At 66.0% G+C, this 54,811-nt stretch carries 56 protein-coding genes, 1 other RNA gene and 1 pseudogene (1 of these 58 cut by a window edge); 35 read left to right on the top strand and 23 right to left on the bottom strand.

Translation table 11 applies throughout. The features are described 5' to 3' along the window. The 6 genes from rsmD to V3B64_RS17385 form a co-directional block, all read left to right on the top strand. A protein-coding gene (rsmD, locus tag V3B64_RS17410; protein ID WP_014036813.1) for a 16S rRNA (guanine(966)-N(2))-methyltransferase RsmD crosses the window boundary here: on the top strand, window positions 1-163 show its final stretch. 416 nt of this gene lie to the left of the window's left edge; 163 of the gene's 579 nt are visible here — the last part of the coding sequence; its start codon lies beyond the left edge, outside the window; it ends in the stop codon at window positions 161-163. A gap of 26 nt (window positions 164-189) precedes the next feature. Then, window positions 190-699 carry a pantetheine-phosphate adenylyltransferase gene (gene coaD / locus V3B64_RS17405; RefSeq protein WP_032130277.1) on the top strand — a complete coding sequence of 170 codons (510 nt, stop codon included), beginning with the start codon at window positions 190-192 and terminating at the stop codon, window positions 697-699. 60 nt (window positions 700-759) lie between these two features. Further along, window positions 760-1,251 (top strand): hypothetical protein, encoded by a 492-nt coding sequence (locus tag V3B64_RS17400; protein WP_004153167.1) that lies wholly within the window; start codon window positions 760-762, stop codon window positions 1,249-1,251. 132 nt (window positions 1,252-1,383) lie between these two features. After that, entirely contained in the window at window positions 1,384-1,665 is a 282-nt protein-coding gene (locus V3B64_RS17395; protein ID WP_004153175.1) for a YfhL family 4Fe-4S dicluster ferredoxin, read from the top strand. Beyond that, window positions 1,662-3,392, top strand: a complete 1,731-nt coding sequence (gene ggt, locus V3B64_RS17390; RefSeq protein WP_329914588.1) for a gamma-glutamyltransferase — start codon at window positions 1,662-1,664, stop codon at window positions 3,390-3,392. The genes V3B64_RS17395 and ggt overlap by 4 nt, the downstream gene beginning before the upstream one ends. Before the next feature lie 120 nt (window positions 3,393-3,512). After that, a complete protein-coding gene (locus V3B64_RS17385; protein WP_121503714.1) occupies window positions 3,513-4,400 on the top strand; it encodes an MBL fold metallo-hydrolase in 888 nt (295 codons plus the stop codon). A gap of 85 nt (window positions 4,401-4,485) precedes the next feature. Here V3B64_RS17385 and V3B64_RS17380 read toward each other — a convergent pair whose 3' ends face one another. After that, window positions 4,486-4,779, bottom strand: a complete 294-nt coding sequence (locus V3B64_RS17380) for a PsiF family protein (RefSeq protein ID WP_032130275.1) — start codon at window positions 4,777-4,779, stop codon at window positions 4,486-4,488. 146 nt (window positions 4,780-4,925) lie between these two features. Continuing rightward, window positions 4,926-5,558, bottom strand: a complete 633-nt coding sequence (gene upp, locus V3B64_RS17375; protein ID WP_005409099.1) for a uracil phosphoribosyltransferase — start codon at window positions 5,556-5,558, stop codon at window positions 4,926-4,928. 167 nt (window positions 5,559-5,725) lie between these two features. On the opposite strand from upp, the gene V3B64_RS17370 reads away from it, so the two are divergent. Genes V3B64_RS17370 through V3B64_RS17355 form a run of 4 tightly spaced genes read left to right on the top strand, consistent with a single transcriptional unit; the run spans window position 5,726 to window position 11,391 of the window. Then, window positions 5,726-8,287, top strand: coding sequence for a TonB-dependent receptor (locus V3B64_RS17370; RefSeq protein ID WP_329914587.1), 2,562 nt, complete (start codon window positions 5,726-5,728; stop codon window positions 8,285-8,287). Next, complete coding sequence (locus V3B64_RS17365; protein ID WP_329914586.1) at window positions 8,287-9,402, top strand: phytase; 1,116 nt, start codon at window positions 8,287-8,289, stop codon at window positions 9,400-9,402. Before V3B64_RS17370 ends, V3B64_RS17365 begins: the two co-directional genes overlap by 1 nt. Before the next feature lie 14 nt (window positions 9,403-9,416). Further along, window positions 9,417-10,766 carry a metallophosphoesterase family protein gene (locus V3B64_RS17360; RefSeq protein WP_329914606.1) on the top strand — a complete coding sequence of 450 codons (1,350 nt, stop codon included), beginning with the start codon at window positions 9,417-9,419 and terminating at the stop codon, window positions 10,764-10,766. Window positions 10,767-10,776: 10 nt separating this feature from the next. Then, complete coding sequence (locus V3B64_RS17355; RefSeq protein ID WP_329914585.1) at window positions 10,777-11,391, top strand: inorganic diphosphatase; 615 nt, start codon at window positions 10,777-10,779, stop codon at window positions 11,389-11,391. 19 nt (window positions 11,392-11,410) lie between these two features. Here the strand turns inward: V3B64_RS17355 and V3B64_RS17350 are convergent, their stop codons facing one another. After that, the gene (locus V3B64_RS17350) at window positions 11,411-11,995 is read right to left on the bottom strand and encodes a hypothetical protein (RefSeq protein WP_329914584.1); all 585 of its coding nucleotides are present in this window, start codon (window positions 11,993-11,995) and stop codon (window positions 11,411-11,413) included. A 109-nt stretch (window positions 11,996-12,104) separates the two neighbouring features. Between V3B64_RS17350 and V3B64_RS17345 the strand changes: the two genes are divergently transcribed. Next, window positions 12,105-13,520 (top strand): deoxyribodipyrimidine photo-lyase, encoded by a 1,416-nt coding sequence (locus V3B64_RS17345; protein ID WP_121503708.1) that lies wholly within the window; start codon window positions 12,105-12,107, stop codon window positions 13,518-13,520. 139 nt (window positions 13,521-13,659) lie between these two features. After that, a complete protein-coding gene (locus V3B64_RS17340) occupies window positions 13,660-14,355 on the top strand; it encodes an OmpA family lipoprotein (protein ID WP_008267948.1) in 696 nt (231 codons plus the stop codon). 561 nt (window positions 14,356-14,916) lie between these two features. Here V3B64_RS17340 and V3B64_RS17335 read toward each other — a convergent pair. Next, window positions 14,917-15,948 (bottom strand): LysR family transcriptional regulator, encoded by a 1,032-nt coding sequence (locus V3B64_RS17335; protein WP_121503707.1) that lies wholly within the window; start codon window positions 15,946-15,948, stop codon window positions 14,917-14,919. A gap of 147 nt (window positions 15,949-16,095) precedes the next feature. Here V3B64_RS17335 and V3B64_RS17330 point away from each other — a divergent pair, with 147 nt between their 5' ends. The 6 genes from V3B64_RS17330 (at window position 16,096) to V3B64_RS17305 (ending at window position 23,923) form a co-directional block, all read left to right on the top strand. Beyond that, window positions 16,096-16,323: a hypothetical protein gene (locus V3B64_RS17330; protein WP_032128321.1), complete on the top strand. Its 228-nt coding sequence runs from the start codon at window positions 16,096-16,098 to the stop codon at window positions 16,321-16,323. Beyond that, window positions 16,320-17,090: an SDR family NAD(P)-dependent oxidoreductase gene (locus V3B64_RS17325; protein ID WP_049400332.1), complete on the top strand. Its 771-nt coding sequence runs from the start codon at window positions 16,320-16,322 to the stop codon at window positions 17,088-17,090. Before V3B64_RS17330 ends, V3B64_RS17325 begins: the two co-directional genes overlap by 4 nt. Before the next feature lie 91 nt (window positions 17,091-17,181). Continuing rightward, window positions 17,182-18,408 carry an efflux RND transporter periplasmic adaptor subunit gene (locus tag V3B64_RS17320; protein WP_032128263.1) on the top strand — a complete coding sequence of 409 codons (1,227 nt, stop codon included), beginning with the start codon at window positions 17,182-17,184 and terminating at the stop codon, window positions 18,406-18,408. 127 nt (window positions 18,409-18,535) lie between these two features. After that, window positions 18,536-21,706 carry a multidrug efflux RND transporter permease subunit gene (locus tag V3B64_RS17315; protein WP_032128264.1) on the top strand — a complete coding sequence of 1,057 codons (3,171 nt, stop codon included), beginning with the start codon at window positions 18,536-18,538 and terminating at the stop codon, window positions 21,704-21,706. Between the two features lie 64 nt (window positions 21,707-21,770). Next, the gene (locus V3B64_RS17310; RefSeq protein WP_012510730.1) at window positions 21,771-22,508 is read left to right on the top strand and encodes an SDR family oxidoreductase; all 738 of its coding nucleotides are present in this window, start codon (window positions 21,771-21,773) and stop codon (window positions 22,506-22,508) included. After that, window positions 22,502-23,923 carry an efflux transporter outer membrane subunit gene (locus tag V3B64_RS17305; protein ID WP_121503706.1) on the top strand — a complete coding sequence of 474 codons (1,422 nt, stop codon included), beginning with the start codon at window positions 22,502-22,504 and terminating at the stop codon, window positions 23,921-23,923. The genes V3B64_RS17310 and V3B64_RS17305 overlap by 7 nt, the downstream gene beginning before the upstream one ends. A gap of 41 nt (window positions 23,924-23,964) precedes the next feature. Here the strand turns inward: V3B64_RS17305 and V3B64_RS17300 are convergent, their stop codons facing one another. Then, entirely contained in the window at window positions 23,965-24,342 is a 378-nt protein-coding gene (locus V3B64_RS17300) for a VOC family protein (protein ID WP_154263208.1), read from the bottom strand. A gap of 140 nt (window positions 24,343-24,482) precedes the next feature. Here V3B64_RS17300 and V3B64_RS17295 point away from each other — a divergent pair, with 140 nt between their 5' ends. Further along, window positions 24,483-24,746, top strand: a complete 264-nt coding sequence (locus V3B64_RS17295; RefSeq protein ID WP_032128268.1) for a hypothetical protein — start codon at window positions 24,483-24,485, stop codon at window positions 24,744-24,746. A gap of 19 nt (window positions 24,747-24,765) precedes the next feature. On the opposite strand, the gene V3B64_RS17290 is transcribed toward V3B64_RS17295, so the two are convergent. From V3B64_RS17290 to V3B64_RS17260, 7 genes are all read right to left on the bottom strand, one after another. Then, window positions 24,766-25,620 carry an endonuclease/exonuclease/phosphatase family protein gene (locus V3B64_RS17290; protein WP_285301900.1) on the bottom strand — a complete coding sequence of 285 codons (855 nt, stop codon included), beginning with the start codon at window positions 25,618-25,620 and terminating at the stop codon, window positions 24,766-24,768. 138 nt (window positions 25,621-25,758) lie between these two features. Further along, a complete protein-coding gene (locus V3B64_RS17285) occupies window positions 25,759-26,004 on the bottom strand; it encodes a hypothetical protein (protein WP_121503703.1) in 246 nt (81 codons plus the stop codon). Window positions 26,005-26,028: 24 nt separating this feature from the next. Beyond that, window positions 26,029-26,268 (bottom strand): hypothetical protein, encoded by a 240-nt coding sequence (locus tag V3B64_RS17280; RefSeq protein ID WP_317217777.1) that lies wholly within the window; start codon window positions 26,266-26,268, stop codon window positions 26,029-26,031. A gap of 135 nt (window positions 26,269-26,403) precedes the next feature. Further along, a complete protein-coding gene (locus V3B64_RS17275) occupies window positions 26,404-26,637 on the bottom strand; it encodes a hypothetical protein (protein WP_032128272.1) in 234 nt (77 codons plus the stop codon). Window positions 26,638-26,724: 87 nt separating this feature from the next. After that, window positions 26,725-27,429: a PA1136 family autoinducer-binding transcriptional regulator gene (locus V3B64_RS17270; RefSeq protein WP_049423583.1), complete on the bottom strand. Its 705-nt coding sequence runs from the start codon at window positions 27,427-27,429 to the stop codon at window positions 26,725-26,727. A gap of 5 nt (window positions 27,430-27,434) precedes the next feature. Further along, window positions 27,435-28,307: a glyoxalase III HchA gene (hchA, locus tag V3B64_RS17265; RefSeq protein WP_329914583.1), complete on the bottom strand. Its 873-nt coding sequence runs from the start codon at window positions 28,305-28,307 to the stop codon at window positions 27,435-27,437. 70 nt (window positions 28,308-28,377) lie between these two features. After that, a complete protein-coding gene (locus V3B64_RS17260; RefSeq protein WP_329914582.1) occupies window positions 28,378-29,310 on the bottom strand; it encodes an AraC family transcriptional regulator in 933 nt (310 codons plus the stop codon). 98 nt (window positions 29,311-29,408) lie between these two features. Between V3B64_RS17260 and V3B64_RS17255 the strand changes: the two genes are divergently transcribed. Next, window positions 29,409-30,101, top strand: a complete 693-nt coding sequence (locus V3B64_RS17255) for an alpha/beta hydrolase (protein WP_125895148.1) — start codon at window positions 29,409-29,411, stop codon at window positions 30,099-30,101. A 74-nt stretch (window positions 30,102-30,175) separates the two neighbouring features. On the opposite strand, the gene V3B64_RS17250 is transcribed toward V3B64_RS17255, so the two are convergent. Next, window positions 30,176-32,197 carry an alpha/beta fold hydrolase gene (locus tag V3B64_RS17250; RefSeq protein WP_032128277.1) on the bottom strand — a complete coding sequence of 674 codons (2,022 nt, stop codon included), beginning with the start codon at window positions 32,195-32,197 and terminating at the stop codon, window positions 30,176-30,178. A 153-nt stretch (window positions 32,198-32,350) separates the two neighbouring features. Here V3B64_RS17250 and V3B64_RS17245 point away from each other — a divergent pair, with 153 nt between their 5' ends. Next, window positions 32,351-32,812: an isoprenylcysteine carboxylmethyltransferase family protein gene (locus V3B64_RS17245; RefSeq protein ID WP_329914581.1), complete on the top strand. Its 462-nt coding sequence runs from the start codon at window positions 32,351-32,353 to the stop codon at window positions 32,810-32,812. A 14-nt stretch (window positions 32,813-32,826) separates the two neighbouring features. Here V3B64_RS17245 and V3B64_RS17240 read toward each other — a convergent pair whose 3' ends face one another. Both V3B64_RS17240 and soxR read right to left on the bottom strand, forming a co-directional pair. Next, a complete protein-coding gene (locus V3B64_RS17240) occupies window positions 32,827-33,312 on the bottom strand; it encodes a hypothetical protein (RefSeq protein WP_329914580.1) in 486 nt (161 codons plus the stop codon). A 93-nt stretch (window positions 33,313-33,405) separates the two neighbouring features. Continuing rightward, window positions 33,406-33,876, bottom strand: coding sequence for a redox-sensitive transcriptional activator SoxR (soxR, locus tag V3B64_RS17235; protein ID WP_032128280.1), 471 nt, complete (start codon window positions 33,874-33,876; stop codon window positions 33,406-33,408). A 108-nt stretch (window positions 33,877-33,984) separates the two neighbouring features. Between soxR and V3B64_RS17230 the strand changes: the two genes are divergently transcribed. Beyond that, window positions 33,985-35,418, top strand: a complete 1,434-nt coding sequence (locus V3B64_RS17230; RefSeq protein WP_329914579.1) for an MFS transporter — start codon at window positions 33,985-33,987, stop codon at window positions 35,416-35,418. Window positions 35,419-35,466: 48 nt separating this feature from the next. On the opposite strand, the gene V3B64_RS17225 is transcribed toward V3B64_RS17230, so the two are convergent. Together V3B64_RS17225 and ssrA are read right to left on the bottom strand one after the other, a co-directional pair. Further along, window positions 35,467-36,972: a S8 family serine peptidase gene (locus V3B64_RS17225; protein ID WP_329914578.1), complete on the bottom strand. Its 1,506-nt coding sequence runs from the start codon at window positions 36,970-36,972 to the stop codon at window positions 35,467-35,469. 343 nt (window positions 36,973-37,315) lie between these two features. Beyond that, window positions 37,316-37,708, bottom strand: a transfer-messenger RNA (tmRNA) gene (gene ssrA, locus V3B64_RS17220). Window positions 37,709-37,905: 197 nt separating this feature from the next. Between ssrA and V3B64_RS17215 the strand changes: the two genes are divergently transcribed. The 3 genes from V3B64_RS17215 (at window position 37,906) to V3B64_RS17205 (ending at window position 39,364) form a co-directional block, all read left to right on the top strand. Beyond that, window positions 37,906-38,133 (top strand): hypothetical protein, encoded by a 228-nt coding sequence (locus V3B64_RS17215; protein ID WP_329914577.1) that lies wholly within the window; start codon window positions 37,906-37,908, stop codon window positions 38,131-38,133. 85 nt (window positions 38,134-38,218) lie between these two features. Beyond that, a complete protein-coding gene (locus tag V3B64_RS17210; RefSeq protein WP_049400306.1) occupies window positions 38,219-38,650 on the top strand; it encodes a GNAT family N-acetyltransferase in 432 nt (143 codons plus the stop codon). Window positions 38,651-38,791: 141 nt separating this feature from the next. Continuing rightward, window positions 38,792-39,364, top strand: a complete 573-nt coding sequence (locus V3B64_RS17205; RefSeq protein WP_032128284.1) for a hypothetical protein — start codon at window positions 38,792-38,794, stop codon at window positions 39,362-39,364. A 101-nt stretch (window positions 39,365-39,465) separates the two neighbouring features. Here V3B64_RS17205 and smpB read toward each other — a convergent pair whose 3' ends face one another. Beyond that, window positions 39,466-39,969, bottom strand: a complete 504-nt coding sequence (gene smpB / locus V3B64_RS17200) for an SsrA-binding protein SmpB (protein ID WP_010484447.1) — start codon at window positions 39,967-39,969, stop codon at window positions 39,466-39,468. Between the two features lie 57 nt (window positions 39,970-40,026). On the opposite strand from smpB, the gene V3B64_RS17195 reads away from it, so the two are divergent. Together V3B64_RS17195 and V3B64_RS17190 are read left to right on the top strand one after the other, a co-directional pair. Continuing rightward, window positions 40,027-40,452: a type II toxin-antitoxin system RatA family toxin gene (locus V3B64_RS17195; protein WP_010484449.1), complete on the top strand. Its 426-nt coding sequence runs from the start codon at window positions 40,027-40,029 to the stop codon at window positions 40,450-40,452. A gap of 3 nt (window positions 40,453-40,455) precedes the next feature. Continuing rightward, window positions 40,456-40,713 carry an RnfH family protein gene (locus V3B64_RS17190; RefSeq protein WP_032128285.1) on the top strand — a complete coding sequence of 86 codons (258 nt, stop codon included), beginning with the start codon at window positions 40,456-40,458 and terminating at the stop codon, window positions 40,711-40,713. A gap of 36 nt (window positions 40,714-40,749) precedes the next feature. Here the strand turns inward: V3B64_RS17190 and bamE are convergent, their stop codons facing one another. After that, complete coding sequence (gene bamE, locus V3B64_RS17185; RefSeq protein ID WP_010484453.1) at window positions 40,750-41,142, bottom strand: outer membrane protein assembly factor BamE; 393 nt, start codon at window positions 41,140-41,142, stop codon at window positions 40,750-40,752. 103 nt (window positions 41,143-41,245) lie between these two features. On the opposite strand from bamE, the gene fur reads away from it, so the two are divergent. After that, window positions 41,246-41,653, top strand: a complete 408-nt coding sequence (gene fur / locus V3B64_RS17180; protein WP_005409235.1) for a ferric iron uptake transcriptional regulator — start codon at window positions 41,246-41,248, stop codon at window positions 41,651-41,653. 58 nt (window positions 41,654-41,711) lie between these two features. Here fur and V3B64_RS17175 read toward each other — a convergent pair whose 3' ends face one another. Then, window positions 41,712-42,956 carry an SGNH/GDSL hydrolase family protein gene (locus V3B64_RS17175; RefSeq protein ID WP_329914576.1) on the bottom strand — a complete coding sequence of 415 codons (1,245 nt, stop codon included), beginning with the start codon at window positions 42,954-42,956 and terminating at the stop codon, window positions 41,712-41,714. Between the two features lie 97 nt (window positions 42,957-43,053). Between V3B64_RS17175 and V3B64_RS17170 the strand changes: the two genes are divergently transcribed. Beyond that, window positions 43,054-43,971, top strand: a complete 918-nt coding sequence (locus V3B64_RS17170; protein ID WP_071229472.1) for a LysR family transcriptional regulator — start codon at window positions 43,054-43,056, stop codon at window positions 43,969-43,971. Between the two features lie 188 nt (window positions 43,972-44,159). Here V3B64_RS17170 and recN read toward each other — a convergent pair whose 3' ends face one another. After that, window positions 44,160-45,821: a DNA repair protein RecN gene (recN, locus tag V3B64_RS17165; protein WP_032128288.1), complete on the bottom strand. Its 1,662-nt coding sequence runs from the start codon at window positions 45,819-45,821 to the stop codon at window positions 44,160-44,162. A 115-nt stretch (window positions 45,822-45,936) separates the two neighbouring features. Between recN and hrcA the strand changes: the two genes are divergently transcribed. From hrcA to dnaJ, 4 genes are all read left to right on the top strand, one after another. Then, the gene (gene hrcA, locus V3B64_RS17160) at window positions 45,937-47,001 is read left to right on the top strand and encodes a heat-inducible transcriptional repressor HrcA (protein WP_107432375.1); all 1,065 of its coding nucleotides are present in this window, start codon (window positions 45,937-45,939) and stop codon (window positions 46,999-47,001) included. A gap of 63 nt (window positions 47,002-47,064) precedes the next feature. After that, window positions 47,065-47,580, top strand: coding sequence for a nucleotide exchange factor GrpE (grpE, locus tag V3B64_RS17155; protein WP_032128290.1), 516 nt, complete (start codon window positions 47,065-47,067; stop codon window positions 47,578-47,580). Between the two features lie 181 nt (window positions 47,581-47,761). Beyond that, complete coding sequence (gene dnaK / locus V3B64_RS17150) at window positions 47,762-49,684, top strand: molecular chaperone DnaK (RefSeq protein ID WP_057500812.1); 1,923 nt, start codon at window positions 47,762-47,764, stop codon at window positions 49,682-49,684. A gap of 154 nt (window positions 49,685-49,838) precedes the next feature. Next, complete coding sequence (gene dnaJ, locus V3B64_RS17145; protein ID WP_329914575.1) at window positions 49,839-50,963, top strand: molecular chaperone DnaJ; 1,125 nt, start codon at window positions 49,839-49,841, stop codon at window positions 50,961-50,963. A gap of 100 nt (window positions 50,964-51,063) precedes the next feature. On the opposite strand, the pseudogene V3B64_RS17140 reads toward dnaJ, so the two are convergent. Continuing rightward, window positions 51,064-51,324, bottom strand: a pseudogene (locus tag V3B64_RS17140) (helix-turn-helix domain-containing protein); the annotation flags it as partial. A 279-nt stretch (window positions 51,325-51,603) separates the two neighbouring features. Here V3B64_RS17140 and V3B64_RS17135 point away from each other — a divergent pair. Continuing rightward, window positions 51,604-52,491, top strand: coding sequence for a hypothetical protein (locus V3B64_RS17135; RefSeq protein ID WP_329914574.1), 888 nt, complete (start codon window positions 51,604-51,606; stop codon window positions 52,489-52,491). On the opposite strand, the gene V3B64_RS17130 is transcribed toward V3B64_RS17135, so the two are convergent. Next, entirely contained in the window at window positions 52,488-53,321 is an 834-nt protein-coding gene (locus tag V3B64_RS17130) for a helix-turn-helix transcriptional regulator (RefSeq protein WP_329914573.1), read from the bottom strand. The genes V3B64_RS17135 and V3B64_RS17130 overlap by 4 nt on opposite strands. 72 nt (window positions 53,322-53,393) lie before the next feature. Between V3B64_RS17130 and V3B64_RS17125 the strand changes: the two genes are divergently transcribed. Beyond that, window positions 53,394-54,593 (top strand): MFS transporter, encoded by a 1,200-nt coding sequence (locus V3B64_RS17125; RefSeq protein WP_164162773.1) that lies wholly within the window; start codon window positions 53,394-53,396, stop codon window positions 54,591-54,593. Window positions 54,594-54,811: the final 218 nt, after the last annotated feature.

Raw genomic sequence — 54,811 nt, 5'->3', positions numbered from 1 at the left:
GCTGGCCCAGCTGCCGCGGCACCTGGCCGCCGATGCCTGGCTGTACCTGGAATCGCCGGCCGGCCACGTGCCGGTGCTGCCGCCGGACTGGCTGCTGCACCGCGAGGGTGGCACCCGCGAGGTGCGCTTTGCCCTGTACCGCCGCGCCACTGCTACACTTTGATCTCATCTGAACATCTGCAACCGCCCATGACCGTGGCCAACCGCCGCATCGCCGTTTACCCCGGCACGTTCGACCCCATCACCAACGGCCATATCGACCTGGTGAGCCGGGCCGCGCCGCTGTTCGAAAAGGTCGTGGTCGGCGTGGCGCAGAGCCCGTCCAAGGGCCCGGCGCTGCCGCTGGAGCAGCGCGTGCAGCTGGCGCGTGGCGCGCTGGCCCACCACAGCAACGTCGAGGTCATCGGCTTCGATACCCTGCTGGCGCATTTCGTACGTTCGGTCCAGGGCGGGGTGCTGCTGCGCGGCCTGCGCGCGGTGTCCGACTTCGAGTACGAGTTCCAGATGGCCAGCATGAACCGGCACCTGATCCCCGAGGTCGAGACCCTGTTCCTGACCCCGGCCGAGCAGCACAGCTTCATTTCGTCCTCGCTGGTCCGCGAGATCGCGCGCCTGGGCGGCGACGTGTCCGGCTTCGTGCCGGCCGCGGTGCTCGAAGCCCTGCGCAAGGTCCGCGAAGCGAAGTCGGCACAGTCGTAAGCCCCGCTGTACCCGCACCCCATTACGTACAACACCACGCACCATTCCGGGAGGAAACCGATGAACACCACCATGCGCGCGATGCTGATCGCTTCGTTGGCCCTGGCCTTCACCGCCTGCAAGAAGGAAGAGGCCGCTCCGGTCGACGAGGCCAAGCAGGCCCTGGTCGCTCCGTCCAAGGACGACGATGCAGGCTGGAAGAAGTACCTGCAGGAAGTGGCGATCCAGAACATGGGCAACATCACCAACAGCCCGTTCCTGTACTACCTCTCGCCGGAATCGGACCCGGACTTCCAGGCCAAGTACGAGCGCCAGACCGAGAGCGCGACCCAGGCCGTGGCCCGTGGCGTGCAGCCGGGCAACATGCTGGCCTTCGGTTCGTCGGCCTCGGGCAAGATGGCTGACATGATCCAGGCCGTGTTCAAGGACGTGTCGCCGGATTCGATGAAGGGCGTGCGCGTCGTCTTCATCGGCCAGTCGGCCGACAACGCCCGCGTACAGGCTGCGATCCAGCCGACCGGTGCCGAATACATTTTCGTCGAAGCCAAGTAATACCGAGCCATGGCGGCCATGCTCCGGCATGGCCCGGGCGGCGTCCTGCAAGGGCGCCGCTGATGACCTGACCGGCCCGCGCGCCCGCGCTGGCCGGTCCTTTGTCCCAGGGCGCGGGCGAGGAGTATCGCCGTGTCGCTGAAAATCAACGAGCTCTGCGTCAACTGCGACGTATGCGAGCCGGCCTGCCCGAACCAGGCCATTGCGATGGGTGAAACCATCTACGTGATCGACCCTGCGCGCTGCACCGAATGCGTGGGTCATTTCGACGAGCCACAGTGCGTGGTCGTCTGCCCGGTCGAGTGCATCGACCCGGACCCGGAGATCGTGGAAACGGAAGACCAGCTGCTGGCCAAGCTGCGCCAGCTGCAGCACGATCACCCCGAACTCTACGCGGAGCCCCCATCCGAATGAAGACGCTGATCGTCCGCCCCCTGTTGCTGCTCGGCCTGCTGCTGAGCCCGATTGCCTGGGCCGACAGCCCGGCCCGTGCCGAGCGCCCCGATGGCGCGGCCATTGCCAGCGGCCATGCGCTGGCCACCCAGGCGGGCATCGACATCCTGGCGCAGGGCGGCAACGCCTTCGATGCCGCGGTGGCGGTATCGTCCACGCTGGCGGTGGTCGAGCCGATCAGTTCCGGCCTGGGCGGTGGTGGCTTCTTCCTGCTGCACGATGCGGCCACCGGCAAGGATGTGATGCTGGATGCGCGCGAGACCGCGCCGGCTGCAGCAACCCCGCAGGCGTTCCTCGACAAGCAGGGCAACCTCGACCGTGATCGTTCGGTCAACGGTGCCTGGTCGGCCGGTATTCCTGGTCTGCCCGCAGCGCTGGTCGAGCTGTCGGCCAAGCACGGCAAGCTGCCATTGGCGGCCTCGCTGCAGCCGGCCATCCGCATCGCGCGCGAAGGCTTCCCGGTGTATGACCGCATGGCCAAGGGCTATGCCTCGCGCCGTGAAGTGATGGAGCGCTATCCCGGCACGCGCGAGGTCTACCTGCGCAACGGCAAGCCGATCGCCAGCGGTGACCTGTTCAAGCAGCCGGAGCTGGCACAGACGCTGGAGCGCCTGGCCGCAGGTGGCTTCGATGGCTTCTACAAGGGCCAGACCGGAACGCTGTTGCTGGCCGGCGTGAAGCAGGCCGGCGGCAAGTGGACCGCTGAAGAGCTGGCTGGTTACCGCGTGAAGCAGCGCGAGCCGATCGTGTTCAACTACAACGGCTGGAAGATCACCACCGCGCCGCCGCCGTCGTCCGGTGGCATCGCGCTGGCCAGCATGCTGCAGATCCTGGAAGGCTGGGATATCAAGAAGATGGACCCGGCGCACCGCACCCACCTGGTGGTGGAGTCGATGCGTCGCGCCTACCGCGACCGCACCTTCTTCCTCGGCGATCCGGACTTCGTGCAGATCCCGCAGAAGGTGCTGACCAGCAAGGACTATGCACAGGGCCTGCGGGCGACCATCCATCCGGAGAAGGCCACGCCCAGCGACCTGCTGTCAGGCAACCCGACGCCGCTGGAAGACGACGAGACCACGCACTTCTCGATCATCGACCGCGACGGCAACCGCGTCGGCGCCACCCAGACCGTCAACCTGCTGTACGGCTCGGGGCTGATTCCCAAGGGCACCGGCGTGCTGCTGAACAACGAGATGGACGACTTCGCGCTGAAGCCGGGCACACCCAATGCGTTCGGCGTGATGGGTTATGAAGCCAATGCGCCGAAGCCGGGCAAGCGCATGCTCAGCTCGATGACGCCGACCTTCATGGAGAACGCCGACAAGGTGGTGGTGCTGGGCACCCCGGGTGGCAGCCGCATCATCACCATGGTGCTGCTGGGCATCCTCGGCTACGACGACGGCCTGGATGCGCAGCAGGTTGCCGCACTGCCGCGCTACCACCACCAGTGGCTGCCGGACCTGATCGAAGCCGAGGACGATGCGTTCGACGCGGCGACGGTGAAGCAGCTGCAGGCGATGGGCCACAAGATCGACCTGCCGGGCAATGTCGCCGCGGGTGGCCGCGGTTCCAGCCACGTGTGGGGCAACCTGCAGACCGTGGAATGGGACCGCAGGGCCAACAAGCTGTTCGGCGGCAGCGACCCGCGCAATCCGGTCGGCAGTGCCCAGGTGGTGCCGGCACACTGATCCGGTGGTGCCGGCTGCGGGCCGGCAATCCGGCTGATTATCGAAACCCCGCCTTTGCCGGCGGGGTTTTCTGTTTCCCTTCTAGCGATTATTTAACGAGCCGGCGCCGATAATCGACACATGAAACTCTGGTCTATTCGTGGAAACTCGCAGCGCCTTGATGGCGGCGCGATGTTCGGCAACGCGCCGCGCGCGTTGTGGGAAAAATGGGCGGCACCGGACGAGCTCAATCGCATCGAGCTGGCCTGCCGTGCGCTGCTTGCCAGCCCGCTGGAAGGCAAGACGGTGCTGTTTGAAACCGGTATCGGCGCGTTCTTCGATCCGCGCATGCGCGAGCGCTACGGCGTGCAGGAAAGCCAGCACGTGCTGATCGATTCGCTGCGCGAAGCCGGCTTCGAACACGAGGATATCGACGTGGTGGTGCTCAGCCACCTGCATTTCGATCATGCCGGTGGCCTGCTGGCGGCATGGAGCGAAGGACGTGAGCCCGAGCTGCTGTTCCCCAACGCAACCTATGTGGTCGGCGCGCAGCATTGGCAGCGCGCCGTACAGCCACACCCGCGCGATCGCGCCAGCTTCATTCCGGAACTGCCGGGCCTGCTGCAGGCCAGTGGCCGGCTGGAAGTGGTGGACGGGGAGTACTCGAAGGCGCTCGGCCGCAGCGTGCGCTTCAGTTACAGCGACGGGCATACACCGGGGCTGATGCTGGCCGAGATCGTCGGTCACGCGCATACAGGCGAAAGTGCGCATGGTGGCGTGGTGTTCTGTGCCGACCTGATCCCCGGCCGCTCATGGGTACACGTGCCGATCACCATGGGCTATGACCGCAATGCCGAGCTGCTGATCGACGAGAAGCGGCAGTTCCTGGAAGACAAGCTGGCGCGCAACGTGCGGCTGTTCTTCACCCACGACCCGCAGGTGGCATTGGCGCAGCTTGGCAGGGATGACAAGGGGCGTTTCGTGACCCTGCACGAGCAGGGTGAGCTGAAGGCACGCGCCCTGGGCTAATGGCATGGCCGGGCAATGCCCGGCCTTTCACTGATGTCCGTGGATCCACGCCATGCGTGGATGGCGTTTTATCCGGACACGACCATTACGACGCCTTCAGGCAGCTGCTCATGAAGGTCTTGCGCGCATCACCGGCCAGCTTTTTGGCGCCCGCGTCAGCGTTGCACTTGCGCATGCGTTCCTGCTGCGTATTGACCGGCTTGGCGTCGGCGGCGTGGCCGCTGAGGCAGGAGCTCTGTGCAGTCTTGTAGGCATCGCCCTTCAGCCCCTTGTTCTTGGCCGAACATTCGGCCATGCGCTGCTGCTGCGGAGTGGTGGCATTGGCAGCCAGGGGCAGGCCGACCAGCAGGACGGCGGCCAGCAGGAAAGAGGCTTTCATCGGGAGCTCCAAGGGTGGCGGGTGCGCGGAGCATTCGCTTCCCGGCGCCAAGAGCACGTGAAGAATCGCAACGCGGCCGCGATGGCCTGCGCTGTTGGGGTCAGACCCCTTTCGCGGCGAAAGGGCTCTGACCCCGGTTCTTCGGATCAGCCGACGCGGGTACCGAAGATGCGGTCACCGGCATCGCCCAGGCCCGGCAGGATGTAGCCCTTGTCGTTGAGCTGGGCATCGATGGCCGCGGTGTAGATCTCCACGTCCGGGTGCACGGCCTTGACCGCCTCGATGCCTTCCGGCGCGGCCACCAGGAAGATGCCCTTGATGCGGCGGGCGCCGGCACGCTTGAGCATGTCGATGGTGGCGATCAGGGTACCGCCGGTGGCCAGCATAGGGTCCAGGATCAGCGCGTCGCGCTCTTCCAGGCGCCCGGTCAGGCGCTCGAAGTAGGGCACCGGCTGCAGGGTTTCCTCATCGCGCTGCAGGCCGACCACGCTGACACGGGCCGCCGGGATCAGCGACAGCACGCCGCTGAGCATGCCCAGGCCGGCGCGCAGGATCGGCACCACGGTGATCTTGGCGCCCGCAATGCGCTGCACGGTGACCGGGCCGGCCCAGCCGGGCAGGGTGTGCGGCTCGGTGTCCAGGTCGGCGGTGGCCTCGTAGGCCAGCAGCGTACCCAGCTCGTTGGCCAGTTCGCGGAAATCCTTGGTGCTGAGCGCAGCGTTGCGCATCAGGCCGATCTTGTGCTGCACCAGCGGGTGGCGCACTTCGACGATCTTCATGGTCGGGAAGGGGAAAAGGAGAGAGGGCGCCATTTTGCCGGATCGGCGGGCCGAACCCAAACCTGGCCCGGAGCGGCGTTACTCGAAATGTGCAGGCGCATGTCACGGCCATGCAACCTTGCGGACATACCGTGCAGACCCATTCTTAACAGGAATGGGGATTCCCAGTGCATATCAAGACTCCGTTGGCCGTTGCCATCACGCTGACCCTGGCGATGGGGGCCGCAGCCCCGCTGCAGGCGGCCGGGCAGCAGGCGGTAGCCGCCACCGGCGCCGTGGCCGCTGATGCGGTCGACCTGGACCGCATCGAAGTGCGCGCCCAGCTCGAATCGCAGATCCGCGCGGTCGACCTCAAGCGCAGCAGCGACGCCATCGAGGATGCGGTGTCCTCCGATGCCCTGGGTCAGTACCCGGACAAGAACGTGGCCGAGTCGCTGCAGCGCCTGCCGGGCATCAGCGTGACCCGCGACCAGGGCGAGGGGCGCTTCGTGGTCATCCGTGGTCTGGACGCCAACCTCAACAGCGTCAGCGTGGATGGCATCGCCATCGGTACGCCGGAGGATTCCAGCCGCGCCGCACCGCTGGACGTGATCCCGTCCGACTCCACCGAGCGCCTGCGCGTGGTCAAGTCGCCGACCCCGGACATGCCGGGTGATGCCATCGGTGGCGCCGTGCTCGTGGAGTCGGCCTCGGCCTTCGACCGCAACGGTCGCAGCCTGCGTGGCAAGATCGAAGGCAGCCACCAGCAGTTGTCCGGCGAGACCAGCCCCAAGGCCGCCTTCAACTACAGCGAAGTGTTCAACGACACCTTCGGCGTGGCGCTGGGCGTGAACTACCAGAAGCGCAGGTTCGAGTCGGACAACACCGAAGTGGAGTATGACGGCGAGGACGATGCCGTCCCCGGCGATGTCACCGCGATCAACCTGCAGCACCGCAAGTACGAGATCGAGCGCAAGCGCATCGGTGCCAACCTCAACCTCGACTGGCGCCCGAATGAAGACAGCAAGTACTTCCTGCGCACGCTGTACAGCCAGTTCGACGATGCGGAGACCCGCCAGCGCGTGATCTTCAACTTCGACGACGCGAAGATGGTCAAGACCGGCACCGACCAGTACCGCCTGGATGGAATGCCGAAAGATTCCATCGACAAGCGCATGCGCTACCGCACCAAGAAGGAGAACACCTTCGCGGCCAGTCTCGGTGGCGAGAACAAGCTGACCAACGCCGTGGTCGATTACCGGATCGGCTACACCCGTACCGAAGAGCGCGTGAACGACGAGATGGAGGCGCGCTTCAAGCTCAACGGCAAGGCCTTCAACGGCACCCTGGACCAAAGCAGCCGCCTGCCCAGCTACAGTTTCGACAACCCGCAGTGGCTGGACAACAGCAACTACGCGTTCGACCGCTTCGTGCTCTCACCCAAGCAGGTCAACGACAAGGAGCACAGCGCGCAGGTCAACGTGCGCTTCGACGGCGACAGCAGCAGCATCAAGTTCGGCCTGCTGGGCCGCTGGCGCGACCGCGACGTGAATGTGGACGAGCGCGAACTGCGTGTCGGCCCGAAGGTGGCGCTGTCGAGCTGGAGCACCTCCTCGCCGGAGCACCGCCACGGCAACCTCGGTGACGGCATGGATTCGGCCGCGATGCGTGCCTTCTGGGCGGCCAATGGCGGCCAGTACAGCGCCCGTCCCCAGGATGCCGGTGGCAACGCGATGACATCGCTGGAAGAGGACTACGTGGCCAGCGAAGACATCTTCGCCAGCTACGCCATGGGCACCTGGGACGTGGGCGCGCTGCGCATCATCGGCGGTGTGCGCGTGGAAAACACCCAGTTCAAGGCGGTCGGCAATCAGGTGGACGTGGCCTCCAACGGCCGCAGCTTCACCGTCACCCCGAGGGTGGCCAACAGCAGCTACACGAACGTGCTGCCGGGCCTGCACCTGCGCTACGACGCGGCCGATGACTGGGTGCTGCGCGCCTCAGCCAACAAGACCGTATCGCGCCCGTCCTTCGGTGACATCTCGCCGCGCGTGGGCTACAGCCGCGGCGACGAGGAAGTGCGCCTGGGTAATCCGGAACTGGATCCGTACGAGTCGAAGAACATCGACCTGTCGGTGGAGAAGTACATCGGCAGCACCGGTATCGTTTCACTTGGCCTGTTCCACAAGTCGATCGATGGCTACATCGTGCAAACGGTGCGGACCAATGATCCCGCTTATGGCGGCTTTGACGTGACCCAGCCGATCAATGGCCGCAAGGCCACCGTGCGTGGCGCGGAATTCAACTGGCAGCAGCAGCTGGCCTTCCTGCCGGACGGCCTGGATGGCCTGCTGGTCGGTGCCAGTGGCACCTGGCTGGATACCAAATTCGATGCCGGCATCAAGGACCGTGCAGGCGAGGATTTCACACTGCCGCGCGCCTCCAAGCATGTCTACAGCGCACACATCGGCTATGAAAAGTACGGTGTAAGTACACGCCTGGCGGCGGTATACCGCAGCGAGTACCTGGACAGCATCGGCAAGGGCCGGGCGTTCGACATCTACGTTGCGCCGAACACCCAGCTCGATTTCTCGCTGGACTACAAGTTCACCCCGCGCGTAAGCATGTACTTCGAGGCGCAGAACCTGCTGGACAAGCCGCTTGAGCTGTACCAGGGCACGCGCTCGCGCACCCTGCAGATGGAAGAATACGGTCGTACCTACGCGCTCGGCCTGAAGGTGGCACTGTGATGGGGCGTGGCATCACCGTCCTGGCGGTCGCGCTCGCGGCGACCCTGGCCGCCGGCTGCACGCCGGCCACCGGCAACGATCCGGCCGCGGCCCCCACGGCAGCGAAAGCCGGGGGCGCGCGAACGGTGACCACCATCGCCGAAGCCTTCCTGTCACCGATGACCCCGGCCGACAACATCGACTCGCCGGCGGCCTGGCGCGCGCCGGACGGCGCGCTGTGGCTGATCGCCACCGCCAAGGCCACCGACAAGCTGGTGGTCTACGACGGCAGCACCGGCCAGCACCTGCGTGACGTCGGCAGCAGCGGCACCGCATCGGGGCAGTTCGACCGCCCAAACGGCATCGCGGTAATCGACGACCTGCTGTGGATCGTGGAGCGCGACAATCACCGCATGCAGGTGCTGAGCCTGCCGGACTTCGCGCCGCTGGCGACGTTCGCTGCGGACGACCTGCGCAAGCCGTACGGGCTGTGGGTCGACCGCCGTGCCGATGGCTACAGCGTCTACGTTACCGACTCCTGGGACAACGGCGAGGATGCGCAGGGGCGTGACATCCTGCCGCCGCTGGCCGAGCTGGACAAGCGCGTGCGCCAGTACCACGTGACCCGCGACGGTGCGAAGGTCGAGGCGAAGCTGGTGGCCAGCATCGGTGACACCAGCGAAGCCGGTGCGCTGCGCGTGGTCGAGTCGATCTGGGGCGACCCGGAGAATGATCGCCTGCTGATCGCCGAAGAGGATGAAAGCTACGCCAGCGAGTTCAAGGTCTACACCCTTGCTGGACGCTTCACCGGCACCACATTCGGTCGCGACGTGTTCAAGGCGCAGGCCGAAGGTGTGACCCTGCGTACCTGCGGCAAGGACGGCTGGTGGATCACCACCGAACAGGGCAAGCAGCGCAGCGTGTTCCATCTGTTCGACCGGCACACGCTGAAGCCGGTGGGCGCGTTCCAGGGCAATACCGTGGCCAACACCGACGGCATCTGGATGATGCAGCAACCCAGTGCGCGCTTCCCGCACGGCGCACTGTATGCAGTGCATGACGACCAGGGCGTGGTGGCGTTCGACTGGGAGAGCATCGCCAAGCAGTTGGCATTGCCGCTGGAGTGTGGCGCATGAGCCGGCAGTGCGTGATGCGCACGCTGGCGTTGGGCCTGCTGCTGGCACTGCCGTCGCTGTCGTTCGCAGCGGCCGAACCCAACACCCAGGTGCCAGCGGGCAGCCGCCACTACGCAGCGACGCCGGTGCCGGATCGCATCGTCGCCTCGCCGGCGGTGGATCCCAGCCACGGTTTCGCCGTGGCCTGGCGTACTGACGGCAGCGTGCAGGCACCGCTGCTCGAGATTGCCCTCGCCGGGGATTCGCCGGCCATCGAGGGCATCCGCCAGGTGCGTGCGACGACGCGAGCACTGCAGACCGAGAACGGGCTGTCGCACCATCATCGTGCCGACATCGCTGGCCTGCAGCCGGACACCCAGTACGTCTACCGCGTGCAGGGCAATGGCAGCTGGAGCGCCTGGAACCAGCTGCGCACGCTGGCCGCGGCCGACAAGCCGCTGACCCTGCTGTACTTCGGTGATACCCAGAACAAGAACGTCAGCCATGTCAGCCGCGTGGTGCGTGCCGCACAGAAGGCTGCACCGCAGGCGCGCATGAGCCTGTTCGCCGGTGACCTGGTCAGCGGCGGCGACAACATGGACGACAGCGAATGGGGCGAGTGGTTTGCCGCCACCGGATGGCTGGGGCAGGAAACACTGGTGGCCCCGGCGATCGGCAACCATGAGTACTTCGAGGAATTCGAGGACACGCCGCAGGAGCGTCGCGTGCTGGGCCGGCACTGGCCGGTGACCTTCGCGCTGCCGGGCAATGGCGCCACTGCCGCGCAGCAGACCAGCTACTGGTTCGATGCGCAGGGTGTACGCGTGGCGGTGGTCGATGGCACCTCGGCACTCGACCTCGGCACCGCCAAGGCACAGGCGCAATGGCTGGACAAGGTCCTGGCCGGCAACCGGCAGCCGTGGACCATTGTGCTGCTGCATCAGCCGTTCTACTCACCCCGCGAAGGCCGCGAGAACGCTGCGCTGCGTGACGTGCTGCTGCCGGTGGTACGCCGCCACAACGTCGACCTGGTGCTGCAGGGCCACGATCACACCTATGGCCGTCGCGGTGAAGGGCAGGCCGCCACGCCGCAGTACGTGGTGACCGTGGCCGGGCCGAAGCAGTACCGCCTTTCCGACGAAGCACGCAGGACGATGGATCCGGTGGCCGAGGATACCCAGTTGTTCCAGGTGTTGAACATTGATCCGCAGCACCTGCGCTATGAAGCACGCACGGTGACCGGCCGTCTCTACGATGCCTTCGAACTGCGCCGTGATGCCAAGGGTGGTAAGCAGCGCACGGAGCTGACCGAAGGTCGCATCACGCCACGCGACTGCCCGCGCGCGCAGACCGCCAAGGGTCGTGCCGACCGCTGCTGGGAGTGAGAAGACGCATATGACCACGCCCCGGCGCATCCTTCCGCTCGCCGCCATCGGTGCCGCCCTGCTGTTGCTGGTCAGTGCGGTGACCGCTGCCGATACCGTACTGCATCCGTTCCTGGTGGCCCAGCCGAAGCAGGCCCCACAGGAGGTGAATCTGGCGGTGGAGATTCCGGCCGGCAGCTTCACCAAGTACGAGATCAAGGAAGACGGCCTGGTCCATGTGGACCGCTTCCAGTCGATGCCGGTCGCCTATCCGGCCAACTACGGCTCGATGCCGCGCACCCTGGCCGGCGACAACGATCCGCTGGACGCGCTGGTGCTGACCCGTGAACCGCTGCATCCGGGCGTGATCGTGCGCTTCCGGCCGATCGGTTACCTGAAGATGATCGATGGCGGCGAGCACGACGAGAAGATCATCGGCGTGCCCACCGACAAGGTCGACCCGACCTACGCCAGCATCCGCGACCTTGCGGATCTGCCGGAGGTCGAGCGCCAGCGCATCGAGGCGTTCTTCCGGGTCTACAAGGACCTGCCGGCGGGACGCAATCCGGTGCAGCTCAACGGCTGGGGCAACGCCGCCGAAGCCCGCGCGCTGATCAGTGAAGCGATGGAGCGCTTCCAAAAGTAGATCCACGCCATGCGTGGATTCAGTCCAGCAACGTCTCGATGAACGACTCGGCCTGCAGGTGGTCGCCCAGTACCCGGGCCACCGCCTGTACGGCTGCCTCCTGGTGTTCAGGACGGATGCCACCATCGTCTTCGTCGTTGTAGAGGTCATCGCCTGCATCGAGGTACACCGTGCCTGCAGCAGCCAGAGCCGCCATCAAGGTCGGCACATCGGTAGTGACCTCGCCGGCATCCAGCAGGCCCGCACCGTGGTGACTGAACAGCACACGGCCGTCATCCAGGTCGAGGATGAACGGATCGGCGCCGCGATCGGCAATCACCAGCCAGTTCGATGGCCAGTTGTCGATCGGCTCGCCGCTGATGCCATGCCAGCGATAGCCGGCCTGGTGACTCCATACGCGTCGCAGCGGCGGTATCCAGACATCGAGGCCCGGAATGGTGATTCCGGAGTTGCCCACCTTCGCATTGATCTCATGACCCAGCGGTCCCACCTGCGCGTAGAAGCACGCCAGCACCGGTGGTAACGGGAACGGTCCCTGCCAGTCACCTTCGTGCTGGGCCCGCAGCAGCCCGAAGCGGGCGAATGAGGCGTACAGATCATCCATGGCGGGGTCCAACGAGGAGCGGCCCAGCAGCCTAGCAGACGGCGTCTGCGTGCAACGCCTTCACCGCCGCTGGCTATCATGTCCGCCTTCAACAACGAAGGCGGTGTCTGTGTCGGTAGCGTTGGTATGGTTCCGCCGTGATCTGCGGCTGCAGGACAATCCGGCCCTGCAGGCCGCGCTGGACGCGGGTCACGATGTGGTGCCGGTCTACGTCCACGCGCCGCACGAGGAGGGCGAGTGGGTGCCTGGCGCGGCCTCCGATGCGTGGCGCCACCGTTCACTGGCCGCGTTGGACGCCGACCTGCGCGTGCGCGGTTCGTCGCTGGTGCTGCGCAACGGTGACAGCCTGCCGGCCCTGCAGTTGCTGATCGTGCAGACCGGCGCCGAGGCGGTGTACTGGAACCGCAAGTACGAACCGGCCACCCAGCCACGCGACGCCACCATCAAGCGCACGTTGCGCGAGCAGGGCATCGACGCACAGAGCTGCAATGGCGGCCTGCTGTTCGAGCCGTGGGACATCGCCACCCAGCAGGGCCAGCCCTACAAGGTATTCACGCCATACTGGCGCAACGTACTCAGCCACTGGCGCCTGCCCGCACTGCAGGCTGCACCGAAGGCACTGGCGACGCACGCGGTCGACAGCCTGGCATTGGATGATCTCCAGTTGGCACCGACGCTGGACTGGGATACCGGCTTCTGGGAGCACTGGCAGCCGGGTGAAGCCGGTGCGCTGGAAGCGCTGTCCGTGTTCGAGGACGGTGCGCTGCGCGGCTACCGCGAGCAGCGTGACCTGCCAGATCGCGTGGGCACCTCGCGGATGTCGCCGCACCTGCATTTCGGCGAGATCGCACCGTGGCGCATTGCCCATGCGCTGGAAGGCCTGCGCAGTGCCGGTACCGACGCCGACATCGACGGCTATCTGCGCCAGCTCGGCTGGCGTGACTTCGCCTACCACCTGTTGCATCACTTCCCGAAGACGCCGACCGACAACCTCAACCCGCGCTTTGACCGTTTCCCGTGGGCCACACCGAGTGCCGCGCAGCTGCACGACTGGCAGCGAGGCAACACCGGCGTGCCGATCGTCGATGCAGGCCTGCGCGAGCTGTGGCACACCGGTTACATGCACAACCGGGTGCGGATGATCGTGGCCAGCTATCTGTGCAAGCACCTGCGCGCGCACTGGCTGCATGGCGCGCGCTGGTTCTGGGACACCCTGGTCGATGCCGACCTGGCCAACAACACGATGGGCTGGCAGTGGGTGGCCGGGACCGGTGCCGATGCCGCGCCTTACTTCCGCGTGTTCAACCCGGTCACCCAGGCCGAGAAGTTCGACCCCCAGGCCCGCTACATCAGCCGCTGGGTGCCCGAACTGGCCGCGCTGCCGGTGAAGGCGCGCTTCGCGCCGTGGCAGCATCCGCTGCTGCTGGCCGCGCATGCCCCGGGCTATCCGCGCACGCCGCTGGTGGATCTGGCGGTTGGCCGCGATGCCGCGCTGGCTGCCTACCGGCAGTCGGGAGCGGGGTAACGTGCGGGCTGAGCGATCTGGTCAGTTAGCTGAACGCGGCCCTGTCGACGTGCCCGATCATCATTCCGGCATCGCATCGGGCTGTTTATTCTCTTTGCGCCCGCAGGCCGCCGGCCGACCGGAAACCAAGGAGAACCTCATGATCCGCAACACCACCCGCAACGTCGCACTGGCCCTGATGAGTGCGGCCGTCCTGTCGGCCTGCGCCACCGGCGGCTCCTACGTACAGAGTGACCAGTACGGCAACCCGACCGAGCAGCAGAACCGCACCGGCCGCAACGCGCTGATCGGCACCGCCATCGGCGTAGCCGCCGGCCTGCTGACCGGCGACAGCGCCACGGAGCGTCGTCAGCATGCGCTGATCGGCGCCGGTATCGGCGCGCTCAGCGGCGCCGCGGTAGGCCAGTACCAGGATCGCCAGGAACGCGCACTGCGCGAGCGCACTGCCAACACCGGCATCGATGTGCAGCGCCAGGGCGACAACATCATGCTGAACCTGCCGGACGGCATCACCTTCGACTTCGGCAAGGCGACCCTGAAGCCGCAGTTCTACGGCTCGCTCAATGGCGTGGCAGGCACCCTGCGTGACTACAACCAGACCATGATCGAAGTGGTCGGCCATACCGACAGCATCGGCAGTGACGCGGTCAACAACCGCCTGTCGAAGGAACGTGCCGACTCGGTCGCGCAGTATCTGATCGGCCAGGGCGTGCAGAGCGTGCGCATCGAAACCCTGGGCGCCGGCAAGTCGTACCCGATTGCCGACAACAGCACCGATGCCGGCCGCGCCAAGAACCGCCGCGTCGAGATCCGCGTGATTCCCCTGAAGCAGTAACGCGTAGCGTTACGGTTCCGGCGCAGCCGGAACGAAAATGCCGCCCTTGCAGGCGGCATTTTCTGTAGGTGCCGAGCTTGCTCGGCACACCGATAGCGCTCCCGGTCGCGGCTTCTCCAAACGGCGCCGACCAAGGTCGGCATCTACCGAAAGCCACGTAGCCGGAACGAAAATGCCGCCCTTGCAGGCGGCATTTTCTGTAGGTGCCGAGCTTGCTCGGCACGCCGATAGCGCTCCCGGTCGCGGTTTCTCCAAACGGCGCCGACCAAGGTCGGCATCTACCGAAAGCCACGTAGCCGGAACGAAAATGCCGCCCTTGCAGGCGGCATTTTTGTGGGTGCCGAGCGTTGCTCGGCACACCGATAGCGCCCGTAGAGTCGAGCTTGCTCGACTGAAGCGCCCCACGAGGCGCGCCAGCTCGCCGCGACGGCAATGCGGGTGGGCCCCCCCCCCCCACCCCCCCCGACTCGCCCTGGGTGCCCCCCCCCCCCCCCCCCCCCCCCCCCCCCCCTCGACTCTACGGAATGCCGGTAGATCCACGCCATGCGTGGATGCTTCCGGTCATGCGGCCGAAGCGGTCACCTTTTCCAGGATCCGCTTGCCGCTGCTTTCCAGCGCCGCGTCTTCCTTTTCCTTCTGCTGCTGCGCCAGCTTCGCGCCCGGGCACTGCGCCAGCATGTAATTGGCGTCGAAGTTGAGCTTCTCGACCAGGAAGTCGACGAATGCACGCACCTTCGGCGAGACCAGGCGGCCACCGGCGAACACGGCGTTGAAGTCCACTTCCGGGCCAGTCCAGCCGGCCAGCACGCGGCGTACCATGCCCGACTCGACGAACGGCTTGGCCATCACGTCGCCGGTCAGCAGCAGGCCTTCGCCGCACACCAATGCACCATTCAACGCAGACATGTCGTTGGCGGTCATCAGCGGGGTAACAGGGAAGTCGCGCAGCTCGCCGCCGTTCTCGCCCAGCTGCCAGGTGAAGCGCGGCGAGTTGCCGGTGTGGTACGGCTTGCGCATCGCCAGGATGCGATGGAACTGCAGCTCTTCCGGATGCAGCGGCTCACCATAGCGTTCGATGTAGGCCGGGCTGGCGAACACCTGCGTGCGCAGGCTGCCCAGCTTGCGTGCCACCAGGTTGGAATCGGGCAGGGCACCCACGCGCAGGGCCAGGTCCGCCTCACCTGCAATCAGGTCCAGCTTCTCGTTGCCCATATGCATGTCCAGACGGATCTCTGGATACTGCGCATGGAACTGGCCCAGCAGCGGTGCAATCCAGGTGATGCCGATCGAGTAGGGCACAGTGAAGCGCAGCCAGCCGCGCGGACCGGACTGCAGCTGGCTCACCGCGCTCTCGGCTTCTTCCAGTTCGCGCGCGATGCGCTGGCAATGTTCGTGGTAGATCGAACCCGCTTCGGTCAGGCCGAGGCGGCGGGTGGTCCGGTGCAGCAGGCGCGCACCGAGGCGCGTTTCCAGCTCCTGCACTTTGCGGCTGACCGTGGTCTTGGGCAGGCCGAGCGATTTGGCAGCGGCAATGAAACTGCCTTGCTCGACCACTTTGACGAAGATCAGCGTCTCGTTGAGATCGTGGGACATGGTCTGGGATCCTGGACGTCGGGGATGGGACAATCGTGACAGAACGATTGGACCGGGAGCGGGATGATTATTCCCCTTAATCAGGACTAATCAAGTAAAGGTTTGAGGTCTATCGTGGCGCCATTCGTTATTTGGAGCCCGTCCGCCATGAGCCTGCGCAACATTCTTGCCCGTCTCCGGAACGCCGGCCAGAGCACCCTGGACCTGGCAATGACCGTTGAAGTCCGCCCGAGTTCCTTGGTACACAAGGACTTCCGTGAGTTTACCGCGCCGATGCGTCAGCAGCGTGGCGGTGCCATCCGCCTTGCCCCGCACAAGGGCGACCGGCTGCGTCGAATCGGGACTATCCCGGATTTGGGAGGAAATGTCCCGTGAATGGGATGCTGACGCCCGAAGTCCTGGTCCTCGGCGGCACCGGTGCCGTCGGCCAGGGCGTGGTTGGCGCACTGCTGGAAGCCGGCAGCCCGGTGCTGGTGGTCGGTCGCGACCCGGGCCGGCTGGCGGCGCTGCATGAGCAGTTCGCCGATGAGCCGGGCCTGGAGACGCTGCTGGGTTCGCTCAGCGATGACGGCTCGGCGCGCGCACTGGCCGAACGCATCGCGCATCGCCCGCGTCCGCTGGCGGCAGTGATCGCCGCAATGGGCGGCCCTTACCGTCGCGGCCGGGTGACTGACCGCAACGGCGATGAACTGCTGGGCGCGATGCAGGCCGATCTGATGCCGCACGTGCACGCAGTGCGTCATCTGCTGCCGCTGCTGCAGGACAACGTGCATGCGCGCCGCTACGTGATGATCGGCAGCCCGGCCAATGCCAAGCCATGGGCGGGCTACGGCGAAACCTCGATCACCACTGCGGCGCTTCGTATGTACGCGCAGGTGGTGCACCAGGAAGCCCAGGCATTGGGCGTGCGCGCGCAGATGCTGGAAGTCTGCAGCCCGGTGTGTACGCCGGCCAACGCGGCCAATGCCTGCATCGAGTGGCCCAGCTCACTGCTGGTCGGCCGTCGCGTGGTCTCCCTGCTCGACGGCTGCCGCGACAACCGCGCCATCGTCCGCTGCGACAGCAGTGATGCCGAACTGCCGCGCGGCCTGCTGCACCTGGACGTTCCTCCCCTGTGGCGCGATACCGCAGGCGTCGCTTGACCTCGACCATGGTTGAGGTCGCAGGATACGCCGCCTGTTTTTGCAACACGTTCTCATCTAGCTGTACCACCCCTCCGTACGGATGCATGCCATGACTTCCCCCAATTCCACCCCACATCGTTTCGGCCATCGCATCGCGATGGTTGGCGTGTCGATCCTCGCCGCAGCCGTGCTGGCGGCCTGCAGCGGCGGCCACGCCGAAGAAGCCGGTGCACCGCCGCCGCCGCAGGTCAGTGCTGCACCGGTGCTGGTCAAGCAGGTCAGCCAGTGGGACGAGTTCAGCGGCCGCGTCGAAGCGGTACAGAGCGTTGAACTGCGCCCGCGCGTGTCCGGCTACATCGACAAGGTCAACTACGTCGAAGGCCAGGAAGTGAAGAAGGGCGAAGTGCTCTTCACCATCGACGCGCGCAGCTACCAGGCCGAGTACGATCGCGCCGCTGCCGAACTGGCCCGCGCCCGCACCCAGGCCACGCTGGCCCGCAGTGAATCCGAGCGTGCCAAGCGCTTGTCCGAGCAGCAGGCCATTTCCACCGAGACGGCCGAGCAGCGTCGCGCTGCGGCTGACCAGTCCGGTGCCGCCGTACAGGCGGCGCAGGCTGCGCTGGATGCGGCCCGCCTCAACCTGGAGTTCACCAAGGTGCGTGCGCCGATCGACGGCCGTGCCGGCCGCGCGATGGTCACCGCCGGCAACCTGGTCACCGCCGGCGACAGCGCCAGCGTGCTGACCACGCTGGTCTCGCTGGACACCGTGTTCGTCTACTTCGATGCCGATGAAAGCACTTTCCTTCGCTATGCACAGATGGCACGCAAGGGTGAACGCCCGAGCGAGCGTGACAGCGATCTGCCGGTGAAGGTCGGCCTGTCCGGCGAAGAGGGTTACCCGCATTCGGGCAAGGTCGACTTCCTCGACAACCAGGTGGCACGCAGCACCGGCACCATCCGCGTCCGCGCGCTGCTGGACAACGCCGATCGCCAGTTCACGCCGGGCCTGTTCGCCCGCGTGCAGTTGCTCGGCAGCGGCCAGTTCCAGGCCCTGCTGATCGACGAGAAGGCTGTTCTGACCGACCAGGATCGCAAGTACGTGTACGTGGTCGACAAGGATGGCAAGGCCCAGCGCCGTGACATCCAGCTCGGCCGCACCGCCGACGGCCTGCGTATTGTCGAGCACGGCCTGGCCGCCGGCGACAAGGTGATCATCGACGGCGTGCAGAAGGTCTTCATGCCGGGCATGCCGGTGCAGGCCAAGGCCGTGGCGATGCAGCCGCAGGCTGCGCCGCCGGCACCGGGCCGCGATGCCACCGCCGCGCTGAACCACTGATCCGCCGTCTCCTGATCCGCGTCCCCGCTTAGCTGCCGGCGCCAGCAGCAGCCTTCCCTGCCTTCGTCATCTCGGCGAGGGGCGGGGAGGCTGTTGCCCGCCGAACGCCTTTCCCAGGAATTCCTCCATGGACTTTTCCCGTTTCTTCATCGACAGGCCGATCTTCGCGGCGGTGCTGTCGATCGTGATCTTCGCCGCAGGCCTGATCACGATTCCAATCCTGCCGATCAGCGAGTACCCGGAAGTGGTGCCGCCGTCGGTGGTCGTGCGCACGGTGTATCCGGGCGCCAACCCCAAGGTCATTGCCGAGACCGTCGCCACCCCGCTTGAAGAGGCGATCAACGGCGTCGAAGGCATGATGTACCTGAAGTCGGTCGCCGGCTCGGACGGTGTGCTGCAGATGACCGTCACCTTCCGCCCGGGCACCGACCCGGACGCGGCGGCGGTGAAGGTGCAGAACCGCGTGGCGCAGGCGCAGGCGCGCCTGCCCGAGGACGTGCGCCGGCAGGGCGTGACCACGCAGAAGCAGTCACCGACCTTCCTGATGGTGGTGCACCTGACCTCGCCGAACGGCAAGTACGACACCCTGTACCTGCGCAACTACGCCCGTCTGCACGTCAAGGATGCGCTGGCGCGTATTCCGGGCGTGGGTGACGCGCAGATCTTCGGTGGTGGTGACTACGCCATGCGCGCCTGGCTGGACCCGGACAAGGTCGCCTCGCGCGGCCTGACCGCCAGTGACGTAGTGCGCGCCATGCGTGAGCAGAACGTGCAGGTCTCGGCCGGCCAGCTCGGCGCCGAACCGCTGCCGAACAGCCAGTTCCTGACCCTGATCAATGCCCAGGGCCGCCTGAAGACTGAAAAGGAATTCGGCGACATCGTGCTCAAGAGCGGTGTTGATGGCGAGATCGTGCGCCTGGCCGATGTGGCCCGCCTGGAACTGGGTGCCGGTGACTACACCCTGCGTTCGCAGCTGGACGGCAAGAACGCGGTGGGTATCGGTATCTTCCAGTCGCCGGGTGCCAATGCACTGGAGATCCGCGACCAGGTCATCTCGACGATGGACGAGATGCAGAAGACCATGCCGGCCGACGTGAAGTACGAAGCCGTGTATGACACCACCATCTTCGTGCGCGACTCGATCAAGGCCGTGGTCTCCACGCTGCTGGAAGCGATCGCGCTGGTGGTGCTGGTGGTGATCCTGTTCCTGCAGACCTGGCGTGCGTCGATCATTCCGCTGATCGCGGTGCCGGTGTCGGTGGTCGGTACTTTCGCCGCGCTGTACCTGCTGGGCTTCTCGATCAATACGCTGAGCCTGTTCGGCCTGGTGCTGGCGATCGGCATCGTGGTGGATGACGCGATCGTGGTGGTGGAGAACGTCGAGCGCAACATCGAAGAAGGCCTGTCGCCCACCGCCGCGGCCCACCAGGCCATGCGTGAGGTGTCCGGCCCGATCATCGCGATCGCGCTGGTGCTGTGTGCCGTGTTCGTGCCGATGGCCTTCCTGTCGGGTGTCACTGGCCAGTTCTACAAGCAGTTCGCGGTCACCATCGCCATCTCCACGGTGATCTCGGCGATCAACTCGCTGACCCTGTCGCCGGCCCTGGCCGCGCGCCTGCTGAAGGCCCATGGAGCGCCGAAGGACGGCCCGAGCCGCTTGATCGACCGCCTGTTCGGCTGGGTGTTCCGTCCGTTCAACCGCTTCTTCAAGTCCAGTTCGGAGAAGTACGAGCGTGGCGTGGCCCGCATCCTCGGCCGTCGTGGTGCGGTGTTCGTGGTCTACGCGATCCTGCTGGTCGGTACCGGTGTGATCTTCAAGCTGGTGCCGCCGGGCTTCATCCCGACCCAGGACAAGCTGTACCTGATTGCCGGTGTGAAGCTGCCGGAAGGTTCGTCGATCGCGCGTACCGATGAAATGCTGCGCAAGGTCGCCAAGATCGCCCAGGAAACCGATGGCGTGGCCCACACCATCTCGTTCCCGGGTTTGAACGCGCTGCAGTTCACCAACACGCCGAACACCGGTGTGGCGTTCATTCCGCTCAAGCCGTTCGCCGAGCGTCATGGCCGTACCGCCGCGCAGATCAACGCCGAGATCAACCAGAAGATCGCCGGCCTGCAGGAAGGCTTCGCCTTCTCGATGATGCCGCCGCCGATCCTCGGCCTGGGCAACGGCAACGGCTACCAGATGTTCATCGAGGACCGTGGCAACCTGGGTTACGGCGCGCTGCAGAATGCCGTACAGGCGATGCAGGGCACCGTTGCGCAGACGCCGGGCATGGCCTTCCCGATTTCCAGCTACCAGGCCAATGTGCCGCAGCTGGATGCCGAGGTCGACCGCGTCAAGGCCAAGGCACAGGGCGTGCAGCTCACCGAACTGTTCGACACGCTGCAGACCTACCTCGGCTCGGCCTACGTCAACGACTTCAACCAGTTCGGCCGTACCTGGCAGGTCATCGCGCAGGCGGACGGTCCGTACCGCGAAACGGTCGAGGACATCGGCAAGCTGCGTACCCGCAATGACCGCGGCGAGATGGTGCCGATCGGTTCGATGGTCACCATCAAGCAGACCTTCGGCCCGGACCCGGTGCTGCGCTTCAATGGCTATCCGGCAGCGGATCTGGCCGGTGAAGCCGACCCGCGCCTGCTGTCTTCGGCCGAGGCGATGAACAAGCTGACCGAGATCGCCGGCAAGGTGCTGCCGGTGGGCATGACCACCGAATGGACCGACCTGAGCTACCAGCAGGCAACCCAGGGCAAGGCCGCCTTCATCGTGTTTCCGGTGGCGATCATGCTGGCCTTCCTGGTGCTGGCCGCACTGTACGAGAGCTGGTCGCTGCCGCTGGCGGTGATCCTGATCGTGCCGATGACCCTGCTGTCCGCGCTGTTCGGCGTGTGGCTGACCGGTGGTGACAACAACGTGTTCGTGCAGGTCGGCCTGGTGGTGCTGATGGGCCTGGCGTGCAAGAACGCGATCCTGATCGTCGAATTTGCCAGAGAGCTGGAGATGGGCGGCAAGGGTATCGTTGAAGCTGCGCTGGAAGCCTGCCGCCTGCGCCTGCGCCCGATCGTGATGACCTCCATCGCGTTCATCGCCGGCACCGTACCGCTGGTGCTGTCGCACGGTGCAGGTGCCGAGGTGCGCTCGGTGACCGGTATCACCGTGTTCGCCGGCATGCTGGGCGTGACCCTGTTCGGCCTGTTCCTCACCCCGGTGTTCTACGTGGCCCTGCGCAAGTTCGTCACCCGCAACGGTGGTGGCCAGCTGGTGCAGCACGGCGAGCCGACCATCCACCACTGACATGGAACCCCGTCGCCGCCGGTCGCTGGCCGGCGGCGGCTTCCCCCTCACGAGGCAAGAATCCATGAACTCTCATCAGAACAAGATCGCGCTGGTCACCGGCGCCACCCGCGGCATCGGCGCCGAGACCGTGCGCCAGCTGGCCCAGGCCGGCGTGCATACGCTGCTGGCCGGCCGCAAGCGCGAGACCGCCGTAGAGCAGGCGCTGAAGCTGCAGGCCGAGGGCCTGCCGGTGGAAGCCATCCAGCTGGACGTGACCGATGCCGCCAGCATCGCCGAAGCGGTCGAGCAGGTACGCCAGCGCCATGGGCGCCTGGACATCCTGGTCAACAACGCCGGCATCATGATCGAGAACCCGGCGCAAGCGCCGTCCGAACAGTCGCTGGATACCTGGAAGCGCACTTTCGACACCAACGTGTACGCACTGGTTGCGGTGACCCAGGCCTTCCTGCCACTGGTCAGGCAGGCCAAGTCCGGGCGCATCGTCAACGTTTCGAGCATGCTCGGCTCGCAGACCCTGCACGCTGATCCGACCTCGGGCATCTACGATTTCAAGATCCCCGCGTACAACGCCTCCAAGGCAGCGGTGAACAGCTGGACGCTGGCACTGGCGCATGAACTGCGCAGCACCCAGATCAAGGTCAATACCGTGCATCCGGGTTACGTGAAAACCGATATGAACGGCGGCCACGGCGAGATCGAGATCAGCGAAGGCGCGCGCTCCAGCGTGCAGATGGCACTGATCGGCCATGAAGGTCCGAACGGCAGCTTCACCTACCTGGGCGAGGTGCTGCCATGGTGATCCGCACGTTGGCGATGGCCGTCTCCAGCCTGGTGCTGGCAGGCTGTGTCAGCGTCGGCCCGAACTACAAGGCGCCGGTGCAGGATCCGGTGGTGCTGCAGGGGGCGCAGCAGCCGGTGTTCAGCACCACCTCGCCGGTGGCCAGCTGGTGGGCGCAGTTCGATGATCCGGTGCTGGAAGAGCTGGTGCACGGCGCACTGTCGGACAACCTGGACCTGCGCGTGGCCGTGGCCCGCGTCAGCCAGGCCCGCGCGGTGTTCGTCGAAAGCCGCTTCGACCAGGCGCCGCATGTCACCGCAGGCGGCAGTTACGATCGCCGCAAGCAACCCGATCCGCAGCTGGGTGGGCAGCGGGTGTTCAGTGAAAGCTACCAGCTCGGCTTCGATGCGGGCTGGGAGCTGGATCTGTTCGGCCGCAAGCGCCGTGCTGCAGAAGCCGCCCGTGCCGACCTCGATGCCGAGCAGGCCAACCTGGCCGACGCACAGGTACTGATCGCCGCCGAAGTGGCACGCAACTACTTCGAGCTGCGCGGCACGCAGAAGCGCATCGCCGTGGCCCAGCACACCCTGGTCAATCTGCGCGAGACGCAGAAGCTGACCGAGGCACGCTGGGAGCTGGGCGCCGGCAGCGAGCTGGACGTGCAGAGCAGTCGTGCGCGGCTGAAGGCGATCGAGGCCGACATTCCGCTGCTGGAAGTGGCCGAAACGCAGTCGCGCAACCGCCTGGCGGTTCTGCTGGGCCAGCGTCCGGAAACGCTGACCGCCATGCTTGCGCCGCACGAAGTGCCGGCATTCGCCAAGGCGCTGCCGCTGGGCGATACCCGCGAGCTGCTGCGCCAACGCGCCGACGTGCGCGTGGCCGAGCGTCGTCTTGCCGCCGCTACCGCGCGGGTGGGCGTGGCCACGGCGGATCTGTTCCCGCGGCTGTCGCTGTCCGGATTCGTCGGCTTCCTCGGTGGCGATGCCAGTGGCCTGGTCAATGGCAACAACAAGGCCTGGTCGCTGACGCCGTCGCTGAGCTGGGCGGCCTTCGATTTCGGCACCGTACGTGCACGCCTGCGTGCCAGCAAGGCCGAGGCCGAAGGCGTGGCAGCACAGTATGAGCAGACGGTGCTGCTGGCACTGGAAGACACCGAGAACGCGCTGACCCGCTATTCCAAGCAGCAGGCGCGGCTGGCGATCGTGGTCGAGCAGGCGCAGGCGGCACGCCGTGCCGAGTCGCTGGCGCAGATCCGCTATCGCGAGGGCTCGGAGGACTTCCTGACCCTGCTGGATGCGCAGCGTACGCAGCTGGCAGCCGATGATGCGTTGGCCGCGGCCGAGTCCGAGGTCAACGTCAGCGTGGTGGGGGTGTACAAGGCGCTGGGTGGTTGGGGTCAATCACCGCAGCCGGCGAGTGTGGCGCAGGTGCAGTAACCGCAGGGGACGGAAGCAGTGGCTTCCGTCCCTTTCTTCTTTCAGGGCCAGCGATTGGCCGGTACCTCGCGCTCGCGCATGCGCACGATGCAGAAGCGATGGCCGGTCGGTGCTTCCATCACCCACCAGCGTTTGACGAAGCCTATCCGCCGCGCGCCGAGCTTCTCCAGGCGGTCGGCCTCGGCGTCGATGTCGTCGCTCTCGATGTCCAGGTGCACCCGTGAAGGATGATTGACGCGTTGCACCTCCACGTTCAGGCCTGCGGGCGCGCCCTGCAGGTCGGCGTACTCGGCGCCGTCTTCGGCATAGGCGGGCTGCGCCTGCAGGCCGAGCGCGGCGGACCAGAAGCGGGCGCCTTCGTCGGCGGGAATGCCCTCGCAATCGATGATGAAACCGGCCAGGCGACTCTGGTGTGCCATGCCTTTCTCCACAGTTCGGGAACGGGGGCAGGGTAGCGCGGTGTGTGCTGTGGACGTTGTCACAGTCGTGACGTTTCTGACTCTGCCGGAAGCCGTGTCCGCCGTGTAACTAGTGGGGCAGATTCCAGGGAGTAAAGACGATGAGTGATGACAGGCGGGATACCCAGCGCATGCTGTTTGGCGACCCGGGGCCACCCGGCGCGGGCCTTTCGGTGGCGGTCGTTGTGCTGCTGGTGCTGGCGACGATGGCCGCTGCGATCGGTTTCCTGCGACTGCCTGATCCGATGCTGGGGCTGGGCCTGATCGGCGTTGCCGTGTTCCTTGCTGTCGGCGCCCGCATCTGCCAGGCGCGCAACCAGCACCTGGCGTTGTACCGGCTGTTGTCGCGGCCGCCGCCGCGGTAGCCACGGCGGCCGCGGAGATTCAGTGCTTCGGCCAGTCCAGCTCGACCACCAGCGGGAAGTGATCCGACGGCAGCACGCCGTCGATGCGGCGGTCATCGGTGAGGAAACTGCGGGCATGGAAGCCGCGCACCAGCACCCAGTCCAGCTGCACGGTGGCCTTGCCGGTGAAGTCGTGGAAGGTCAGGCGTGGTCCCTGCGGTGCATTCACCTGCGTGCGTGTGTCCTGCAGCAGGCGGGTGAATGCCTTGTAGGTGTCACCGCCGGGCTCGCTGTTGAAGTCACCGGTCAGGACCACCGGCAGGTCGGCAGGCAGGGCTTGCAGGCGCTTGCCGATCAGCTCGGCACCCTTCACCCGGCGCGGTTCGTCCTCGTCGCGATAGGGCAGGTGGGTATTCATGAAGTAGAAACGGCGGCCATCGTCCAGGCGCCGGAACAGGGCCCAGGTGACCATGCGCGGGTACAGGTTGCCCCAGCTGATGCTGCCGGGTACTTCGGGCGTATCGGATAACCAGAAGTTGCCGGATTCCTCGATGGCCAGCACCTTGCTGTCGTAGAACACGCCCATGTGTTCATCGCCGCTGCCACCGCGGCGGCCTTCACCGAACCAGCGGTAGCCGGGCAGATGCCCGGACAGGAAGTCGGCCTGTTCCTTCACCAGCTCCTGCGTGCCAATCACGGCCGGGTGTGCATCGAGGATGACCTTGACCATGGCATCGCGACGGTCCGGCCAGCGCTTGCCCGGTTCGGTATCGGCCGGGGTACGGACATTGAACGACATCACTTTCAGTGGCACCGGCGCAGCAGCCCAGGCGACGGCAGGCAGAGCAAGCGCCAGCAGCGCACACAGCGCAGGGCGACGGAAACGCGACAACATCGTGGAATCCCTCCATTCCATGAAAACGGTTTCATGAAGCATGCCATGGACGGTGGGGTCGGCGATATGCCGGGATGGGCGGATGGAAGATGCCGGGCGGGCGGTGAAGGTCCCGCCCGGCGGATCGCGCGGGCGCGATCAGGGGTCGTAGATCATCCCGTTCTCGTCACGGTTGTAATGACTGGTGACTTCGCGGGTGCCGTCGTCGTAGACCACGTACGACGTGCAGCGCTGGTGGAACACGTTGCCAGCGATGCGGAAGGGCACACACTCTTCCTGGACCTCGATGACCTCGGCAGCCGTTGTGGTGGCGACGGGGGCCAGCATCAGCACGGCCAGCACGGTGGCAAGCGAACACACCGATACGCCTTTATGCAGTCTCATTCCCACACTCCTTGTCGATGAGGATTACATCAGATACGGGTTGCCGTATTCGTCGATCCAGTACTCGGTGAGGAAAATCTCGCCGTCCGCATCGGGCATGGTCACGATGCAATGCTGGTGGATGCGGTAGCGCTCCACTTCAAACGGTTCGCAGCGCGTCACGCTGCCGGGTGGGCTGGTTACCCCGGCGTTGGCGTTGCCGCTCGACATCATTCCAGCGAAGGCCACGGCCAGTGCGGCCATCGAGGCCAGGTGCAGTTTCATGGGCATCATCCTTGTGTCTGCAATCGCGCATCTGCGCGGTGTCGTGCAACTACCCCCGGGTAGAGCATGCACCCGAGCGGCAGCTGCTGCATGCGCGCCGGCCCGGCGGGCGGCCCGGCGCAGTCCCCTGCCGGCTCAGTCGCGCAGGTAAGGGTTGCCGTACTCGTCGATCCAGTACTCGGCTTCGTACACGTTGCCGAACTCATCGGTGTAGGTTTCCGTGCAGTGCTGGTGGACCCGGTTGTGGTCCACTTTCACCGGCACGCACGAAACATTTTCTTTCGGTCCCCCGGCATTGGCGTCCGCCACCGGAGCCAGGGTTGCCGTTGCCATCACCAACGCGGCCATCGCGGCCAGTTGCAGTTTCATAAGCATCGTCCTTGCTTTCTGCAATCGCGCACATGCGCATGGCGTGTGTAACACGCGAACCAGAGCGCCGGAAGTGTCTTGCCCGGATCAGTCCTCGATCTCGCCGCGCCGACTGGCAGCACGCACCGCCTGCGCGGTGGTTGCCACGCCCAGGCGCTGGCGCGCGCGTCGCAGATGATTCTCCACTGTACGGGCGGAAAGCCCCAGCGTGGCCGCGATTTCCGCTTGGCGACGGCCGGCGGCGACCCAGCGCAGCACCTCGCGTTCGCGCGTGCTCAACGCACTTCCGGAAAGCTCGGTGGGCGTCTCGGAAAGCCGGCGTGCGGCACGGAATGCTGCAGCTGCAGCAGCATCCAGCAGCAGTCGCGCGCTGGCCGATGCATCGATCGCTGTCCCGGCAAAACTGATCGCGCCTTCCAGCCCTGTGGTGCCGAACACCGGCACCTGCAGACCGTGCAGGCCTTCACCACGTGGCTGCTTTACCACCTGATAGCGTTCGCCGCGAACGCCCTGGCGCTTGCTCCAGAAGAACGGCGCGTCACTGTCCAGAACGTGGCGATTGACCGGACAGGCGTGCAGGTAGCGCGCGAGGTCGGTAGTGCTGCCGTCGCCGAACCAGTCGCCCTCGATCCAGTACACGCGCTGGGTACCGCGTTCCAACCCCGTGCCGGTGGCGAACACCAGCACGCGGTCGTAGCCCAGCGGTGCAGAGATGCCGCGTAGTACCGCGCCCACCGCACTCAGTGAGCGGGCGCGTTCCAGTTCCAGCAACGCCTGCACCAGATCGCTCACGCCAGTCAGCGCCCGGCCAATGCGTCGAGCAGCGTGCGCGCGGCCAGCTTGCCCAGCGCATTGCCGGCCAGCGGGCTGTCGCCGGTCAGCAACAGGCGGTCCTGCAGCACGCTGCCATCGATGCCGTCGTTGACGATCTGCACGCCCTGCTGCGCCAGGCGCTCACCGAAGAACCACGGCAGCTGCCCGGGCATGTAGCCGATCTCTGGCGTCTGCCGGTCCATCGCATCGGGGAAGGCACAGATGCGGTAGCCGCGGAACAGCGAACCACCGTCGGCCTCGTCAACGCCTGCGGCCAGCAATGCGGCCGGGCCGTGGCAGAGGGTGATGATGTGACGTTGCTCGGCCATCGCCCAGTGCAGGGCCGCCTTTACCGCGCGACTCTGCGGCAGTCCGATGAGGGCGCCGTGGCCACCGGGAATGAACACGGCTGCATAGTCCGACGCGGCATCGAGGCCTGCCACCACCTCATCCAACGGCAGTGGCTGGCGGAAGCGGGCTTCGTAGCGGTCGTACAGTCCGCCGATCTCCTTGTCCTCATGCGGGAACGCCCACCACTCGAACTTGGCGGCGTTGCCGGACAGCGTGGCCACATCGATGTCGAAGCCGGCCTTGTCCAGGTGGTACATCGGCAGCAGGGTTTCCACCGGATGGTTGCCGGTGGAGAACAGGTGGCCGTTGGCGGTGGGCAGATAGCGTTCGTCCGAAGCGATCATCAGCACCTTCCAGCGGCCATCGCGGCGAGCGTCGGGATAGTCGGCGCCGGACAGGTCGCTCTTCGCCGATGTGAACTGTGACAGCGAGTACGGCGACGGGAAGAAGGCGTCGCGCTCGGCCGGATCGGGGCTGGGGTGGCGGCTGGGCTCTTGCGTGTTCATGCGGACCTCCAGTGGGGTAGTGGAGCCAGCATAGAAGGGCGGATGCGTACAGGCGATGAGGGTTTTCCCCTCATTCGCGCGACGTTGCCACCTGTTGGCGCCAGGCATTCGGGCTCATACCGAAGGCGCGGCGGAAAGCACGACTGAATGCCGGTTCGGAGAGATACCCGACGTCTCCGGCGATCTGAGAAACCCGCCGGTTTCCGCTGCGCAGCAGCTCTGCGGCCAGTTGCAGCCGCGATCCAGCGAGATAGCGCATGGGTGACATGCCAGTGGCCAGGCTGAACCGCTGCGCGAAATTCGAGCGCGATTGATTCAGGCTTGCCGCCAGAGACTCGACCGTCCATGCCTGTGCGGGGTGTGCCTGCATCAACGCCAGTGCCCGCCCGATCAATGGGTCGGCCAGCGCATGCAGACGCTGGCAGTTGTGTGGACTGGAGGTTCCCAGCCAGTAGCGCAGCGTCCAGACAAACAACAGGTCGAGCAGGCGTGACAGCATAAGCCCACTGCCCAGGGTGGGCCGGGCCGCTTCAACCTGGATCGCGCCCAGGGTAACCGCCACCCAATCGGCCGAGCTGGCGGGAAATCCGTTTGGCATCCGGTCCACCCCGGGGACATGCAGCCAGCCGGGCAGGGCATCAAGCAGCAACTGGCTGCCTGGGCCGTCAAATCCAAAGGATGCCGTGGTCAGATGGACGGGCTGCAGAGCTTCGCCGGCACAGTCGATGCGATGTGTCCGGCCATGCGGCATCAACAGCAGCTCGCCGGCCTGCAGTGGCACGACCGCTGCATCCGAATGCAGACGTGCCGTGCCCTGTTCGATGAAATGGAAGCAGCCGCGCCCCTCGGCAATGATGCGGGTTCCATCGGGCTGCACGACGTGGCGGGTGATGTCGCCGCCGTGCATGCGCGAGGACTGGAATATCGCAAACAAGGCATCGGATCCGGCCTGGAGCGATTCGGTGGTGTGGAGCCTTGGCATGGTTTTCAGGAGTCCGTGCATCGCCGCTGGCAGTGGCGATCCGTAGTCTGGTCGGGTGGCTTCAGGCAGCGCTGGTGGCTGTCGGGCAACGATCCCATCCAAGTGAGGAGTTCTGCAAGATGAGCAAGCCAAGCATCGTTCTGGTTCATGGTTTCTGGGGTGGCGCCGCGCATTGGTCCAAGGTGATCCTGGAGCTCGATCGCCGGGGTTTCCACGACCTGCATGCCGTGGAACTGCCATTGACGTCGCTGGCCGACGACGCAGAGCGAACCCGGCGCATGATCCGCCAGATCCCGGGGCCGGTGCTGCTGGTCGGTCATTCCTATGGTGGCGCGGTGATCTCCGAAGCCGGAAACGAACCCAACGTGACCGGCCTGGTGTTCATCGCCGCGTTCGCGCCGGATGCGGGTGAGAGTCCCGGTGGCATTACCGAGCAACAGCTGCCGCAGGCGGCGGCCAATCTGGCGCCGGACAGCGACGGCTATCTGTGGCTGCAGCCCGGCAAATTTCACGAGAGTTTCTGCCAGGACCTGCAGGCCGACGAGGCGCGGGTGATGGCGGTCACGCAGAAGGCGCCGATGGCGAGCACGTTCGGTGATGCCGTCAGTGACCCGGCGTGGCGACACAAGCCGAGCTGGTACCAGGTCTCCAGCGCTGACCACATGATCCACCCTGACAACCAGCGGCGCATGGCGGCCCGCATGCAGCCACGTGCCAGCATTACGCTAGACGCCAGTCATGCTTCGTTGGCATCGCAGCCGGTAGCGGTGGCCGAACTGATCACCGACGCTGCGGCCCACGGACAAGGCTGAGTACGCCGGTCATGCCTCAGTGGCGGTGTCCCGGCCCGCCAGAGCACTGCTGCCGTGATGCCGCCACGCTTGCGTTACTTGTTCTGCCGGTCGTGCTCCTGCATGTCTTCATGCAGGATCCGCCGCAGTTCGACGATGGCCGGCGTGGCTTCCTGCACGCTGTGCCCGGACACGATCACCTTCTCCGAATCCGCGTGCGGAAGGTGCGAGCTCCAGTAGGGCACCAGCCCGTCGTCGGTCTTTTCCAGCGGACCATCTGCCTTGGCGCGCGCGATGATCGAGTGGTAACGCACCTTCGGTGCCATCGGCAGGTCGGCCACGGCGCGCACGAAGGGATCGTCCTTGTCCAGGTTCTGGATGCTGTTCATCTGGTAGCCGTGCTTGCCGTCGTTGCGATCGATCTTGCCGTCGTTGGCGATGGTGGCCACGTCCTCCAGGACGGTCAGTGGCAGCCGTACCAGGCGGCCGATCCAGCGGCCGAGGCGGGTGCTCGCCACATCGGTACCGCGGTGCGGCGTGGCAATGAATACCACGCGAGATACTTCCGGTTCCGGCAGGAAGGTCAGCACCGGCGCGCCCTTGGTGCGCAGCAGCTCCTGCTGCGCAGGCGTCATCTGTGCGGTCGCCAGCAGGGTCTCTACCAGGTGGTCGCCGGAAGAAGACACCATCAGCCGTGAGATCACCCCACCCATGCTGTGCCCGACCAGCACCATGTCATGAGAGGCCTGCGCCTTGCCGCTGGGGTCGAAGTGCTTGAACACCTCATCCAACGTGTGGCGCATCGCATCGTGGCTCATCGCGATGGGCATGTTGGTCGGGTAGTAGAACTGCCAGACTTGGAAGTCCTGGCGGATCTCGTCGTCGCGCATCAGCTCGTTGGCGACGTTGACCCAGGCTTCCGGGCTGCTGGCCAGGCCATGGATCATCAGCAGCACGCGGCGGTTCGGGTCGTAGGGCTGCATCATGTATAGATGCGGCGTGTCGATGCCGCCCTTGCCACCGAACAGCGAACGCAGCGATTGGTGGCTGAAATTGGAGCGCGCCAGCCACAGTGCGTAGCCTGCGGTGAAGTTCGCGGCCAATGGCACCTGCTGCCCATGCAGGGTGACTTCCGTGACCTGGTAGGGATCGTGGATCTCCAGTTCCGGCTCGTCGTCGTGCAGTACTTCCCACAGGTTCTTTCCGGAGAAGCGCAGCAGCACCGTCATCGATGGCGACGGCATCTCGCTCCAGCTCTGCGTGACGGGCGTGGTGGCCTGCGCGGCGGCTGTGGTGGCCGGCGGCGTGGTGGCCGTAGTGGCGGCGGGATCATCCATCACGGCCACCAGTTCGGCACCGAAGCCATCGCGGCGATGCACGCTGCGCAGCGTGCCGGTGAACGACAGCGAGGCTGCCGGTACCAGTTCGGTGGGCGTACGCGTATCCAGCGGTGATGCTTGGCCCGACGGCGCCAGCACGAACGTCCAGCGGCCCAGCTGGAAGTGGCTGGCTTCACCATGCACGCGCCCGGTGGCATAGGCGTTGTACAACTGTACCGAGGCTTCCTGCACGGCCAGGTTGTAGTAGTCGCGCACCTGGGTCTGGCGGTCTTCGAAACCGCGCTGGTTGGCCGTGCGCTCGGTGAAGAACAGGTAGGCGTAGGCCTGCCGCGCGACCTGCATCCACGCGTCCAGGCGCGGCTGGAAGTCCGCATCCAGTTCGGTGATCGCGCTCTTGGCACGGCCTGACGTGGAGTACTCGCGCTTGGGCGCGGGCAAGGTCATCGCATACTGCAGCCACAGTTCGGCCAGGCTTGAGCGCTTGTCCTCCTCGCGCACCACGATGCTGCCTTCCATCGCCTCGATGCAGGGCAGGCCTGGCTTGGCGCAGACGCCTTCGTCGAGGCCGGCGACGCGCAGCGTCTCCATGGTGGCCGAACTGAGCTTGCCGGTGGTCAGGATGTCGCCGCGTTTCAGGGCGATGTATTGGCCGGGGGTGACCGAGGCCACCTGCACCGACGGCCCGAACTGGCGCAACGTCGCGCAGCCGCCCAGGGTGAGCAGCACGGTGATGATGAGGGTCGTGCGGCCGATGAAGCCCAAGCCCGTGGTTGCCATACGATCCTCCTGCGCGGTGGCGCCACTCTAGCGGTCGGCATGTCAAAGCGGAAGATACCGGGCGGTCGGTTTGGAGCGCGGAAATGCTGCCAACCGGGCGATTCAGGCATTTCCGTGTGACACTGGGGTGAACAGGATGAATGCGGGGCTGCGATGCGATGGCTTGAGACCCGTGTTCCTCCGCCTCTTGTGATGCTGTTGTGCGCCGCCATCGGCTACATGGGCAGCCGATGGCAGCCGGGCGCGGCGCTGCAGCTACCCGTGCCGGAGTTGCTTGCGGGTCTGGTGATGGCCTTCGGCGTGGTATTGAACCTGCTGCCGAAGCTGGCCTTCCGGCGCGTGGGCACCACGGTCAACCCCCTGCGGCCAGCGACGTCGAGCGTGCTGGTCACGCACGGCGTGTACCGCTACACGCGCAACCCGATGTACCTGGGCCAGGCCATTGTCCTGGCAGGTGCCATGCTGTACCTGCAGAACCTGACCGCACTGCTGGCCGTGCCGCTGTTCGTGCTGTACATCAACCGATGGCAGATCATGCCGGAAGAGCGGGCACTGTCGGCCCGCTTTCCGGAGGCATACGCAGCCTTCCGCCAGCGCGTATGGTGCTGGCTCTAGCGCGGGTCAGGCCGTCACGGTGTGATCTGGCACTTCACGGCAGCGGAATAGCCTTCGTAATCATCACCGGCAATCACGTGCAGGGTGTGGTGCTTGTCGATGCGCTTCACGTAGGACGGTGCTTCGGTGTTGGCGTATTCGTTGACCGTGGTCACCGACCAGGTCTTGGCCAGGCGCTTGGGGTCGACACCGTTCAAGTAGACGAAGATGCTCTTCTCGCCCTCGGCGACATTCACGTCGGCATGGGTGACGGTACCGCCGAACAGGGCGACCGGCGTGGTTTCCGGCTCGAACGTGCCGCCAGGCTTTCTGGCCAAGCCGGCTGCCTGCAGGGCATCGATGGCCTCGGCTTCGATGAAGGTCGAGCCTGCCTTGCAGGCCAGCAGGGCTTCGAGTGTTGCGGTGCCGGGCGGCGCGATGGCGGGTGCAGCCGCGTGCGCAGCCGGGGCCGCGGCACAAGCAGCCAGGAGCAGGGCAGAGGTGATGATCACGATTCTCATCGCAGGTCCTTCTGTAGGTAGTGGGCAGCAACACGGACGGAGGATGCCGCCTCATTGTGCGATGTTCCAGTCATTGCCGCGTGCAGCAATGGATCATGACCCATTCCGGCTGCCGTCGTCCGATTCAAGCAAGACGGCCCCGTCGCCGCGTTGTGACAACTGGTCGCCAGGGTTTCGCAACGGACAGTCCTTCAGTGACAGGCAACCACAGCCGATGCAGCCGTCAAGCTGGTCGCGCAGCTGGACCAGGCTGCGGATGCGCTCGTTCAGCATGTCGCGCCAGTTGCTGGACAGCCTTGCCCAGTCCTTCGAACTGGGCGCCCGTTCGGCTGGAAGATCATCCAGCGCGATCTTGATCGTGGCCAAAGGAACGCCCGCCCGCTGTGCGACCTTGATCACGGCAATGCGCCGCAGCACGTCGCGGCGGTAGCGGCGCTGGTTGCCGTTGTTGCGCCAGCCATGGATCAGTCCCTTGGCTTCATAGAAGTGCACGGTGGCAATGCTGACCCCGCTGCGACGCGCGACTTCGCCCACGGAAAGCGGAACGCTGACATCGATCTTCATGGCCGGGGTTCCTTGACCTCATCAATACATGAGGTTTTATAAGGCAGTTCCCTTTTTCCTGCATGTGAACCCTGGGCTGCAGGTCATGAATCATAGGTTTGAACGAAAATGGAACAGCAAGGCATCGCCGTCCCCGGCACCCGCTGGGGCGATCTCCTGTCCGGCCGCAATGCAGTGCGCTCACTTGCCCTGGCGGGCGGGGTCGCACTGCATGCGGTCAACGTCTACATCGCCACCACCATGTTGCCAACCGTGGTGGAGGACATCGGTGGCCTGGATCTCTACGCATGGAACACCACGCTCTTCGTGGTCGCGTCCATACTGGGGTCGGCACTGTCGATCAAGCTGCTTGAACGTGCCGGGCCTCGTGGAAGCTATGCAATGGCGACGCTCATCTTCGCAGCCGGTGCCGTGATCTGCGCGCTCGCGACCTCGATGCCGATGATGCTGGTGGGGCGGCTGGTGCAGGGTGTCGGCGGCGGCTTCCTGTTCGCACTGGCCTACGCCATGATCCGGCTCGCGTTCGAAGAGCCGCTCTGGCCCCGCGCGATGGCCCTGGTTTCGGGGATGTGGGGCGTGGCGACGTTGATCGGACCTGCGGTGGGCGGCGTCTTCGCCGAATGGGGCGTATGGCGGGCCGCATTCTGGTCGGTCACCGCGGTTGCCGTGTTGTTCGCGCTGCTGGCGTCGAACGTCCTTCCGCAGAGGGAGGCACCGTCTTCAGCTGCGGCCAGGTCTTCGGTCCCGTGGCTGCAGATCCTGCTGCTGACCCTGGCCGTCATCAGCGTCTCCCTTGGCAGTACATCCTCGAGCGCAGTCAACAATTTCGTTGGCATCGTGATGGCCGTGTTCCTCGTAGTGGTGCTGATGAGGATCGAGTCCCGAGCGAAGCAGACGCTGCTTCCTTCCGGCGCTCTCCGGCTCCGCTCGCGGCTGGCCGCGTTGTATGGGCTGATGTCGCTGCTGGTGGTGATGATCACCAGCGGCGAGGTCTTCGTGCCACTGTTCCTGCAGGTGCTGCATCAGCAATCACCGCTTGCTGCGGGCTACCTCGCGGCGCTGATGGCGGCCGGTTGGACGCTCGGGTCGTTGGTCGGCTCCGGCTTCAGCGGGCGCGCCGTTGACCGGGCGTTGATGATCGGCCCGGCGCTGGGGTGGGTGGGCATGATCGGGCTGGCGCTGCGGGTGCCGGCTGCCGGCAGCGGTACGTGGTTGCAGATGGTGCCGATCTGCGTGGCGCTGGCCGTCATCGGGATCGGCGTGGGTCTGGCTTGGCCTCACCTGCTGACACGTGTTCTGACCTCTGCACCGCCGGAGGAACAGGAGCGCGCCGGTGCGTCGATCACCACCATCCAGCTGTTCGCCACCGCGGCCGGGGCAGCGCTTGCCGGGATGGTTGCCAATGCAGCGGGACTGATCGAGCCGGGCGGGGCCGAGGGAACCGCGCGTGCGGCCCGGTGGCTGTTTGCCACCTTCGCGCTGGCGCCGATGCTGGGCATGCTGCTGGTGAAGCGATGCCGCTTTCCGGCAGACGTGAACTGAGGAACGGAGGAGGGCGCAGCGACCTTGCCGGGCCGCTGCGCCATGCCATCAGTTGCTGGCTGCCTTCACGGCTTCGGCCGCGTCAATGATGCCTGGCCCGCAGCCACCCAGGCAGTTCGCTGCGGCGATCGGGTGCGCAGTGCGACGCAGGATGTCCTTGACCTGGTCGGTGGTCTTTGGCACCGGCGCAACCGCTTGCATCAGCGCGACGATGCCAGCGACGTGAGGCGCCGCCATCGAAGTGCCGGACATGAAGTCGAAGGCGTTGTTACCCACCGTGGACAGGATGCCCTGCGCCGGATGCTGACGGGTCGGGGCGCAGTTGGCCTGGCTAGGCGGCGTGGCCAGCGGCAGGAACTCGCCGACGGACGCGCGGCAGGACCAGGTTTCACCACCGGGTGCGGTGATATGGATGCCTGCGCCATAGTTGGAGTAGAACGCGCGTCGCCCGCCCTGATCGTTGGCAGCCACCGCGATCACGCCCTTGCAATTCGCCGGAGCAAACTCGGACACATCCAGATTGCTGTTGCCGGCGGCGACCACCACGATCGTGCCCTGCGCGGTGATGTCGTCGATTGCATCCTGCTCGGCCGGCGAGCAGGCGCGGCGGCCGCCCAGGCTGAGATTGATGACTTCGGCCGGGTTCGCATTGGCCGGGACGTTGGGCACGTTGATACCGGCACTCCAGAGCATGCCATCGATGATGTCGGCGGAACCGCCATTGCCCTGGTTGCCGAGTACGCGCACCGGCACGACCTTCGCGTTGTAGGCCACGCCGGCCACGCCGATCTGGTTGTTGGTCACCGCAGCGACCGTTCCAGCGACGTGGGTGCCGTGTGCGATGCCCGAGGCATCGAAGGCATCCGCGTCGCGTCCATCGCCATCGTCGGAGCCGCCACAGCCGGGATTCATTCCGCCGATGATGCATTGCCAATCACTGAACGGACGGGTCGACGAGATCATGTCGTAGCCCGGCAGCAGGTTGGCCTGCAGGTCGTTGTTGTTGAGGTAGCCCGAATCGACCACAGCCACCACCACGCCCTGGCCAGTGGAGCGATCCCACGCGCCGGGCAGGCGCGCACCACTGGTCGGATTGCTGTAGTGCCACTGCTCGCCGTAGCGTGGGTCGTTCGGTGTGGCGAATGCGCTCATCATGTAGTTCGGCTGCACGTACTCCACATCCGGATCGTCGGCGATGCGCTGCATCAGGATCTGCGCTTCCGGGAGGTCCAGTGGCTTGTCCGTGGTGACCACGTCGGCCCCGCCGCCCATGCGGCGTTGATGGGTTACGGACGCGGCTGCTGGCGGTGCGTTGCCGATCGAACGCTTGCTGCGCTGCTGGACGCCGAGGCGCTTCTTCAGCGCATCCTGCGCGGTGGTGGCGGAGACGCGCTTGCTGCTGCCGTCCCGGTACTTGACGATGAAACTGCTGTACTGCTCGTTGCTGGCCATGCCTCGCGTCCATACCCGTTCGGTGGGTTGGGCGAAGGCGGGGGCGCTGGCCAGGACCAGAGTGATGGCACTGGCAAGGGAAACCCGAAGCGACGTACGCATGGATACAGTTCCTTTGTGGAAGATGTGTCGAACAGGCCGTGCCCTTCGGGCTCGGCTTGGATGTGAAGGGTGCAGGTGTCCCGTGGTCTCCTTTTGATGGCGACCAAGGACGAACGGCTTCGCGGACACATCCCCCCCAAGGAGAGGGTGGGAAATTTCTGAAGTGGTTTAGTGATGTCGAAAGCGAGAGAAGATGGCGGTTGCCGACATTGCTTGACGGCATCGGACCGCGATTGCGCCGCGGCGTCGAACTTCGCAGCGGCGTAGAGCAGCCAATAAAAAAGCCCGGAAACCCACGCTGGTGGAATTTCCGGGCTTCTCCGGTCCTTGACGAACCGTTCGTTGGTGGAGGTGGGCGGAATTGAACCGCCGTCCGAAGGCACTCCATCCCCAGCACTACATGCTTAGCTCACCGTTGAATCTCATCCCCGAGCAGCACGGTGTGCAAAGCGCACCCGGGAACCAGCCTGTTGTGTTCTAGTGCCGGACTGACAGGCAGCCGCCCAGCGCGATTCCATGATAATGACTCTACGCTGCGAGCATGGACACAAGCAGTTTCGAGGCTCCGCCTAAGTCGGCAGAAGGTCACGCACCGCAGTTTTTAGGCTGCGAGAGCGACCGGAGCGTAGTTGTCGTCGTTGGCAACTAGAGTTTTGCAGCTGGATTTACGAGGAAAGCTACCCCCTCGGCATGCGCCAGGCGACTTCACAACCCCCGTCGAAACCAATGCACCCCCGGCTTCTTCAAGCATTGCAAGGCTTTGGGGCCAATGCCGTCATAAAAGCTGACACTGACCCTGCCCAACGAGACGGATCTTACGGCAATCTTCCTGAACAGTCACGCGGGTGAGCGTCCGTCTCCCAGCTGATTGGCACGTTGCGATCCCTTGGGACGCCGTGCTCGAATTTCCGGTACCACTCCACGGGGGGGCTCATGGCCATTTCCGTCAGCCCCGGCAACTGGGGACAGTATCGGATCGGGCAAGAGGTGCGCGGTGGCATGCTGTCGGCTGAATCGTCCTGGTACATCCAGCCACATGCAGATCGGGCGGCGAAGGCCCTCGCGGCGGCGTTTCCGGCAACAGGTCCTGCATCAGGGCTGCTGGCCGATCTGTTGTTGAAGGCAGTGGCATCGGTCTGTGCTCAAGACGGGCCGCAATAGCGCCAAACGCTGAAGCGGGCCGGCGTAGGTGCGATCAGGCTTGATAGCATCCAGATTCCTGAAGTGGAGCCAGTGGAAGGACGCCATGACGCTTGACGTTGCAGTAACAGATGAACCCAGCGACGAAGCGCTGGAGGTGATTGGCACTGGCTTGGACCAGTTCAATCTGGAGGCTGCAGGGTATGCCGATCGACGCGCGCTGGCGGTACTGGTTACCGATCCGGCCAGCGGCAAGGTAGTAGGGGGCCTTACCGGGCGAACCTCACTGGGCCTGTGGTTCGTGGATCTGTTCCATCTGCCAGCGGCCCATCGCGGCAACGGGCTGGGGTCGCGTGTGCTGAAGGCCGCAGAGGATGAAGCGCGGCGTCGCGGTTGCCGTTCCGGCGTGCTGTACACCCTCAGCTTCCAGGCGCCCGACTTCTATGTGAAGCATGGATGGGTCGTGTTCGGCCGGGTGCCATGCGATCCGGCCGGCACATGCAGGGTGTTCCTCAGCAAGGATCTGTCGGTGGGGTGAGCGCTGCGGGCGAGCCGCGCGTCCTGTCAATCCGCAACTTGTTGTAGAGCGTCTGTCATAGCGGATTGCTAACTTCGTGGGCACGAATTTGCGACACACTGGCGATGACCATCCGAGCCAGGACAGACACGGAGACCATGGGTGACCGATGCAAGCCAACAACGCAGCCTGCGGCAGCTGATCGGGCCGGTCGGTGCCGACTACCAGCGGCGTGCGTTGCCGCCGGGCTGGGTCTGGGCGGTGCTGGCGGTGCTGCTGGCGGCCACCTGGGTGACGGAGTTGCCGGCCACGGCAGCTGCGGCACTGGTCGCCAGCGCGGTGGTGGTGCACTGGTCGCAGCGCGGCCGCATCCATTGGCTGGGGTGGCGCCTGCCGGGCCTGGCAGTGCTGGCCGCCCTGCTGTGGGGGCCGGAAGTGCTGTCGCAGTGGTTCGAGCACGGGCTGGCTGTGGTCCTGATGTCGCTGGCCAGTCTCAGCATCGGCGTGCATGTGTGGCAGTCGCGACAGATGGCACGCCAGCTGCAGGGCGCGGCCGATGCACTGGACGACGCCCAGTTGCTGGCGTTGCTGCCGGCTGATGCCGCGAACCTGGCCCAACAGTGGCGCTTGGGCGATGACCGTTACGCACCGGAGCTGGCGGTAGTGATGCACCTGGCGGTGATGCACGCGGCGCTGTCGCCGCGGATGCGCAGGCAGGGCATGCTGGCGGGGTGACCCGCCTTTTGTAGAGTCGAGCCATGCTCGACTTCAGCGTTCCACAAATACCGTAAAGCAGTCGAGCATGGCTCGACTCTACATGGTCGTTCGCAGACGCCTTACGCGTCGCGGTTGCCGCGACGCATCACGCGCTGCTTCTCGATCGCCCAGTCGCGGTCCTTGGCGGCATCGCGCTTGTCGTGGGTCTGCTTGCCCTTGGCCAGCGCGACTTCGAGCTTGATCTTGTTCTTGCTCCAGTACATCGCGGTGGGCACGATCGTGTAGCCATCGCGCTCGACCTTGCCGACCAGCTTGTCGATCTCGCTCCGGTGCAGCAGCAGCTTGCGATCGCGCCGGTCGTTGGCCACGACATGGGTCGAGGCCTGGATCAACGGAGTGATCTGCGCGCCGATCAGGAAGATCTCACCATCCTTCACGTAGGCGTAGGCATCGACGATGTTGCCGCGGCCAGCACGGATCGATTTCACCTCCCAGCCCTGCAGGGCCAGGCCGGCTTCGAAGCGGTCTTCGATGTGGTACTCGTGGCGGGCACGCTTGTTCAACGCGATGGTTTTGTTGGCCGTCGCGCTCTTTGCTTTATCCTTGCCGCTGTTCTTGCTCATTTCCGTATTGTCTCCGATTCGGGCCCGCCCGGTCGATTGCCGAAACGTCCTGTATTCATGCCTACTATCCGCCGCAGCGCCCTGGTCGAACATTCGGCCGCGCGCATGTTCGACCTGGTCAATGATGTCCAGGCCTATCCGCGCCGTTTCCGCTGGTGTTCGGCTGCCCAGATCCTGGAGCAGGGCGAGGACCGGCTGGTAGCGCGCCTGGACCTGGGCCTGGGCTCGTTCAGCACCTGGTTCCAGACTGAAAACACACTGCAGCGCCCGCACAGCATCGATATGCAGCTGCGCGATGGCCCGTTCAAGCAGCTGCACGGCCGCTGGGAGTTCCATGCGCTGGCCGAAGATGCCTGCAAGGTCACCCTGACCCTGGACTTCGAGCCCAGTTCGCGCCTGCTCGGTCCGGCGCTGGCATTGGGCTTCCAGAGCCTGGCCGACCGCATGGTCAACGACTTCATCCGCGTTGCCGACGAGGCCTGAGCGATGATCGAGGTCGAGGTGGTGCTGGCCTGGCCGCAGCGGGTGCTTTCGCGCCGGTTGCAGCTGGACGAGGGCGCGACCGTGGCCGAGGCCATTGCCGCTGCTGCGCTGGAAGGCAGTGCCGACTGCCCGGCGGCGGCCGTGCATGGGCTGCTGGCGCGCCCGCAGCAGGTGCTGCTGGATGGCGACCGCATCGAGCTGCTACGCCCGTTGCAGGCCGACCCCAAGGATAACCGCCGGCGTCGCGCGCTCGGCGGTTGATTCCTGTCGCCCGTCCGCGAGGACGGGCAGGGGGCGTCAGCGACCCTTCTTCTTCTTGTCCTTCGGCAGATTGCGGCCGAACTGGCGCACGGTCTGCTGGGCCAGGGCCTTGTCGTTACCCGGGAAGTAATCGCCTTCCCAGCGGGTCACGTTGTCATTGTCGAAGAACACGGTGAAGTTCTTCACCTCGGTACGGCCCAGGCGGTTCACGCGCTGGCTGGAGGTGTAGTCCCAGCGCTGGGCGTGGAACGGGTCCGGAATGGACGGGGTGCCCAGCAGCGCAGTGACCTGCTGCTTGCTCTGCCCGACCTGCAGCTTGGCCACGGCATCTTCCCGGATCAGGTTGCCCTGATAGATGGGTTGCTTGTAGATGATGCCGCACCCGGTGGTGGACAGGGCGACGGCGGCGACCAACAGGAGATTGCGCATCGGGACTGGCGGTTGGGGAAATCAAACCGATGATACACTCCCGGCGTGCCACCGCGACCCAATCCGAGGCAGCTGGCGCTAAATCGCCAATGAACGGAGACCTATGGAAACCCACGACCTGCGAAAAGTCGGCCTGAAGGTGACCCATCCACGGATGCGGATCCTGGCGCTGCTTGAACAGCGCAATGCCCAGCACCACATGACCGCCGAAGACATCTACCGCCAGCTGCTCGAGCATGGCGACGAGATCGGCCTGGCGACGGTCTACCGGGTGCTGACCCAGTTCGAGGCCGCCGGCCTCGTGCTCAAGCACAATTTCGAAGGCGGCCAGGCCGTCTACGAGCTGGACCGTGGCGGCCACCACGACCACATGGTCGACGTGGACAGCGGCAAGATCATCGAGTTCGAAAGCCACGAGATCGAGGAGCTGCAGCGCAAGATCGCGGCCGACCACGGCTACGAGCTGGAAGAGCATTCGCTGGTGCTGTACGTGCGCAAGAAGCGCAAGTAAGCCGTTCGGGCCAGCTGGATGCGACGAAACCCCGGGCCTTCCCGGGGTTTTTCGTTGCTTACGGCAGATCCACGCCATGCGTAAGGGGCCCCATCAGCACCTCCAGATCCACCGCCTCGGCCATTGCCCGGTTGCCCGCATCGCCCGGGTGCAGGTGGTCGCCGGAGTCGTAGGCGGCGGCCATCCGTGACGGATCGGCCGGGTCGCGCAGCGCCGCATCCAGGTCGATCACCGCATCGAACGGGCTGTCGCTGCGCAGCCAGGCATTGAGCTGTTGGCGCAGTGCTTCCTTCTCCGGCTGGTAGTAGTCGTCCAGCGGCGTGCCGGGCAGGGCGCCGGCGAACGGTGTCAGGGTGGCGCCGAGGATGCGTAGACCCCGCCGATGGGCCTGCTCGGCCAGGGTGCGATACCCCGCCTGCAGTTCGGCCAGCGTGGGCCGGGCCTGGTTCCGGGCGAAGGCGGTGCCGGGCCAGCTGATGTCATTGATGCCGATCAGCACGACTACGCTGATCAAGCCTGGTTGATCCAGCACGTCACGCCGGAAGCGGGCCAGGGCGGATTCGCCCATGCCATCGCGCAGCAGCCGCCCCCCGGAAATACCGGCGTTGACCACGGCAACGCCCCGCGGTGCCAGACGCGCCGCCAGATGGTCGGTCCAGCGCTGGTCCTGATCGAGGCTGGCGGTGGCGCCATCGGTAATCGAGTCGCCGATCACCACCACGCTGCGTGCGCTGGCAGCGGCCTCGACCTCGATGCCGGCCAGGAACAGGCGGGCAGTGGTGCTGCTGGCCCCGCTCAGAGCCTGGGCCAGGCTCTGGTCGCCGGGCGCAATCCAACTGGTCTGCCGACCCTCCCAGTGGAACGTCTGGACTGGAGTAGGTCCCGGCACAAAGACACTGATCTGCAACGCCTGGTGGTCATCCGTGGCCAGTGGCAGCGGATCGCTCAGCCGTTCCTGACCTGGGCCGATCAGCACCCCGCGCTGGCCGTCGAAGCTGAGCGGCTGCGGGGCGGCACCCGCGTGTGCGGCCACGCTGGCCGCTCCGATCCGTAGCGGCTGGGTGCCGTAGGCATTGCTCAGCCGCACCCGCAGCCGGGGCCCGCCCAGGCTGATGCGCGCGGTCTGGCGGAAGGTCTGGTCCTGCAGCGTGGCCGGGACCAGGGTCGGGAACAGGACATCGGCGCCCCAGACCGGTTGCGGACTAGCCTGCCAGCTGGCGACCCAGTGCGGGGCCGGGGCGGCACTGGCTGCGCTGGAGAGGGCGATCAAGGCGGTCGCGGTGAGCTGGCTGAGGCGGTTCATCGGGCAATCCCGGGAGGAGGGAGGGCCATGGTGATTCTCCGTCGATCTGTGAACTAGACTGCGCATGGATAATCATCTGTGAACTGGATTCATCGCCATGGCGCGACCCGACATCAACCGATCCGGCGAACTGGAAGTGTTCGTGCGGGTGATCGAGACCGGTGGCTTCTCTGCCGCCGCTCGCACCCTGGACATGACGCCGTCGGCAGTCAGCAAGCTGGTGGCCCGGCTGGAGCAACGGCTGGGTACGCGCCTGCTGCAGCGCTCCACCCGCCAGCTGCAGCTGACCCCGGAAGGCTGCGCGTTCTACGAGCGCGGCCTGCGCGTGCTGGCCGACCTGGAGGAGGCCGAGCGCTGCGCCAGCGCCCATGCCGAGCCGCGCGGACGCCTGCGGGTCAATTCCAACGTGCCGTTCGGCCAGCATTTCCTGTTGCCGCTGCTGCCGGCATTCCTGGAGCGCAATCCGCAGGTGGGGGTGGATCTGACCTTGAACGACGAGGTGATCGACCTGCTTGAGCAGCGCACCGACGTGGCGGTGCGGGCCGGTCCGCTGAAGAGTTCCAGTCTGGTGGCGCGACGGCTGGGCGCGACGCGGATGATGATCGTGGCCGCGCCGGCCTATGCGCAGCGGCACGGCTTGCCGCGCAACGCCGAGGAGCTGATGTCGCACAACCGTCTGGACATCGGCCATGCACGGGCGATGCAGGGCTGGCCGCTGCTGCAGGACGGACGCGAGCGGATGGTGCTGCCCAGTGGCAATGCCCGCGCCAGCAATGGCAACGCGCTGCGGCAGCTGGTGCTGGGCGGGTTGGGCCTGGCGCGGCTGGCGACCTACCAGGTGCAGGAGGACATCGCCGCCGGACGCCTGCTGCCGGTGCTGGAAGAGGCCAATCCCGGTGACCTGGAAGAGGTCCATGCGGTGTTCCTGGGGCAGGGTGGCTACCTGCCGCTGCGGGTGCGCGCCTTCCTCGATTTCCTGGTGGAAACGGTGGATCTGGCGCGGCCACGGGGGTAGTGGGGGGGGGGGGGGGGGGCCCCCCCCCCCCCGGGGGGGCCGGGGTGTGTTGTCGGGGGGGGGGCGCGGCCCCCCGCGGCCCCCCAACCTCTTCATCCGTGTCCTGTGTGGGGGTGTGCCCCCCCCCCGCCCGGCACTACCTCGCGCGTTGTAGATCCACGCCATGCGTGGATAACCGCGAACAGGCCTCAGACCTGCAGCAGCTTGCGGGCGGCGGCGCGCGCTTCCTTGCTCACTTCCACGCCGCCGAGCATGCGCGCCAGCTCTTCCTCGCGCGCCTTGCTGTCCAGCTTTTCCACTGCGCTCTGGGTCATGCCTTCCACCGGCGCCTTGCTGACCCGGTAGTGGGCATGGCCCTTGGAGGCGACCTGCGGTAGGTGGGTTACGCACAGCACCTGGCGCTTCTCGCCAAGGGCGCGCAGCTTCTGGCCGACGATATCCGCCACCGCGCCGCCGATGCCGGAGTCGACTTCGTCGAACACCATGGTCGGCACCGCATCCAGGTCCAGCGCGGCCACTTCGATGGCCAGCGAAATGCGCGACAGTTCACCGCCCGAGGCCACCTTACGCAGGGCGCGCGGCGGTTGGCCGGCGTTGGCGGCGACCAGGAATTCCACGCGTTCGGCACCCTGCGGATCGGGCTTGCCGGCGTCCTGTGGCTCCAGCTCGATCAGGAACTGGCCACCGCCCATGCCCAGCTCGGCGATGATGCCGGTGGTGGTGGCCGACAGCTCGGCAGCGGCGCTGCGGCGGCTGGCGGTCAGCACTTCGGCCTGTACGCGCCAGGCGGCGGCGGCCTTGTCGATCTCGCCGGCCAGGCGCTGCAGGCGTTCGTCGGCGCCGCGCAGCTGTTCCACTTCGGCATGCATGCGCTCGCGCTGCGCGCCCAGCTCGTCCATCGGCACGCGGTGCTTGCGGGCCAGGTCGTGCAGGCGGCCGAGGCGACGCTCGTTCTCCTCGAACTGCTCCGGGTCGGCGTCGAGGTCGTCATGCACCCGGTCCAGCAGCGACAGGGCTTCGTGCAGCTGGATCGAGGCGTTCTCGATCAGGCCGTCCACCTCGCCCAGGCGCGGGTCGTGTTCGATCAGGCGCGACAGCTCGTGGCGCACCTGCTGCAGCAGGTCCAGCGCGGAACTGCCGTCGTCGCCATTGAGCTGGTTGCTGGCCGCCTGGCAGGCGCTCAGCAGGGCGCTGGCGTGGGCCTGGCGGCGGTGGCTGGCACCGAGTGCGACGATCGACTCCGGTTCCAGATCTTCGCGGTCCAGTTCGCGCAGCTGGTGCTCCAGGAAGCCGATCCGGTCACTGACGTCGCCCTGTTGCGACAGCGCCAGCGATTCATCGACCAGCGCCTGCCAGGCCGCAGCGGCGCGGCGCACCTGGCGGCGCTCGTTCTCGTTGCCGGCATAAGCGTCCAGCAGGGCCAGCTGCGACGGGCGCGTCAGCAGGGCCTGCTGTTCGTGCTGGCCGTGGATCTCCACCAGCAGCGAGGCCAGGTCGCCCAGCTGGGCCAGGGTCACCGGGCGGCCATTGATCCACGCCCGCGAACCGCCATCGGCGCGGATCACGCGGCGCAGCTGGCACTGTTCCTCGTCGTCCAGCTCGTTGTCGGCCAGCCACTGGCGCGCGGCCTGCAGCTGGTCCAGCGCGAATTCGGCGGAAAGCTCGGCGCGGGCGGCGCCATGGCGGACCACGCCACTGTCGGCACGCAGGCCGGACAGGAAGCCCAGCGCGTCGACCATCAGCGACTTGCCGGCGCCGGTCTCGCCTGAAACCACGGTCATGCCTGGCCCGAACTCCAGTTCGGTGGCGCGGACGACGGCAAAATCCTTGATCGAAAGATGTCTGAGCATGGGTAAGGGGGTATCAGCAGCCGCGCAACGCTAGCACGCGGGCGAGGGAGGTCCAATGACTTGCCAAGGTGATGCGCCGCCATTATCTAGTGTCCGTGTCTCACAGGTTGATTCCATGCACGGTTCTCCCGACCAGCTTGCCCCGCGTGCGCGCCATCTGCTGCGCACGCTGATCGCGCGTTACATCCAGGACGGCGAGCCGGTCGGCTCGCAGACGCTGGCGCGTGTGGCTGGCCTGGAGGTCAGCCCGGCCACCATCCGCAACATCCTCGGCGACCTGGAAGACCTGGGGCTGCTGGCCTCGCCGCACACCTCGGCCGGGCGCATCCCGACCGCGCATGGTTACCGGGTGTTCGTCGACAGCCTGTTGCAGATGCAGCCGCCGGGCGAGGGCGAACTGGCGCGGTTGCGCCAGGAACTGGCCAGTGGCGGCAGCACCCAGGCCCTGCTCGGCAGCGCCTCGGAGCTGCTGTCGGCGATGAGCCACTTCGTCGGCGTGGTCAGCGCGCCGCGGCGCGAGCAGTTCGCGTTCCGCCAGATCGATTTCGTGGCGCTGGACGGGCGCCGGGTGCTGGCGATCCTGGTGTTTGCCGACAACGAGGTGCAGAACCGCGTCATCGAGACCCGCCAGGAGTTCGCGCCGGGCCAGCTGGAGCAGGTCGCCAACTACCTCAATGCCCATTTCGCTGGCCTGCCGATGGCCGAGATCCGCACCCGCCTGCTGCTGGAGCTGCGCGATGCCCGTTCCGAGCTGGAGCAGCTGCTGGCGCACAGCATCGAACTGGCCGAGCAGGCCCTGCAGCCGGCCGCCGACGACATGCTGGTGGCCGGCCAGACCCGGCTGATGGGGGTGCAGGACCTGTCGGACCTGGAGCGCCTGCGCGAACTGTTCGAGCTGTTCTCCAGCAAGCGCGAGATCCTGCAGCTGCTGGAGCGGACCATCCAGGCCCCGGGGGTGCGCATCTTCATTGGCGAGGAGACCGGGATGATGCCGCTGCAGGGGGTCTCGCTGGTCACCGCCCCGTACACCGCCAATGGCCAGGTACTGGGCGTGCTGGGCGTGATCGGCCCCAAGCGGATGGCCTACGACCGCATGATTCCGCTGGTCCAGGCCACTGCCGATGTGCTCGGCGCGGCCTTTTCACCGGCCGGGCGCACTCCCGGAACATCCGACGCTTGAAACGCAGCATCCCGCCCACACTAGGGTGGGTGGAGGCGGAGATTGACCGCCAGGGACCCAGACATGAACCACGAACATCCAGATATCGAATCCCAGCAGACTGCCGCCGATGCGGCCGCCGCCGCCGGCGTCAACGACGAAGTGGAGCGCCTGCGCGCCGAAGTCGAGCAGATCAAGGCCGATGCGCTGCGTGAGCGCGCCGACCTCGAGAACCAGCGCAAGCGTGTTGCCCGTGACATCGAGCAGGCCCGCAAGTTCGCCAACGAGAAGCTGCTTGGCGAGCTGCTGCCGGTATTCGACAGCCTGGATGCTGGCCTGAAGGCCGCCGGCGACGACCCGCATCCGCTGCGCGAAGGCCTGGAGCTGACCTACAAGCAGCTGCTGAAGGTCGCTGCCGACAACGGCCTGGTCCTGCTGGACCCGATCGGCCAGCCGTTCAACCCGGAACACCACCAGGCGATCAGCCAGGTGCCGACCCCGGGCGCCGCCCCGGGCAGCGTGGTGACCGTGTTCCAGAAGGGCTACCTGCTCAACGAGCGCCTGCTGCGGCCGGCGCTGGTGGTGGTGGCCGCCGATTGATCGGCCGGGCCGGGCCATGCCCGGTCCCGGTCGTGCCAGGCCATGCCTGGCAAGGTTTTCCAGGCGCTGAACACAGCGTTCGGGAGGTGGCTTGAATGTTCCACGAGCCTCCCCCACATCGTATTCATCCACCGGCCGAGCGGCCGGACTGACCCCAACAAGCATCCTCAGGAGTCTCCCCATGGGCAAGATCATTGGTATCGACCTCGGCACCACCAACTCGTGCGTGGCGATCATGGACGGCGGCAAGGCCCGCGTCATCGAGAATTCGGAAGGCGATCGCACCACCCCGTCGATCGTCGCCTACACCAAGGACGGCGAAGTCCTGGTCGGCGCCTCGGCCAAGCGCCAGGCCGTCACCAACCCGAAGAACACCTTCTACGCGGTGAAGCGCCTGATCGGCCGCAAGTTCACCGACGCCGAAGTGCAGAAGGACATCGCGCACGTCCCGTACGGCATCCTGGCCCATGACAATGGCGACGCCTGGGTGTCGACCAGCGACGGCAAGAAGATGGCCCCGCAGGAAATCTCGGCCAAGGTGCTGGAAAAGATGAAGAAGACCGCCGAGGACTTCCTCGGTGAGAAGGTCACCGAAGCGGTCATCACCGTGCCGGCCTACTTCAACGACAGCCAGCGCCAGGCGACCAAGGACGCCGGCCGCATTGCGGGCCTGGACGTCAAGCGCATCATCAACGAGCCGACTGCGGCTGCGCTGGCCTATGGCCTGGACAAGGGTGACAACAAGGATCGCAAGATCGTGGTGTACGACCTGGGCGGCGGCACCTTCGACGTCTCGGTGATCGAGATCGCCAACGTCGACGGCGAGAAGCAGTTCGAAGTGCTGGCCACCAACGGCGACACCTTCCTGGGCGGCGAAGACTTCGACAACCGCGTCATCGAGTACCTGGTTGAAGAGTTCAACAAGGACCAGGGCATCGACCTGCGCAAGGATCCGCTGGCCCTGCAGCGCCTGAAGGACGCCGCCGAGCGCGCCAAGATCGAGCTGTCCAGCGCCCAGCAGACCGAAGTGAACCTGCCGTACGTCACCGCTGACGCCTCGGGTCCGAAGCACCTGAACATCAAGCTGACCCGCGCCAAGCTGGAAGCGCTGGTGGAAGACCTGATCAAGAAGTCGATCGAGCCGTGCCGCGTCGCCCTGAACGATGCCGGCCTGCGTTCGAGCGACATCAGCGAAGTGATCCTGGTCGGTGGCCAGACCCGCATGCCGAAGGTGCAGCAGGCGGTGACCGAGTTCTTCGGCAAGGAACCGCGCAAGGACGTCAACCCGGACGAAGCCGTGGCACTGGGTGCTGCGATCCAGGGCGGCGTGCTGGGCGGCGACGTCAAGGACGTGCTGCTGCTGGACGTGACTCCGCTGTCGCTGGGCATCGAGACCATGGGTGGCGTGTTCACCAAGATCATCGAGAAGAACACCACCATCCCGACCAAGGCCTCGCAGGTGTTCTCCACCGCTGAGGACAACCAGTCGGCCGTGACCGTGCACGTGCTGCAGGGTGAGCGCGAACAGGCCCGCTTCAACAAGTCGCTGGCCAAGTTCGATCTGTCCGGCATCGAGCCGGCCCCGCGTGGCCTGCCGCAGGTGGAAGTGTCCTTCGACATCGACGCTAACGGCATCCTGCACGTGTCGGCCAAGGACAAGAAGACCAACAAGGAACAGAAGGTCGAGATCAAGGCCGGTTCGGGCCTGTCCGAGGAAGAGATCGCGCGCATGGTTGCCGACGCGGAAGCCAACCGCGAAGAAGACAAGAAGTTCCAGGAGCTGGTGCAGGCCCGCAACCAGGCCGACGCCCTGATCCACGGCACCCGCAGCGCCATCACCGAGCACGGCAGCAAGGTTGGCGGCGATGTGATCGGCAAGGTCGAGGCGGCCCTGGCCGACCTGGAAACCGCGATGAAGGGTGACGACAAGGCGCAGATCGAAGCCAAGTCGAAGGCACTGGAAGAAGCCGGCCAGTCGCTGTTCGCCGCTGCTTCGGCCGACCAGGGCGGTGCCCCGGGTGCCGACGCCGGTAACGCCGGCAAGGCGCAGGACGACGTGGTCGACGCCGAGTTCACCGAAGTCAAGGACGACAAGAAGTCCTGATCCGGACCGACACGGGACGCTGGCCATCAGCGTCCCGTTGTCGCATCAGGGTCCTGACCGCCCACCGGCGTGTCGGGGCGCCCGACGCAAGAGCGGACCTGGTTCCGCTCTTCCGCTTTGACGAATCCCGACTTTCCGGAACCAGATCCACGATATGAGCAAGCGCGATTACTACGAAGTGCTGGGCGTTGCCCGCACCGCCACCGACGAAGAGCTGAAGAAGGCCTACCGTCGCTGCGCGATGAAGTTCCACCCGGACCGCAACCCGGGTGATGCGGCGGCCGAAGCCTCCTTCAAGGAGTGCAAGGAGGCCTACGAAGTGCTGTCCGACGGCAACAAGCGTCGCATGTACGACAGCCACGGCCACGCTGCGTTCGAGCACGGCATGGGCGGCGGTGGTCCGGGCGGCCCGGACATGAACGATATCTTCGGCGATATCTTCGGCAACATCTTTGGCGGTGGCGGCGGTGGTCCGCGCCAGGCCCGTCGCGGCGCCGACATCGGCTACGTGATGGAGCTGGACCTGGAAGAGGCCGTGCGCGGCGTCGAGCGCCGGATCGAGATTCCGACCCTGGCCGAGTGCGGCGATTGCGATGGCAGTGGCTCGGAGGATGGCAAGGTCGAGACCTGCAACGTGTGCCATGGCCGTGGCCAGGTACGCATCCAGCGCGGCATCTTCGCCATGCAGCAGGCCTGCCACAACTGCGGCGGCCGTGGCCAGATCATCGCCAAGCCCTGCAAGACCTGCCACGGCAACGGCCGTGTCGAGGAAGACAAGGTGCTGTCGGTGAAGGTGCCGGCGGGCGTCGATACCGGCGACCGCATCCGCCTGCAGGGCGAGGGCGAGGCCGGTCCGGCCGGCACGCCGCCGGGTGACCTGTACGTGGAAGTGCGCGTGCGCGAGCATGCGATCTTCCAGCGCGATGGCGACGACCTGCACTGCGAAGTGCCGATCCGCATCTCGCAGGCGGCACTGGGCGACACCGTCCGCGTGGCCACCCTTGGCGGAGAAGCGGAAATCCGCATCCCGGCCGAGACCCAGACCGGCAAGCTGTTCCGCCTGCGCGGCAAGGGCGTGCGCTCAGTGCGCAGCCGCAGCGAAGGTGACCTGTACTGCCGTGTGGTGGTGGAGACCCCGGTCAACCTCACCAACGACCAGCGCAGGTTGCTGGAGCAGTTCGAAGCCACCTTCGTCGGCGAGGAAGCGCGCAAGCATTCGCCGAAGTCGGCCACCTTCATGGATGGCGTGAAGGGTTTCTGGGACCGGATGACGTCCTGAGTTTTTCGACGGAAGCGATGAACGATAGCGCCGGGCCATGCCCGGCGTTGTCGTTTGTGGTGCAGTGGATCCACGCCTTGCGTGGATGCCGTTCAAGGGATCATCGGAAAAACGCCGCCGGCGTCTGCCCCAGCTGCCGCTTGAACATGCTGGTGAACGCGCTCGGGCTGTCGTAGCCCATCGCCAGCGCCACATCGATGACCTTGTCGCCGACCGCCAGTCGCTCCAAGGCGGCCAGCAGCCGCGCCTGCTGCCGCCACTGCCCGAAGGTCATGCCCAGTTCGCTGGCGAAATGGCGCTGGATGGTCTTCACGTCCACGGCCAGGGCCTCGGGCCAGTCCTGCAGCGTGGCTTCGTCGCCGGAATCCATCCGGCTGCTCGTCCGAGTGGAACCGGAAGTGAGACCCGCTGGCGTGTGTGGCGGGACTGCTCATTGCCAGGATCAGCAATGCTGCCGAAGCCGCCCGCATGGTGACTGCTCGCCTTCATGCATCGTGCTTCCTCGCCAGTGGGAGGTGATCGAAGCACGCCGTTGCGCAGCGGAACTGCGACACGCTTGGCTCTTATGCCCGGTTGCGGAGAATGCCTACGGCACGCCCGGCGTTTGGTCTGTGCGATTCCTGCCGCCTAAAATGGAAGCATGAATCCATCCATCCTGAAAAGACTGCGGTGCCGGGGCGCCATCGGCATTACGATGCTGGTGGCGGTGTTGACCGTACCCCATGTCTCGGCAGCACCCGCTTGCGGCTTCGATGAGCCGATCGTCGATCCGCAGGGATCCCCTACGCCTTTGCCTGGTACACGCTGGACCTACTCCACCGGCGCATCGCGTCCAGAACTGACGTTGCAGCTGCAGACGGTGGAACCGCAGCAGCTGGCGCTTTCGATTGATGGAGAGGCCGTTCGGCACGAATGGCGAGAGACCTATGCAGACGTGAATCCGCTGCGCAAAGGGGAAAAGATCCTGCTGCGCTTCCCGTTATCCGTCGGCGCGCAGTGGCAGGACAGGTTCGAGGAGCCGGGCGAAATCCGCGCTTCGTTTGGCAGCTATCGCTATGACTATGTGGAGGAGAGCAGCAGCCGAGTCGTGGCCGTCGAGACGGTACGGACTGCGCTGGGTGACGTAAATGCCTACCGGATCGAGAGAGATGCGCGGTGGCACAAATCCAATCCCCGCTCGGATGACATGAAACACATGCGCCTGGAAGGTAGTGGTGCGGTGGACGGAATGGAACGCAGCATCAGCTGGTACGCGCCAAGCGTTGGGCGGGTGGTGTTGCGGCGAAGCATCAAGGCCAATCCAAACTATCCCCGCTACCCGACTGCGGAAAACGACAGTCCCCGTCTGATGGTCACCGAGCTGGTCGGTTTCCAGCGCCCCGATGGCTGCCGCGTCGAAGCAGCTCCCACCCAGGCACGTGTGCCTGATGATCTGCCACCGCTGCATTACCCCCTGATGTTAAACAACAGATGGGAATTCCTGTTGATTCGTCATCAGCATGTGCCGGCCGTATCCGTGGATCGTTAGCGCGTGGAGCTGCCTGCGGGACCCGCAGGCGATAATCGGAAAAATGCCGCCGGCGTCTGCCCCAGCTGCCGCTTGAACATGCTGGTGAACGCACTGGGGCTGTCATAGCCCATCGCCAGCGCCACATCGATCACCTTCTCGCCTACGGCCAGGCGTTCCATCGCGGCCAGAAGCCGCGCCTGCTGCCGCCACTGCCCGAAGGTCATGCCCAGTTCGCTGGCGAAATGGCGCTGGATGGTCTTCACGTCCACCTGCAGCGCCTGCGCCCAGTCCTGCAGGGTGGCGTCGTCGCCAGGATGCTTCTGGATGTGCTGGCAGATACGCTGCAGGCGCGGGTCGGTGGGCGAGGGCAGGTGCAGCGGCAGCACGTCCATGCGGTGCAGTTCGTCCAGCAGCAGGCGCACCACGCGGCCGTCGCGGCTGTCGTCCACGTGCGCGGACTCGATCAGGCTGGCGGCCAGCAGCAGTTCGCGCAGCAGCGGCGCTACCTGTACCGCGAACGCCTCGTCCGGCAGCTGCGGCGCGAAATCCGGTTCCACGTACAGGCTGCGCATATGCACCTCAGCGATGCAGTCCACCGCATGGGCCATGCCGGCCGGCACCCAGATCGCGCGGGTCGAGGGTACGACCCAGCGGCCGCCGTCCGCACGCACCACCATCAGTCCGGACATGGCGAACACCAGCTGGTGACGGCGATGCCGGTGGGGCGCGATGTGGGTGCCGGGTTTGTAGTGGCGGGCGCGGCAGGTCACCGGGCGGTGTACCGGAACCTCGTTCCACGGCGCAGTCTCGCGGACCGGGCAGGGAGTGTCCTTTTTGCGATATGCCATGACCCGAACGCGGCAGAAGGGAGGAGGAGCCCACCGTAGCATGCGTGGCTCGCCCCCAACCTGACTGTGTCCATGTCGACCCTGGCTTCTCCCGCAACGACCTCACGCCCGGTGGCCCCCGGCGTGCTGGCCGCCATCTCCACCTCGCATGTCGTCAACGACATGATGCAGTCGCTGATCCTGGCCATCTATCCGGTGATCAAGGGCGGCTTCAATCTCAGCTTCACCCAGATCGGCCTGATCACCCTGACCTACCAGCTTACCGCCTCGATCTTCCAGCCGTTGATCGGCATGGCCACCGACCGTCGCCCTGCACCGTACTCGCTGCCGATCGGCATGGCCTCGACCCTGTGCGGCATGCTGCTGCTCGGCTTCGCACCGAACTACGCGGTGGTGCTGATGGCTGCGGCGATGGTCGGCATTGGCTCGGCCATCTTCCATCCGGAAGCCTCGCGCATCGCGCGACTGGCCTCGGGCGGTCGTCATGGTTTCGCGCAGTCGGTGTTCCAGGTGGGTGGCAATTTCGGAACAGCGCTTGGCCCGTTGATCGCCGCCGCAGTGATCGTGCCGTATGGCCAGCACGCCGCATCGTGGTTTGCCGGTGCTGCCCTGATCGGCATCGCATTGCTGACCTATGTCGGCCGCTGGTACGCGTTGCATCTGGGCACGCCACGACCGGTCAGCACGGCTGCGATGGCGCCGCGGCATCCGCCGCGCACCGTGGCCAAGGTACTGGCGATCCTGCTGGTGCTGATCTTCAGCAAGTACTTCTACATGGCCAGCATCGGCAGCTACTTCACCTTCTACCTGATCCACCACTTCGGCATTCCGGTGGCGCAGGCCCAGCTGCATCTGTTCGCGTTCCTGGTGGCGTCCGCCGCCGGCGGCTTCCTTGGTGGCCCGCTGGGTGACCGCATCGGCCGCAAGCCGATCATCTGGACCTCGATCCTGGGCGTGGCCCCGTTCGCGCTGATGCTGCCGCATGCTGATCTGCTGTGGACGACCGTGCTGGCGGTGCTGATCGGCTTCGTGCTGTCCTCGGCGTTCTCGGCGATCGTGGTGTACGCGCAGGAAATGATGCCGCACCGCATCGGCATGGTGTCCGGCCTGTTCTTCGGCTTCGCCTTCGGCATGGGCGGGCTTGGGGCGGCTGTGCTGGGCCTGCTGGCGGACAAGACCAGCATCGAATACGTCTACCAGTTGACCGCGTTCCTGCCGCTGCTGGGCATCGTGGCGGCGTGGCTGCCACCGTCGCGGCCTGCTGCTCACTGAGGGGGTGGGGTTTGCAGGGCTTGCAGCCCTGCACCTGCCGAAGCCAAGGCAACGGCAACGGCAACGGCAACGGCAACGTCAAATTCAAAAGCTGGCTTTCCGTGGGTTGGCGGGGTGGGTCCGGTTGAGGGGGACGGCGTAAATACGTCCCTGTAGCCTCGGTCGCGCCATCCATGGCGCTCACGCCCCCGCAACCGGACCCACCCCGCCGTCGACAG

The sequence above is a fragment of the Stenotrophomonas sp. SMYL86 genome (genome assembly GCF_036320025.1).
GTDB classification, from domain to species: domain Bacteria; phylum Pseudomonadota; class Gammaproteobacteria; order Xanthomonadales; family Xanthomonadaceae; genus Stenotrophomonas; species Stenotrophomonas maltophilia_A.
Note: the sequence above shows the minus strand (reverse complement) of the source record. Positions and strands in the feature narration are given on the sequence as shown.

Bases quoted from the DNA above. Each gene is read 5' to 3' on its own strand.
- coaD (WP_032130277.1), top strand. From the start codon at position 190: ATGACCGTGGCCAACCGCCGCATCGCCGTTTACCCCGGCACGTTCGAC.
- V3B64_RS17400 (WP_004153167.1), top strand. From the start codon at position 760: ATGAACACCACCATGCGCGCGATGCTGATCGCTTCGTTGGCCCTGGCC.
- ggt (WP_329914588.1), top strand. From the start codon at position 1,662: ATGAAGACGCTGATCGTCCGCCCCCTGTTGCTGCTCGGCCTGCTGCTG.
- V3B64_RS17385 (WP_121503714.1), top strand. From the start codon at position 3,513: ATGAAACTCTGGTCTATTCGTGGAAACTCGCAGCGCCTTGATGGCGGC.
- V3B64_RS17380 (WP_032130275.1), bottom strand. From the start codon at position 4,779: ATGAAAGCCTCTTTCCTGCTGGCCGCCGTCCTGCTGGTCGGCCTGCCC.
- upp (WP_005409099.1), bottom strand. From the start codon at position 5,558: ATGAAGATCGTCGAAGTGCGCCACCCGCTGGTGCAGCACAAGATCGGC.
- V3B64_RS17365 (WP_329914586.1), top strand. From the start codon at position 8,287: ATGGGGCGTGGCATCACCGTCCTGGCGGTCGCGCTCGCGGCGACCCTG.
- V3B64_RS17360 (WP_329914606.1), top strand. From the start codon at position 9,417: ATGCGCACGCTGGCGTTGGGCCTGCTGCTGGCACTGCCGTCGCTGTCG.
- V3B64_RS17355 (WP_329914585.1), top strand. From the start codon at position 10,777: ATGACCACGCCCCGGCGCATCCTTCCGCTCGCCGCCATCGGTGCCGCC.
- V3B64_RS17350 (WP_329914584.1), bottom strand. From the start codon at position 11,995: ATGGATGATCTGTACGCCTCATTCGCCCGCTTCGGGCTGCTGCGGGCC.
- V3B64_RS17340 (WP_008267948.1), top strand. From the start codon at position 13,660: ATGATCCGCAACACCACCCGCAACGTCGCACTGGCCCTGATGAGTGCG.
- V3B64_RS17335 (WP_121503707.1), bottom strand. From the start codon at position 15,948: ATGTCCCACGATCTCAACGAGACGCTGATCTTCGTCAAAGTGGTCGAG.
- V3B64_RS17330 (WP_032128321.1), top strand. From the start codon at position 16,096: ATGAGCCTGCGCAACATTCTTGCCCGTCTCCGGAACGCCGGCCAGAGC.
- V3B64_RS17320 (WP_032128263.1), top strand. From the start codon at position 17,182: ATGACTTCCCCCAATTCCACCCCACATCGTTTCGGCCATCGCATCGCG.
- V3B64_RS17315 (WP_032128264.1), top strand. From the start codon at position 18,536: ATGGACTTTTCCCGTTTCTTCATCGACAGGCCGATCTTCGCGGCGGTG.
- V3B64_RS17310 (WP_012510730.1), top strand. From the start codon at position 21,771: ATGAACTCTCATCAGAACAAGATCGCGCTGGTCACCGGCGCCACCCGC.
- V3B64_RS17305 (WP_121503706.1), top strand. From the start codon at position 22,502: ATGGTGATCCGCACGTTGGCGATGGCCGTCTCCAGCCTGGTGCTGGCA.
- V3B64_RS17300 (WP_154263208.1), bottom strand. From the start codon at position 24,342: ATGGCACACCAGAGTCGCCTGGCCGGTTTCATCATCGATTGCGAGGGC.
- V3B64_RS17295 (WP_032128268.1), top strand. From the start codon at position 24,483: ATGAGTGATGACAGGCGGGATACCCAGCGCATGCTGTTTGGCGACCCG.
- V3B64_RS17290 (WP_285301900.1), bottom strand. From the start codon at position 25,620: ATGTTGTCGCGTTTCCGTCGCCCTGCGCTGTGTGCGCTGCTGGCGCTT.
- V3B64_RS17285 (WP_121503703.1), bottom strand. From the start codon at position 26,004: ATGAGACTGCATAAAGGCGTATCGGTGTGTTCGCTTGCCACCGTGCTG.
- V3B64_RS17280 (WP_317217777.1), bottom strand. From the start codon at position 26,268: ATGAAACTGCACCTGGCCTCGATGGCCGCACTGGCCGTGGCCTTCGCT.
- V3B64_RS17275 (WP_032128272.1), bottom strand. From the start codon at position 26,637: ATGAAACTGCAACTGGCCGCGATGGCCGCGTTGGTGATGGCAACGGCA.
- hchA (WP_329914583.1), bottom strand. From the start codon at position 28,307: ATGAACACGCAAGAGCCCAGCCGCCACCCCAGCCCCGATCCGGCCGAG.
- V3B64_RS17260 (WP_329914582.1), bottom strand. From the start codon at position 29,310: ATGCACGGACTCCTGAAAACCATGCCAAGGCTCCACACCACCGAATCG.
- V3B64_RS17255 (WP_125895148.1), top strand. From the start codon at position 29,409: ATGAGCAAGCCAAGCATCGTTCTGGTTCATGGTTTCTGGGGTGGCGCC.
- V3B64_RS17250 (WP_032128277.1), bottom strand. From the start codon at position 32,197: ATGGCAACCACGGGCTTGGGCTTCATCGGCCGCACGACCCTCATCATC.
- V3B64_RS17245 (WP_329914581.1), top strand. From the start codon at position 32,351: ATGCGATGGCTTGAGACCCGTGTTCCTCCGCCTCTTGTGATGCTGTTG.
- V3B64_RS17240 (WP_329914580.1), bottom strand. From the start codon at position 33,312: ATGAGAATCGTGATCATCACCTCTGCCCTGCTCCTGGCTGCTTGTGCC.
- soxR (WP_032128280.1), bottom strand. From the start codon at position 33,876: ATGAAGATCGATGTCAGCGTTCCGCTTTCCGTGGGCGAAGTCGCGCGT.
- V3B64_RS17230 (WP_329914579.1), top strand. From the start codon at position 33,985: ATGGAACAGCAAGGCATCGCCGTCCCCGGCACCCGCTGGGGCGATCTC.
- V3B64_RS17225 (WP_329914578.1), bottom strand. From the start codon at position 36,972: ATGCGTACGTCGCTTCGGGTTTCCCTTGCCAGTGCCATCACTCTGGTC.
- V3B64_RS17215 (WP_329914577.1), top strand. From the start codon at position 37,906: ATGGCCATTTCCGTCAGCCCCGGCAACTGGGGACAGTATCGGATCGGG.
- V3B64_RS17210 (WP_049400306.1), top strand. From the start codon at position 38,219: ATGACGCTTGACGTTGCAGTAACAGATGAACCCAGCGACGAAGCGCTG.
- smpB (WP_010484447.1), bottom strand. From the start codon at position 39,969: ATGAGCAAGAACAGCGGCAAGGATAAAGCAAAGAGCGCGACGGCCAAC.
- V3B64_RS17195 (WP_010484449.1), top strand. From the start codon at position 40,027: ATGCCTACTATCCGCCGCAGCGCCCTGGTCGAACATTCGGCCGCGCGC.
- V3B64_RS17190 (WP_032128285.1), top strand. From the start codon at position 40,456: ATGATCGAGGTCGAGGTGGTGCTGGCCTGGCCGCAGCGGGTGCTTTCG.
- bamE (WP_010484453.1), bottom strand. From the start codon at position 41,142: ATGCGCAATCTCCTGTTGGTCGCCGCCGTCGCCCTGTCCACCACCGGG.
- fur (WP_005409235.1), top strand. From the start codon at position 41,246: ATGGAAACCCACGACCTGCGAAAAGTCGGCCTGAAGGTGACCCATCCA.
- V3B64_RS17175 (WP_329914576.1), bottom strand. From the start codon at position 42,956: ATGAACCGCCTCAGCCAGCTCACCGCGACCGCCTTGATCGCCCTCTCC.
- V3B64_RS17170 (WP_071229472.1), top strand. From the start codon at position 43,054: ATGGCGCGACCCGACATCAACCGATCCGGCGAACTGGAAGTGTTCGTG.
- recN (WP_032128288.1), bottom strand. From the start codon at position 45,821: ATGCTCAGACATCTTTCGATCAAGGATTTTGCCGTCGTCCGCGCCACC.
- hrcA (WP_107432375.1), top strand. From the start codon at position 45,937: ATGCACGGTTCTCCCGACCAGCTTGCCCCGCGTGCGCGCCATCTGCTG.
- grpE (WP_032128290.1), top strand. From the start codon at position 47,065: ATGAACCACGAACATCCAGATATCGAATCCCAGCAGACTGCCGCCGAT.
- dnaK (WP_057500812.1), top strand. From the start codon at position 47,762: ATGGGCAAGATCATTGGTATCGACCTCGGCACCACCAACTCGTGCGTG.
- dnaJ (WP_329914575.1), top strand. From the start codon at position 49,839: ATGAGCAAGCGCGATTACTACGAAGTGCTGGGCGTTGCCCGCACCGCC.
- V3B64_RS17135 (WP_329914574.1), top strand. From the start codon at position 51,604: ATGAATCCATCCATCCTGAAAAGACTGCGGTGCCGGGGCGCCATCGGC.
- V3B64_RS17130 (WP_329914573.1), bottom strand. From the start codon at position 53,321: ATGGCATATCGCAAAAAGGACACTCCCTGCCCGGTCCGCGAGACTGCG.
- V3B64_RS17125 (WP_164162773.1), top strand. From the start codon at position 53,394: ATGTCGACCCTGGCTTCTCCCGCAACGACCTCACGCCCGGTGGCCCCC.